The organism is Cupriavidus mimosae (assembly GCF_023952485.1).
In the GTDB taxonomy this organism is placed as follows: Bacteria; Pseudomonadota; Gammaproteobacteria; order Burkholderiales; family Burkholderiaceae; genus Cupriavidus; species Cupriavidus taiwanensis_C.
The window spans coordinates 169,052-226,722 of sequence record NZ_JALHRY010000009.1; the positions used below are offsets into that span (position 1 = coordinate 169,052).

52 protein-coding genes and 1 pseudogene (2 of these 53 running past the window's edge) are annotated in these 57,671 nt (G+C 65.9%); 13 read left to right on the plus strand and 40 right to left on the minus strand.

Features of this window, described 5'->3' with window-relative positions; genetic code table 11:
- On the minus strand, positions 1-685 hold the 5' portion of the coding sequence (locus MKD50_RS18160; protein ID WP_252668069.1) for a universal stress protein. 176 nt of this gene lie to the left of the window's left edge; only the first 685 of its 861 coding nucleotides appear in the window; it begins with the start codon at positions 683-685; its stop codon lies beyond the left edge, outside the window.
- A gap of 64 nt (positions 686-749) precedes the next feature.
- Positions 750-1,580, minus strand: a complete 831-nt coding sequence (locus MKD50_RS18165) for a universal stress protein (RefSeq protein WP_252668070.1) — start codon at positions 1,578-1,580, stop codon at positions 750-752.
- Positions 1,581-1,873: 293 nt separating this feature from the next.
- Here MKD50_RS18165 and MKD50_RS18170 point away from each other — a divergent pair.
- Positions 1,874-2,885: pseudogene (locus tag MKD50_RS18170) on the plus strand (zinc-dependent alcohol dehydrogenase family protein).
- A 63-nt stretch (positions 2,886-2,948) separates the two neighbouring features.
- Positions 2,949-4,259, plus strand: a complete 1,311-nt coding sequence (locus MKD50_RS18175) for a phosphoribosyltransferase (RefSeq protein ID WP_252668162.1) — start codon at positions 2,949-2,951, stop codon at positions 4,257-4,259.
- 179 nt (positions 4,260-4,438) lie between these two features.
- Here MKD50_RS18175 and flgL read toward each other — a convergent pair whose 3' ends face one another.
- The 11 genes from flgL to flgB form a co-directional block, all read right to left on the minus strand.
- A complete protein-coding gene (flgL, locus tag MKD50_RS18180; protein WP_252668071.1) occupies positions 4,439-5,668 on the minus strand; it encodes a flagellar hook-associated protein FlgL in 1,230 nt (409 codons plus the stop codon).
- A gap of 37 nt (positions 5,669-5,705) precedes the next feature.
- Positions 5,706-7,625: a flagellar hook-associated protein FlgK gene (gene flgK / locus MKD50_RS18185; RefSeq protein ID WP_252668073.1), complete on the minus strand. Its 1,920-nt coding sequence runs from the start codon at positions 7,623-7,625 to the stop codon at positions 5,706-5,708.
- A gap of 329 nt (positions 7,626-7,954) precedes the next feature.
- The gene (gene flgJ, locus MKD50_RS18190; RefSeq protein WP_252668074.1) at positions 7,955-9,010 is read right to left on the minus strand and encodes a flagellar assembly peptidoglycan hydrolase FlgJ; all 1,056 of its coding nucleotides are present in this window, start codon (positions 9,008-9,010) and stop codon (positions 7,955-7,957) included.
- 2 nt (positions 9,011-9,012) lie between these two features.
- Complete coding sequence (locus MKD50_RS18195; protein WP_305882075.1) at positions 9,013-10,158, minus strand: flagellar basal body P-ring protein FlgI; 1,146 nt, start codon at positions 10,156-10,158, stop codon at positions 9,013-9,015.
- Between the two features lie 7 nt (positions 10,159-10,165).
- Complete coding sequence (gene flgH / locus MKD50_RS18200) at positions 10,166-10,864, minus strand: flagellar basal body L-ring protein FlgH (protein ID WP_115699521.1); 699 nt, start codon at positions 10,862-10,864, stop codon at positions 10,166-10,168.
- An 11-nt stretch (positions 10,865-10,875) separates the two neighbouring features.
- The gene (flgG, locus tag MKD50_RS18205; RefSeq protein ID WP_012355134.1) at positions 10,876-11,661 is read right to left on the minus strand and encodes a flagellar basal-body rod protein FlgG; all 786 of its coding nucleotides are present in this window, start codon (positions 11,659-11,661) and stop codon (positions 10,876-10,878) included.
- A gap of 61 nt (positions 11,662-11,722) precedes the next feature.
- On the minus strand, positions 11,723-12,466 hold the full coding sequence (flgF, locus tag MKD50_RS18210) for a flagellar basal-body rod protein FlgF (RefSeq protein WP_115682272.1): 744 nt from the start codon (positions 12,464-12,466) through the stop codon (positions 11,723-11,725).
- A gap of 26 nt (positions 12,467-12,492) precedes the next feature.
- Entirely contained in the window at positions 12,493-13,719 is a 1,227-nt protein-coding gene (gene flgE / locus MKD50_RS18215) for a flagellar hook protein FlgE (protein WP_252668075.1), read from the minus strand.
- Between the two features lie 69 nt (positions 13,720-13,788).
- Positions 13,789-14,454, minus strand: a complete 666-nt coding sequence (gene flgD / locus MKD50_RS18220; RefSeq protein WP_240071493.1) for a flagellar hook assembly protein FlgD — start codon at positions 14,452-14,454, stop codon at positions 13,789-13,791.
- Between the two features lie 58 nt (positions 14,455-14,512).
- Entirely contained in the window at positions 14,513-14,920 is a 408-nt protein-coding gene (flgC, locus tag MKD50_RS18225) for a flagellar basal body rod protein FlgC (RefSeq protein WP_115699518.1), read from the minus strand.
- A 15-nt stretch (positions 14,921-14,935) separates the two neighbouring features.
- A complete protein-coding gene (gene flgB / locus MKD50_RS18230) occupies positions 14,936-15,343 on the minus strand; it encodes a flagellar basal body rod protein FlgB (protein ID WP_112774630.1) in 408 nt (135 codons plus the stop codon).
- Positions 15,344-15,576: 233 nt separating this feature from the next.
- Here flgB and flgA point away from each other — a divergent pair, with 233 nt between their 5' ends.
- The 4 genes from flgA to MKD50_RS18250 all read left to right on the plus strand — a co-directional run bounded on the left by flgA (position 15,577) and on the right by MKD50_RS18250 (position 17,990).
- The gene (flgA, locus tag MKD50_RS18235; protein ID WP_252668076.1) at positions 15,577-16,347 is read left to right on the plus strand and encodes a flagellar basal body P-ring formation chaperone FlgA; all 771 of its coding nucleotides are present in this window, start codon (positions 15,577-15,579) and stop codon (positions 16,345-16,347) included.
- Between the two features lie 163 nt (positions 16,348-16,510).
- The gene (gene flgM, locus MKD50_RS18240; protein WP_252668077.1) at positions 16,511-16,822 is read left to right on the plus strand and encodes a flagellar biosynthesis anti-sigma factor FlgM; all 312 of its coding nucleotides are present in this window, start codon (positions 16,511-16,513) and stop codon (positions 16,820-16,822) included.
- Between the two features lie 5 nt (positions 16,823-16,827).
- The gene (locus MKD50_RS18245) at positions 16,828-17,289 is read left to right on the plus strand and encodes a flagellar protein FlgN (protein ID WP_252668078.1); all 462 of its coding nucleotides are present in this window, start codon (positions 16,828-16,830) and stop codon (positions 17,287-17,289) included.
- Between the two features lie 95 nt (positions 17,290-17,384).
- Complete coding sequence (locus MKD50_RS18250; RefSeq protein WP_256503768.1) at positions 17,385-17,990, plus strand: type IV toxin-antitoxin system AbiEi family antitoxin domain-containing protein; 606 nt, start codon at positions 17,385-17,387, stop codon at positions 17,988-17,990.
- 127 nt (positions 17,991-18,117) lie between these two features.
- Here MKD50_RS18250 and MKD50_RS18255 read toward each other — a convergent pair whose 3' ends face one another.
- From MKD50_RS18255 to flhB, 6 genes are all read right to left on the minus strand, one after another.
- Positions 18,118-18,555 (minus strand): flagellar protein FlhE, encoded by a 438-nt coding sequence (locus MKD50_RS18255; protein WP_252668080.1) that lies wholly within the window; start codon positions 18,553-18,555, stop codon positions 18,118-18,120.
- Positions 18,555-19,271 carry an RNA polymerase sigma factor FliA gene (locus tag MKD50_RS18260; RefSeq protein WP_115699513.1) on the minus strand — a complete coding sequence of 239 codons (717 nt, stop codon included), beginning with the start codon at positions 19,269-19,271 and terminating at the stop codon, positions 18,555-18,557. The genes MKD50_RS18255 and MKD50_RS18260 overlap by 1 nt, the downstream gene beginning before the upstream one ends.
- A 97-nt stretch (positions 19,272-19,368) precedes the next feature.
- Positions 19,369-20,160 (minus strand): MinD/ParA family ATP-binding protein, encoded by a 792-nt coding sequence (locus tag MKD50_RS18265; RefSeq protein WP_252668166.1) that lies wholly within the window; start codon positions 20,158-20,160, stop codon positions 19,369-19,371.
- 11 nt (positions 20,161-20,171) lie between these two features.
- Complete coding sequence (gene flhF / locus MKD50_RS18270) at positions 20,172-22,511, minus strand: flagellar biosynthesis GTPase FlhF (protein WP_252668082.1); 2,340 nt, start codon at positions 22,509-22,511, stop codon at positions 20,172-20,174.
- Between the two features lie 10 nt (positions 22,512-22,521).
- Complete coding sequence (gene flhA / locus MKD50_RS18275) at positions 22,522-24,603, minus strand: flagellar biosynthesis protein FlhA (protein WP_252668084.1); 2,082 nt, start codon at positions 24,601-24,603, stop codon at positions 22,522-22,524.
- A complete protein-coding gene (gene flhB / locus MKD50_RS18280; protein ID WP_252668086.1) occupies positions 24,600-25,742 on the minus strand; it encodes a flagellar biosynthesis protein FlhB in 1,143 nt (380 codons plus the stop codon). Before flhB ends, flhA begins: the two co-directional genes overlap by 4 nt.
- 471 nt (positions 25,743-26,213) lie before the next feature.
- Between flhB and MKD50_RS18285 the strand changes: the two genes are divergently transcribed.
- The 6 genes from MKD50_RS18285 to MKD50_RS18310 all read left to right on the plus strand — a co-directional run bounded on the left by MKD50_RS18285 (position 26,214) and on the right by MKD50_RS18310 (position 34,587).
- A complete protein-coding gene (locus MKD50_RS18285) occupies positions 26,214-27,794 on the plus strand; it encodes an isocitrate lyase (RefSeq protein WP_252668088.1) in 1,581 nt (526 codons plus the stop codon).
- Between the two features lie 358 nt (positions 27,795-28,152).
- Positions 28,153-29,319: a DUF4268 domain-containing protein gene (locus MKD50_RS18290; RefSeq protein ID WP_252668090.1), complete on the plus strand. Its 1,167-nt coding sequence runs from the start codon at positions 28,153-28,155 to the stop codon at positions 29,317-29,319.
- 591 nt (positions 29,320-29,910) lie between these two features.
- Entirely contained in the window at positions 29,911-31,122 is a 1,212-nt protein-coding gene (locus MKD50_RS18295) for an ABC-three component system protein (protein ID WP_252668091.1), read from the plus strand.
- Complete coding sequence (locus MKD50_RS18300) at positions 31,115-31,561, plus strand: three component ABC system middle component (RefSeq protein WP_252668092.1); 447 nt, start codon at positions 31,115-31,117, stop codon at positions 31,559-31,561. Before MKD50_RS18295 ends, MKD50_RS18300 begins: the two co-directional genes overlap by 8 nt.
- Entirely contained in the window at positions 31,558-33,411 is a 1,854-nt protein-coding gene (locus MKD50_RS18305; RefSeq protein ID WP_252668093.1) for a DUF3732 domain-containing protein, read from the plus strand. Before MKD50_RS18300 ends, MKD50_RS18305 begins: the two co-directional genes overlap by 4 nt.
- 237 nt (positions 33,412-33,648) lie before the next feature.
- On the plus strand, positions 33,649-34,587 hold the full coding sequence (locus tag MKD50_RS18310) for a GSU2403 family nucleotidyltransferase fold protein (RefSeq protein ID WP_252668094.1): 939 nt from the start codon (positions 33,649-33,651) through the stop codon (positions 34,585-34,587).
- 113 nt (positions 34,588-34,700) lie between these two features.
- On the opposite strand, the gene MKD50_RS18315 is transcribed toward MKD50_RS18310, so the two are convergent.
- The 19 genes from MKD50_RS18315 to MKD50_RS18405 form a co-directional block, all read right to left on the minus strand.
- Positions 34,701-34,991, minus strand: a complete 291-nt coding sequence (locus MKD50_RS18315) for a hypothetical protein (protein ID WP_252668095.1) — start codon at positions 34,989-34,991, stop codon at positions 34,701-34,703.
- A 554-nt stretch (positions 34,992-35,545) separates the two neighbouring features.
- Entirely contained in the window at positions 35,546-36,181 is a 636-nt protein-coding gene (cheZ, locus tag MKD50_RS18320) for a protein phosphatase CheZ (protein ID WP_062802335.1), read from the minus strand.
- An 18-nt stretch (positions 36,182-36,199) separates the two neighbouring features.
- Positions 36,200-36,586 carry a chemotaxis response regulator CheY gene (gene cheY / locus MKD50_RS18325; protein WP_018004712.1) on the minus strand — a complete coding sequence of 129 codons (387 nt, stop codon included), beginning with the start codon at positions 36,584-36,586 and terminating at the stop codon, positions 36,200-36,202.
- A gap of 70 nt (positions 36,587-36,656) precedes the next feature.
- Complete coding sequence (locus MKD50_RS18330; RefSeq protein WP_252668096.1) at positions 36,657-37,739, minus strand: protein-glutamate methylesterase/protein-glutamine glutaminase; 1,083 nt, start codon at positions 37,737-37,739, stop codon at positions 36,657-36,659.
- A 22-nt stretch (positions 37,740-37,761) separates the two neighbouring features.
- Entirely contained in the window at positions 37,762-38,412 is a 651-nt protein-coding gene (gene cheD / locus MKD50_RS18335) for a chemoreceptor glutamine deamidase CheD (protein WP_252668098.1), read from the minus strand.
- Entirely contained in the window at positions 38,412-39,326 is a 915-nt protein-coding gene (locus MKD50_RS18340; RefSeq protein ID WP_172581806.1) for a CheR family methyltransferase, read from the minus strand. Before MKD50_RS18340 ends, cheD begins: the two co-directional genes overlap by 1 nt.
- A gap of 26 nt (positions 39,327-39,352) precedes the next feature.
- Positions 39,353-39,847 carry a chemotaxis protein CheW gene (locus tag MKD50_RS18345; RefSeq protein WP_115682254.1) on the minus strand — a complete coding sequence of 165 codons (495 nt, stop codon included), beginning with the start codon at positions 39,845-39,847 and terminating at the stop codon, positions 39,353-39,355.
- Positions 39,848-39,871: 24 nt separating this feature from the next.
- Positions 39,872-41,878, minus strand: coding sequence for a chemotaxis protein CheA (gene cheA, locus MKD50_RS18350; RefSeq protein ID WP_252668100.1), 2,007 nt, complete (start codon positions 41,876-41,878; stop codon positions 39,872-39,874).
- 55 nt (positions 41,879-41,933) lie between these two features.
- Positions 41,934-42,917, minus strand: a complete 984-nt coding sequence (motB, locus tag MKD50_RS18355; RefSeq protein ID WP_252668102.1) for a flagellar motor protein MotB — start codon at positions 42,915-42,917, stop codon at positions 41,934-41,936.
- Positions 42,918-42,950: 33 nt separating this feature from the next.
- The gene (gene motA, locus MKD50_RS18360; protein ID WP_012355101.1) at positions 42,951-43,814 is read right to left on the minus strand and encodes a flagellar motor stator protein MotA; all 864 of its coding nucleotides are present in this window, start codon (positions 43,812-43,814) and stop codon (positions 42,951-42,953) included.
- 119 nt (positions 43,815-43,933) lie between these two features.
- Complete coding sequence (gene flhC, locus MKD50_RS18365) at positions 43,934-44,539, minus strand: flagellar transcriptional regulator FlhC (protein WP_018004719.1); 606 nt, start codon at positions 44,537-44,539, stop codon at positions 43,934-43,936.
- Positions 44,536-44,853, minus strand: a complete 318-nt coding sequence (gene flhD / locus MKD50_RS18370) for a flagellar transcriptional regulator FlhD (protein ID WP_010812713.1) — start codon at positions 44,851-44,853, stop codon at positions 44,536-44,538. Before flhD ends, flhC begins: the two co-directional genes overlap by 4 nt.
- Positions 44,854-45,335: 482 nt before the next feature.
- On the minus strand, positions 45,336-46,070 hold the full coding sequence (locus MKD50_RS18375) for a DUF4088 family protein (RefSeq protein ID WP_115682251.1): 735 nt from the start codon (positions 46,068-46,070) through the stop codon (positions 45,336-45,338).
- Between the two features lie 8 nt (positions 46,071-46,078).
- Complete coding sequence (locus tag MKD50_RS18380) at positions 46,079-47,914, minus strand: methyl-accepting chemotaxis protein (protein ID WP_252668104.1); 1,836 nt, start codon at positions 47,912-47,914, stop codon at positions 46,079-46,081.
- 121 nt (positions 47,915-48,035) lie between these two features.
- Positions 48,036-49,679: a methyl-accepting chemotaxis protein gene (locus MKD50_RS18385; protein WP_252668106.1), complete on the minus strand. Its 1,644-nt coding sequence runs from the start codon at positions 49,677-49,679 to the stop codon at positions 48,036-48,038.
- 119 nt (positions 49,680-49,798) lie between these two features.
- On the minus strand, positions 49,799-50,275 hold the full coding sequence (locus MKD50_RS18390) for a chemotaxis protein CheW (protein ID WP_115712022.1): 477 nt from the start codon (positions 50,273-50,275) through the stop codon (positions 49,799-49,801).
- Between the two features lie 142 nt (positions 50,276-50,417).
- Entirely contained in the window at positions 50,418-50,810 is a 393-nt protein-coding gene (locus MKD50_RS18395; protein WP_115682248.1) for a response regulator, read from the minus strand.
- Positions 50,811-50,966: 156 nt separating this feature from the next.
- Positions 50,967-52,940: a putative bifunctional diguanylate cyclase/phosphodiesterase gene (locus MKD50_RS18400; RefSeq protein WP_252668108.1), complete on the minus strand. Its 1,974-nt coding sequence runs from the start codon at positions 52,938-52,940 to the stop codon at positions 50,967-50,969.
- A 114-nt stretch (positions 52,941-53,054) separates the two neighbouring features.
- Entirely contained in the window at positions 53,055-54,875 is a 1,821-nt protein-coding gene (locus tag MKD50_RS18405) for a methyl-accepting chemotaxis protein (RefSeq protein ID WP_252668109.1), read from the minus strand.
- A 544-nt stretch (positions 54,876-55,419) separates the two neighbouring features.
- Here MKD50_RS18405 and MKD50_RS18410 point away from each other — a divergent pair.
- Positions 55,420-55,728: an H-NS histone family protein gene (locus MKD50_RS18410; RefSeq protein ID WP_115699493.1), complete on the plus strand. Its 309-nt coding sequence runs from the start codon at positions 55,420-55,422 to the stop codon at positions 55,726-55,728.
- An 83-nt stretch (positions 55,729-55,811) separates the two neighbouring features.
- Here the strand turns inward: MKD50_RS18410 and galE are convergent, their stop codons facing one another.
- On the minus strand, positions 55,812-56,831 hold the full coding sequence (gene galE, locus MKD50_RS18415) for a UDP-glucose 4-epimerase GalE (RefSeq protein WP_252668110.1): 1,020 nt from the start codon (positions 56,829-56,831) through the stop codon (positions 55,812-55,814).
- Between the two features lie 156 nt (positions 56,832-56,987).
- Positions 56,988-57,671, minus strand: the 3' portion of a protein-coding gene (locus MKD50_RS18420; protein WP_252668111.1) for a tyrosine-type recombinase/integrase. Its footprint extends 351 nt past the window's final position; the window shows 684 of its 1,035 coding nt (coding positions 352-1,035); its start codon lies off the right edge, out of view; the stop codon is at positions 56,988-56,990.

The window sequence follows — 57,671 nt, forward strand, 5'->3', positions numbered from 1 at the left end:
AATCGGCGTCGACGCCATGGCTGGCCAGCCACGCCGCCAGGCGCTTGCCGCTTGCGCGGCTAGTGTCGCTTTCATGGCTGTCGCCGCCCCGCGCCGCGCGGCTTACGCCCGCGGACGCGACCACCAGCACCGACACCACGGCGGCACGCGCGAGCCAGGGCATGGCATCGGCTACCGCTCTTGCCGCGGCCCGCGAGCCGTTCCACGCGATCGCGACGCGGCCTTCCAGTGGTGGGGTGGCAAGACCGGGAAGCAGCAAGATGGGCCGTCCGGCTTGCAGCATCACATACTCGGCGACGCCTGGAAGCCCGACGGGAACGTCGGTATGCACCGAAGGCGGCCCGGGCAGGATCAGATCGGCGCAGCGACCATGTGTTGCCAGCGCCCAACCCGCCTCGGCCGCAACCACGACATGCCGGGTCGGCATGCCCGGCGCGACCCGCCCGACCCACTCGCGCAGCGCCTCATGATGCCTGGCGGCCAGGCGCTGGACATGGTCCCGGGCGAGAACGGCATATCGTCCGGCGTCTTCCCCTGCACCGCGAAACGGCTCCAGCTGCGTGCCGGTTGCGGTGAGTCCCACCACGGTGCCAGAGAATGACGCAGCCAGCTGCGCCGCGCATTCCACGCGCGCCTTGCACGTCGGCCCATCGCTCAGGTCGACCAGAATCGTCTTGAAGTTCATAGTGCAGCTTGTCGGTTGGTAGCAGGCAAGGCTGTCGCCCGAGCACAGACAGCCCTACGCCCGCTCAGTGCGAGAACATGACCGGCACTGTCATGGATTCGAGCAGAGTCCGGGTGACGCCGCCCAGGACCCGTTCCCGCATCCGGCCATGTCTATAGGCGCCCATCACAATCAGATCTGCACCAAAGTCGGAAGCACGCGTCAGGATCAACTCGCCGACCGTCGTGTCGGCGCCGCCCGGCCCATGCTGGATATCGACCGCCACACCATGGCGCTCCAGCACGCGCGCGGCATGGGCGGCCGGCGTTGCCTCCGGCCTGGCATCCGCCGCCGTATGGGCGCACAGGACGCACGCCGTCGCGCCCGCGATGAAAGGCAGCACATCGTGCAGCGCGCGGGTCGCTTCCCGGCTGCCGTTCCAGGCCACCAGCACGCGCGTGCCGAGGGTCTCGAATGTGCCGGAACACGGCACCACCAAGACGGGGCGGCCACTCTCCAGCAGCAGCGCTTCGAGCAACTGCCTCGCGTCGGCGTCAGCACTGTCACGGTCATATTGCCCCGCTACGAGCAGCCCCGCCTCGCGCGCCTGGCGTAACGCGCAAGCCACGGAATCACGCTCCGGCACACGCCATTCCGCCGACACAGGCAGGCCGTCCGTCCTGGCGAGAAAATGTCCCCGGACCACCTCCCTCAGTGCAGCGCGCCGGGCCATATCCTCATCGAAATAGCGCTGCGCGTTCTCCATCCGGTAACACCACGCCGGCTCGGGAACAAGGCCCGCGTAAAGTCCGATCAACGGACAGCTATGGGTCACGGCAAGCCGCCCGGCGAGCACCAGCCGCTGTGTCGTTTGCCGGTCACTGCCCAGCTGTACCAGGATGCTGTCGCAGGCCATGGTCGGAGTCCCGTGAAGACGATTCAAGGGCAGTCTAGGTAGACACGCGGGCCTAGACTTGATGCAAATCAATGACGCCCAAAGCGCTTTGGCGACTTCAGTTAGGAGACGAACCGCTGATTCTTGTTGCCTCGTTCGCTGCTCTTGCCATTGATCCTGCGCTTACACACCAGTTGCCTCTCGCATTGCCTTGATGTAGCGCAATCCAACGCGACTACCTGCATCTACGATGGGACAAGGCCTGCGAATCCGCAGGCTGACCGGGGGGATTAGCAAAGATGGTGAGGACGACCATGCCTGGCACTATGAAGGCCATGCTGTTCGACGGCGTGGGACGGCCATTACGTCTGGCGGACGTGCCGGTCCCAGAACCCGGCCACGGTGAGGTGCGCATCGCCGTCTCCACTTGTGGCGTATGTCGCACCGATCTGCACATTGTCGAAGGTGATCTGCGCCATCCCAAACCGGCGCTCATACCGGGGCACGAGATTGTCGGGCGGGTGGATGCTTGCGGCGAAGGCGTCACCGCCTTCCGTCCCGGTGAACGCGTGGGTGTGCCATGGCTGGGACACGCATGCGGCGCTTGCCGCTACTGCCTGCGTCATCGCGAGAATCTGTGCTGCGCGCCGCTGTTCACCGGCTATACTCGCGACGGTGGCTATGCCGAGTACGCGGTTGCCGACAGCGCCTTTTGCTTCCGGATCCCGCCCGCCTACGACGACGAACACGCCGCGCCACTGCTCTGCGCCGGCCTGATTGGCTATCGCGCCTTGCGCATGGCAGGCGCTGCCAGCCAAGTACGCCGCATTGGCATCTACGGCTTCGGCGCCGCGGCACATCTCGTGACGCAGATCGCGGCGGCGCAAGGCCGCGAAGTCTACGCCTTTACCCGCATGGGTGATACAGCCGCTCAGCAGCTCGCCTATCAGACGGGTGCCTGCTGGGCCGGTTCAAGCGACCTGGAGTCGCCCGTGCCGCTCGATGCGGCGCTGATCTTTGCTCCGGTTGGCGCGCTGATTCCCAAAGCGCTGCGCGCGGTGGACAAGGGTGGCGTGGTTGTCTGCGGCGGGATTCACATGAGCGATATCCCAGCCATGCCCTACGAACTGCTCTGGGAAGAAAGACGTCTCTATTCCGTTGCCAACCTTACGCGCGCCGATGGTCTTGCGTTAATGGATATTGCCGCCCGGACTGCGCTGCATACGCAAACCACCGCCTATCCCCTGGAGCAGGCCAACGAGGCGCTGGCCGATCTGCGCGACGGCCACGTTTGCCGGCGTCGCCATCCTGAATATCCGTCAATAAATCACTGGCTGCCGATCGATGAGCCGATATCAGACTCGTTTCCTGTCCCGCGAACATGCCGGCGTGGAACTGGCCTCGGCGTTGCGCCCCTATCGCGAAACCGGCGCGCTGGTGCTGGCGATTCCACGCGGCGGCGTGCCGGTCGGGCGCGTCGTGGCCGACGCCCTGGGCGCTGACTTCGACCTGGTGATGGCGCGCCGGATCGATGCGGGCGTGGCGCTGGACGGCACTGGCAAGACCTGGCATACGAACGACGCGCACGCGGACAGCAACACCGGCAGCCTGCGCGGCGCCCACTTCGACCAGTTGTGCCGGCAGCGCGCGGTCTATACGCCGGTTCGCAAGCCGGCGGAGCCGGGCGGCCGCGTGGTGATCGTCGTCGACGACGGCCTGGTGAGCGGCGCAACCATGCATGCCGCGCTCGCCAGCCTGCGCAAGCGCCACCCCGCGCGGCTGATATGTGCCCTGCCGATCGCCACCAGGGCCGGGCTGGACCAGGTGCGGGCGTTGGCCGATGAACTCGTCTGCCTGGATACGCCAGACCGCATCGAAAGCCTGGCTCACTTCTATCGCGAGTTCCGGTTGGTCAGTGATGACCAGGTCCGGCAGTTGACAGGCATGGCATCAGCGCAGTCCCCGCGCCGCGCCGGGCCGGGTGCGGTGCCAAGCGTCCCCGCGCTGAGCAAGGTAATGCTGATTCCCTATGGGACAACGCCTCTGCGGGCCATACTCGAATCCGCTCCCAATCCCGTCGGCGTCGCGGTGATGGTGCATGCCGGCGACGCCCAACGGCGCGCCGCCCGTAGCCAATACCTGGCACGCAAGCTACGCGCAAAAGGACTCGCCACGATGCTGGTAGACCTGCAGCCTGACGGCCGCGTCGACAATGCCCAGGTTTCGGCCCTCGATGACCTGGCGGCGAGATTGGACCAGACCCTGAGCTTCCTGCGTGCCAGCACGCCCTTTGCGGGCTTGCCCGCTGGGCTGCTCTGTGCCGGCACCGCCGCCGCGCCGGCCTTGCGCTCGGCCGCGGACCACCCTTCACAACTCGGCGCCCTCGCCTGCGTTGCAGGGCGAATCGATCTGGCCGGCAGCGCCGCATTGCAGCGGCTAGAGACGCCTACCTTGCTGATGTGCGCAAGCGGCACTGCGGAGAGCATTCGCATCCATCAGCGTGCCTTCGAACAGATGCATTGTCCTCGACAACTGAACCTGGTTCCGGCCAGCGGCTGCGGATTTGATGACCGAAAAGCATTGGCGGAAATTGCGACGTTGACGGGCGACTGGTTCGAGCGGCACCTTGCAAATCAGACGCGCCCTTGTCTAGGTTACAGGGGTGAGGAGGTCTCGTCCATCTCTCCGGGACAATCCTGACCACCACCGCTCGAGTCGTTCCTCCCGGGCAGGCGAGCCTCTATCGTCTTTGGCGGGCTCCGGGTTAAGCGCGGTTTTCGGCCCATCAATCGGTATCTGACAAATACTCGATTGGCAGTTTTCCAAACGCTGTTCCCGGGGACACGCAAGCACGCGTGCCTGCTGGCCCCCTTCACGATTTACAAATACTTGAACAGATTCATCCCCTGGATCTGCATGAACGACTGCTGCGCGCCCTGCAGCGCCACCTGCCGCTGGTAATACTCGGTAATCGCCTTGGCGTAGTCCAGGTCCTGCAGCCCCGACAACGTCTGCGAATACGTCAGGTCGCGGTTGGCGCCCACGTCGTCCAGCGCATCCAGCTCGTTCATGCGCGAGCCCACCGACGCGCGCACGGTCAGCACGTTGTCGAGCGAGTTGGAGAACTGGCGCACGGCGGTCGACAGCACGTTGCCAAGGTGGGCGCGGTCGTTTTCGGAGGCGGCGGGCTGGCGCAGCGTGTCGATCACGGTCTGCAAGTTGGCGAACATGTCGGTGCCGGCCTCGCTGGCGGGCTGCATGGTCAGGGTGTCGCCGGCCTTGGGGGTGCCAGTGACGTTGAAGCTGAAGCCCGCGACTTCGATCTGCGCCGGCGAGGTGTAGGGCACCGGGCCGGTCACCACCGGTGCGGGGGTGGTGCCGGTCGAGGTGTCGGTAATGGTGTATTCGATCTGGCCGGTGGCGTTGGCCGTGAACGACATCTGCAGCGCATGGCCGAACAGCGGGTGGCTCGGATCGGTGGTGGACACCGTGCCAAAGGTGGCGGTGCCGGTGTTGGCGGGGTCGCCCTTGACCACATAGCCGGCGCCGCCGGTCACGCTCATGAAGACTTCCCGGCCGGTGTTGCCGGCGGGCATCTGGCGCGCCACGTCGACCTGCAGCAGTTGCTGGCCGTTGTCGCCGATGTAGGTGCTGGCCCCCGCGCTCTGCGTGAACGGCGCGCTGCCCGAGCGGGTGCCGCCGAACAGGAACTGGCCGTTGCCGTCGTCGGAGTTGGCCAGGCTCAGCAGCTGGTTGTACAGGCCTTCCAGCGCGGTCGCGAGCGAGCCGCGGTCGGCATCGCTCATGGTGCCGTTGCCGGCCTGCACCAGCAGGGTCTGGATGTTCTGCGTGATGGTGGTGACGGACTGCAGCGCGTTCTCTTCCGCGGCCAGCGCGACATTGGCCTGGTTGCGGGAGGTGGCGTACTGGCCGTTGACGGCCTGCGCCTGGCTGACGCCCAGCGCGCGCGTGGCGCCGACAGGATCGTCCGACGGAGTCAGGATGGAGCGGCCGGTGCCGAGCTGCTGCTGGATATGCATCAGCGCGCCCTGCTGGTAGTTCATCGAAGCCAGGCCTTGCTGGTACAGAGTGGAGCTTGCAACGCGCATATTGGGTTACCTCTTCTGACGCGGGGTGGCGCGGCGCTTAGCGGCCGATGCCGATGATGGTGTCGAACAGCGTGCCGGCGGTCTGGATCACGCGCGCGTTGGCCTGGTACAGCTGCTGGAAGCGCAGCATCGACACGGTTTCCTCGTCCATGTTGACGCCGGACACCGACTGCTGCGCGGTCTTGATCTGGGTGGTGATGCTGTCCTGCGAAGCCGAGGCGATCTTGACCGACTTGGCGCGCGTGCCGACATCGTTGACCAGCTGCGCGTAGGCTTCGCTGAAGCTGGACACGCCGCCGATGGTCTTGGCGTTCTGCAGCTTGGCCAGCACCAGCATGTTGCCGTTGTCCTTCACCGCGCCGGCATTGCTGCCCAGCGTAAAGCTGTCGCCCGCGGCGGGCGTGCCGCCGAAGCTGAAGGTCAGGCCGTTGAGGGTGAAATCGGTATTGCTGCCGTTGGGCACGCCCACCGGCTGCGGCGCCATGGCCACGCCGCCGACCTTGAAGATGTAATTGGTGCCGTCGAACTCGGCGGTGATCTTGCCGGCCGGCGGGGTGAACCCGGGCGCCACCTTGCTCAGCGACGCGGTGGCGTTGCCCTTGTTGCCGGCAGTCGCCTCGATGTAGGCAGGCGATGCCGCCGCGATCTTGGCGGGATCGCTGATCGCCATGTCGAAGCCGGTGGCGGCGTTGCGGGTGGGCTGCACCGTGAACGAATCGTTGGTGCCCATCGCCGCATTGATCTCGACGGTAAAGCCGTCGGCGCTGAATTGCAGCGGGTAGGTGGCGCCGCCGGCGGGCACGGGCGTGACCACCTGCTGGTTGTCGGACAGGCGCGTCAGCGTGTAGTTGGTGCCGTCGAAGTGGAGCTTGTAGTCGCTGGTAGTCAGCGCCGACGCATTGCTGATGGTGGCGGTGGCTACCGTGGTCTTGACGGTGTTGTTGGCGTTGGGGATGGTGGTGGCGCCGCCCAGCTTGAACATGTCGGTGCCGGCGGCGCCGTTCAGGTCGATGCCGAGCTGGTGCTGCGCATTGAAGCTCGCGCCGATCGCCAGCGACAGTCGGCCGATCGCGCTTTGCGCCGGGTCCAGGGTTTCGGTACGGAACTGCAGCAGGCCACCCAGCGAGCCGCCGGTAAGCGCGCCCGGCTCGCTCTCGATCACGGCGCCGGAGGGCAGCGTGTAGGCCACCACGGTGCGGTTGGGGTCGGCCGCCGAGGCCACGGCCTTCAGTTCATAGGCGTCATTGCCCATCACCAGCGGCTGGCCGTTACCGACGAAGACGTTGTAGGTGCCGCTGTCCTGCACCACCACCTTGGCGCCGACCAGCTTGGTCAGCTCGGCCACGGCCTGGTCGCGCTGGTCGAGCAGGTCGTTGGGCGGCTGGCCGCCCGAGGCCGCTTTCAGGCGCGTGATTTCCTGGTTCAGGTTGGCAATCTGCTTGGTGTACGCGTTGACCTGCGTGACCGCGGTGCCGACCTGTTCGTTGACGCCGGCCTGCAGCTGCTTGAAGTAGTTGCTGGCCGAGCGCACCTGTCCCACCAGCGCCTGGCCCGCCGACAGCATGCCCTGGCGCGCGGCCGGATCGGCCGGGGTGTCGGCCACGGCCTGCACCGCGGCAAAGAACTTCTGCATCAGCGGCGCCAGGCCGCCCTTCTGGTCGGCGAGCAGGTTGTCGATCTGGCTGATCTGGTCCGAGTACATCGCCAGCGACGCGCTGGCCGAGGTGGCGCCGCGCAGCTGGCCGGTCAGGAACTCGTCATAGACGCGGATCACCGTGGTGGTGTTCGAGCCGAAGCCGTAGAAGCCCTGGCTGGTGTACTGGCCGCCGGCGGACGCGACGATGGTGTTCTGGCGCGAGTAGCCTTCGGTTGCCGAGTTGGCAAAGTTGTGGCCCGTCGTCGTCAGCGCGTTCTGCGCGGTGTTCAGGCCGGAGAGGCCAATACTGAAGAGAGACATGGTGCTCTGGTCCGGGATTGGTGGGACTGCCGCGGTGAGGGGCGGCGGGGTGGTATTGGGAAGTTATCGGCTAGCGGGGGGTGGGACTTTAGGCTGGGAATGAAACGGAACGCACTGCCGCTTGCGGTGCGGCGGTTTGCTCCCCTCTCCCGCTTGCGGGAGAGGGGCGGGGGTGAGGGCCGGCGGCGGCAATAGCGACGGCCTGCACTTCGTAGATGCTCCCGCCCTCACCCCAACCCTCTCCCGCAAGCGGGAGAGGGAGTACACAAGCGGGAATTTGAAACGCCGAGGCAAGGATGCGGCCGGCGGCTTCAAGCAAAGCTTTGACCCTAAGCCGCCACCTTCTTCATGATCTTCACCAGCTTGTGCCCGTACGCCGGATCCGTGGCATATCCCGCCCGCTGCAAACCATGCGCCGCGTCCTCGGCGCTGGCCGCGCTGACCACGCCCGCGTAGCGCGGGTTGCTGGTCAGCAGGCGCGCATAGTCGGCGCAAGCCTCGTCGTACGACCCATAGGCGCGGAACTTGGCGCGCACCTTCTGCGGCTGGCCGTCGATGTACTCGGTGGTGGTGATTTCCGCGACGCGGCCCTTCCAGCTGGGGCCGGCCTTGATGCCGAACACGTTGAACGTGGTCGACCCATCGGCGTGCGCAATTTCGCGCTGGCCCCAGCCGGATTCCAGCGCGGCCTGGCCGACGATCAGCCGTGCCGGCACGCCGCTGGCGCGGGCAGCGGCTTCGGCCGGGCCGGCCATGCGGGCGACGAAGGCGCTGACGTGCGCGGGCGCATCGTCGGGCAGCCGGCCGAGCCGGTCTTCGCCCTGGCCGTGGTCCGCGTAGGACTGCGGCTGGTACTGGCGCAGGCCCGCGGTGGGATTCCATTGCTGGCCCGCGACGATGGTGCCGATGGCGGGCAGGTCGGCCTGTTCGCCGGCGTCGGCGGGCATGGCGCCGGCGCCGCGGCTGTCGAGCAGCCTGGCCAGCTCGGCATCGGCGGCCTTGCCGGCCTCGGCCGGCGTCAGCGCGTTCATGCCGGCGGGCATCGCGGTGCCGGTGGCGCGCGCCAGCTGGCGCACCATCACGTCGGCCAGGCCGATGCCGCGCGACGACATCTGCTGCGCCAGCTGCTGGTCCATCATCGACAGGTAGAGCTTGCTCTGCTCGTTGTCGAACAGGCCGTCCTGCGGCGTGGCGTCGCGCATGCTCTTGAGCACCATCTGCGTGAACACCGCCTCGAACTGTTTGGCGACGGCGTGCAGCGTATTGGCGTCGGCGCCGCCGCGCGCGCTGTGCTTGAGCGCCTCGAAGCCCTGCGTGTCCAGCGCGAAGCGCTGGGTCAGGTCGGCGCCGGTCGCAGGCATCGCGCCACCGTTGATGCCGCTCATGGTCAGATCACTTCCAGTTCGGCGCGCAGCGCACCCGCCGCGCGCATCGCTTCCAGGATGGTCTGCAGGTCGGCCGGGGTCGCGCCCAGCGCGTTCAGCCCCTTGACCACGGCGGCCAGCGAAGCGCCCGCCTTGACGATCTGCAGCGAGCCGCCCTGCTGCCTCATGTCGATCTGCGACACTGGCGCCACCACGGTCTGCCCCTCGCTGAACGGCGCGGGCTGGCTGATCACCGGCTGCGTGTTGATGACCACCGACAGGTTGCCGTGCGCCACCGCGCAGTCTTCCACCGTCACCGCCTGGTTCATTACGATGGAGCCGGTGCGGGCGTTCAGGATTACCTTGGCCGCGGCCTTCGCCGGCGTCACGTCGATATTTTCGATGCGGGCCAGGAAACTCACGCGCGCCGCCGGCGACGCCGGCGCACGCACCTGCACCACGCGCCCGTCCAGCGCCGCGGCCACGCCACCGCCCATGTTGCGGTTGATGGCTTCGACCACGCGCTCGGCGGTGCTGAAATCCGTGTCCTTCAGTTCCAGGTTGAGCACGCCGCCATCGGGCTGGAACGGCGCGACCGCGCGTTCGACGATGGCGCCGTTGGCGATGCGGCCCACCGCCAGCTGGTTGATCTGCACCTTGCTGCCGTTGGCCGACGCGCCCGCGCCGCCCACCAGCATATTGCCCTGCGCGATCGCGTAGACCTGGCCGTCGGCCCCCTTGAGCGGCGTCATCAGCAGCGTGCCGCCACGCAGGCTCTTGGCATTGCCCATCGACGACACCACCACGTCGAGCTGGCTGCCGGGCTGCGCGAAGGCCGGCAGGGATGCGGTCACCATCACCGCCGCGACGTTCTTGAGCTGCATGTTCTTGCCGGCCGGCAGCGTGATCCCCAACTGCGAGAGCATGTTGGTCAGGCTCTGCGTGGTGAACGGCGTCTGCATGGTCTGGTCGCCGGTGTTGTCCAGCCCCACCACCAGGCCGTAACCGACCAGCGGGTTGTCGCGCACGCCCTGGAAGGTGGCCAGGTTCTTCAGGCGCTCGGCCTTGGCACCGGTGGCAAAGGCGCCGAAGGCCACGCCCAGCGCCAGGCTGACCATGGTCAGCCGCAGCAGGCGGGACAGGAAACGAGCGAGCATCTGGGCAGACATGGCGCGGTCAGAACGGAGAAACATTGAGGAAGAAGCGCTGCAGCCAGCCCATGTTCTGCGCTTCGTCGATCACGCCCTTGGCGGTGTATTCGATGCGCGCATCGGCGACCTGCGTCGACAGCACGGCGTTGTCGCCGGTGATGGTGCGGGGATTGACCACACCCGAGAAGCGGATGAACTCGGCGCCCTGGTTGATGGCCATCTGCTTTTCGCCGGAGACCACCAGGTTGCCGTTGGCCAGCACTTCCAGCACGGTCACGGTGATGGTGCCGTTAAAGGTGTTGGCCGCGCTGGCGCCGCCGCTGGCCTTCATGGTGTTGGCGCCGTTGATGTTGGCGTTCTGGCTGGTGCCGAACAGGCCGCCCAGCGCGCGCGGCACCGAGTCGAACGCCAGCGCGGCGTTGCCGCTGCGGCTGGTGTTGGTGCCGGAGTTCTTGCTGGCGTTGACGTTCTCGGTGATCAGGATGGTCAGGATGTCGCCCACGTTGCGCGGGCGGCGGTCCTCGAACAGCGGATTGCCGGCGTACGACGACTGATAGATCGAGCCGGATGCCGGGCCGATCGGGCGCGGCTCGGCGCGCGCCGTGGTCGGCATCTGCACCAGCGGCTCGCGCGGCATCAGCGCGCAACCGCTGGCGGCCAGCATTGCCACGCCGGCCAGGCAAACCAGCGCACGCGCGCCCAGGCGGGAAAGCAAGGTGGCCATGTTCACACCAGTCAACCCAGTTGCGCCAGGCGCTGCAGCATCTGGTCGGAGGCCTGCACCGCCTTGCTGTTGATCTCGTACGCGCGCTGGGTCTGGATCATGCTGACCAGTTCCTCGACCACGTTGACGTTGGACGCCTCGACATAGTTCTGCTGCACCACGCCCGCGCCGTTCAGGCCCGGCACGGTGGTGTTGGGCGCGCCCGAGGCATCGGTCTGCACGTACAGGTTCTCGCCCATGCTTTCCAGGCCGGCCGGGTTCATGAAAGTGGCCAGCTGCAGCTGGCCGACCTGCACGTTGGCGCTGGAGCCCGGCTGGGTCACCGACACCGTGCCGTCGCGGCCGATGGTCATCGACAGCGTGTTAGCCGGGATGGTGATGGCGGGCTGGATCACGAAGCCGCTGGACGTGACCAGCTGGCCGTTCTGGTCCACCTGGAACGAGCCGTCGCGGGTATAGGCGGTGGTGCCGTCGGGCAGCGCCACCTGGAAGAAGCCCTGGCCCAGGATCGCCACGTCCTTGGCATTGCCGGTCTGCTGCGGATTGCCCTGGGTGTGGATGCGCTCGGTCGCCACCGGGCGCACGCCGGTGCCCAGCTGCATGCCCGAGGGCAGCGTGGTCTGGTCCGACGACAGCGCACCGGGCTGGCGGATGGTCTGGTACATCAGTTCCTCGAACACCGCGCGGCCGCGCTTGAAGCCGTTGGTCGACACGTTGGCCAGGTTGTTCGAGATCACGTCCATCTGCGTCTGCTGCGCATCGAGGCCGGTCTTGGCAATCCAGAGAGAGCGGATCATGTGGGTCCTTGGTGGGTGCTGTGGGCCGGCACGACAACGCCGTGCCGGCCGGTCATTCGGTTCAGTTGGTCGAGAGCAGCTGGTTGGCGCGCTGCTCGTTGCCGTCGGCGCCCTGGATCATCTTCATCTGCATCTCGAAGCGGCGCGCATTGGCAATCATCTCGACCATGGCTTCGGTCGGGTTGACGTTGCTGCCTTCGAGCGCGCCCGAGATCACCCGCACGGTGGGGTCGGCCTCGAGCGGCTGCGCGCCGGGGCGCAGGCGGAACAGGCCGTCATCGCCGCGGGCGATGGCGTCGTTGGGCGGGTTGACCACGCGCAGCCGGCCCACCTGCGCCAGCCCGGCCGAGGCTTCGCCCGGGCCGCGCGCGGTGATGGTGCCGTCGGTGCCGATCGTCACCTGCGAGCCCGGCGGCACCGCCAGCGGACCGCCGTCGCCCATCACCGGCAGGCCGGAGAGGGTCTGCACCTGGCCGTCCTGCGCCACCTGCAGCGCGCCGGCGCGGGTATAGGCCTCGCTGCCGTCCGGCGCCTGCACCACCAGCCAGCCGTTGCCCTGCAGCGCCACGTCGAGCGCGCGGCCGGTGTAGGTCAGCGGCCCGGCGCGCATGTCGGCACCCGGCGTGGACGCCAGCGTAAAGGCGCGCGTGCCGGCCTCCGCCCCCACTACCGGCACCGCGCGGTACAGGTTGACCTGGGCGCGGAACGCCGGCGTCGAGACGTTGGCAAGGTTGTTCGATACCGCGGCTTGCTGGTCGAGTATCTGCTTGGCGCCCGACAGGGCGGTGTAGATCATGCGGTCCATGGCGGCGGCTCAGCTCAGCGTGGCGGTCACAGGTTGACCAGGGTCTGCATGACCGTGTCCTGCGCCTTGATGGTCTGCGCGTTGGCCTGGTAGTTGCGCTGGGCCACGATCAGGTTGACCAGCTGGCCGGACAGGTCCACGTTGGAGGCTTCCACCGCGTTCGAGCGCAGCGTGCCCAGGCTGCCGCCGGCCACGCCGAGCAGCGGCTGGCCGGACGCGCCGGTGGCGGACCACACGTTGTCGCCCTCGGGCTTCAGGCCTTCGACGTTGCCGAACGCGGCCATCACGATCTGGCCCAGCGGCTTGGTCTGCTCGTTGGAATAGTTGCCGGTGATGGTGCCGTCGCCGTTGACCGAGAAGCCCAGCAGGCTGCCCGAGGTATAGCCGTTCTGGCTCAGCTGCTTGACGTCGTTGTCGGCGCCGAACTGGGTGGTGCCGGTCAGGTCCAGGCGCATGGCCATGGCCTGGGCACCGTTGGCCGCCGGCTGGGTCAGCGTGACCGCGCCCGCGCCCGGCGCCTGCAGCGCGCCGGCGTTGTCGAACGACAGCGTGACCGGCGCGCCGCCCACGGTGTTGCCGTTGACGTCGGTGATGTACATCTGCCAGTCGGTGCCGCCCGGCACGGTGGGCGCAGCGCCCGACTTGGCGAAGTACGCCATCAGCTGCTGCTTGTTGCCCAGCGAGTCATAGACGTTGATCGCCGTGCTGTAGTTGAACATGTTGCTGGTCGGGGGCACGCCGGGCGCGCTGGCAAACGCCTGCGTCGGCACGGTGGCGCGCGAATCGAGCTGGAACTTGGCGGTGATGCTGCTGGTGGCGCGCGGCTCCATCTGCGCGTTGCTGATCACCAGCGGCTGCGGCTGCACGCCCGCGCCGCCGGCCACGCCGGCCGGATAGCCCGTCACCTGCAAGCCCTGCATATTGGTGATGCGGCCGTCTTCCTGGCGCTGGAACTGGCCGTTGCGCGAGTAGTAGACCGCGCCTTCCGGGCTGGTCATGCGGAAGAAGCCGTTGCCGTTGGTGATGGCCACGTCCAGGGACCGGCCCGAGGCCTCGATATTGCCCTGGTTGAACGACTGCACCACCGAGTTCACGCGCACGCCCAGGCCGATCTTGGTGCCCGCGTAGACGTCGGCGAACTGCGCGGCCGATTGCTTGTAGCCAACCGTGTTGGCGTTGGCGATGTTGTTGCCGATCACGTCCAGGTTGGACGCGGCGGCGTTCAGGCCGCTTACCCCTTGACCGAAACCCATGATTGCTTCCTTTTTATCTAGGCTATGGTTGAAGCCGGTTGGCGCCCCCGCGCTGCCGGCACCTGCGTATTAAAGAATGCGGCGCACGTCGTCGACGTTGGCGGTCTGGCCGTCGCCCAGGTCCACCAGCACGCCACTGGCATCGCCGCTGATGCTCTCGACCTTGCCGTACACCAGCGCCACCGGCTGCACCGAGGTGCCGTTGGCGGTGGCGCTCACCTTGAAGGTGTAGTCGCCGTCGGCCACCGCCACGCCGGCGTTGTTCTTGCCGTCCCACGCGATGTTGTGCACGCCCGCGGTCTGGCCCTTCATGTCGATGGTGCGCACCACGTTGCCGTCCTTGTCGAGCACGTCGACGGTGACCGCATCCGCGGTAGACGGCAGGTCCATGCCGATCTTGCCCGGCACGCCGCCTTCCACCGAGACCTGCTTGCCCGGCACCATCACGGTACGGCCGATCAGCGCCGCCGAATCCATCGCACGGCTGGCGCTGACCTGCCCCAGCAGCTGCGACAGCGTCGCGTTCATGGTCTGCATGCCGCTGACCGTGCTGATCTGCGCCAGCTGCGAGGTCAGCTGCGCGTTGTCCATCGGGTTGAGCGGATCCTGGTTGTTCATCTGCGTGACAAGCATGGTCAGGAAGTTGTTCTGCAGCTCGGACGCGCTGGCGCTGCCGCTCTTCAGCGCGTCGTTGATGCCTTGCGTGTTGCTGCCTACCGGCGGGGTGGTGGTCATGTCAGTTGCTTGTGTGCGAGGTGCGGATGGAGCCGTTGCCGTGATGGGCCGGCGCGTGTCACTGGCCGATCGTCAGCGTCTTGAGCATCATGTTCTTGGCGGTGTTGAGCACCTCCACGTTGGCCTGATAGGAGCGCGAGGCCGAGATCATGTTGACCATCTCCTCCACCGGGTTGACGTTGGGCATCACCACATAGCCCTGCGCATTGGCCATCGGATGCGTGGGGTTGTGCACCATGCGCGGGGGCGACGGATCCTCGCTCACGCCCTGTACCTGCACGCCGCCGATATCGGTCTGTCCCGGCGTGGGCGCCATGCCGAACACCACCTGCTTGGCGCGGTAGGCCTGGCCGTTCGGGCTGACCACGCTGTCGGCGTTGGCCAGGTTGGACGCGGTCACGTTCATGCGCTGCGACTGCGCGGCCATGGCCGAGCCCGCGACGTCGAAGATGTTCATTGCCGGCATGGGTTCGCTCCTGCGTTACTGCTGGATTGCCGCCAGCATGGTCTTGATCCTGGAATTCATCACCGTCAGGCCGGACTCGAAGTGCACGGCGTTGTCGGCAAAGGCCACGCGTTCGGTATCCATTTCCACGGTGTTGCCGTCCACGCTGGACTGCAGCGGGATGCGGTAGGCCAGGTCGAATTCCTCGCGCCCGGGCGCCTGCGCGGGCAGGTGGCGCACCGACGTGGTCGACAGCGACATGCCCTCGTTGCGGTGGCCGCGCTCCACGGTCTGCGCCAGCGTGCTGGAGAAATCAAAGTCGCGCGCCTTGTAGCCGGGCGTGTCCGCGTGCGCGATGTTCGAGGCAATCACCGACTGCCGCTGGTTGCGCAGGCTCAGCGCTTCCTGCTGGAAACGTAGCGCCGCATCAAGTCTGTCAATCATCTGGCAATCTCCCTGCTGACAAGACGCCCCATTAGCGGGGCGAACCGGGGTTCTTCAGGGTTGGCATCTTAGGCGGGGACCTGTCACGCCAATCGGATGAATAAGGACGGGAAATCCGCGCATTTCGGCCCGCCCGCGCGCGAAGCGCTGCCTACAATGGGCCCCGATGACAGATGTATACGGCGCGCGCAGCCAGTCACGGGGCCGTGCGCCGTCCTTGCCGGGAAGTCCAGATGAAACAGCATTGCCGCAACGCGCGCCGCCTGGCGCAAGCCGCTCTTGGCGCTTGCCTGCTGGGCGCTTGCCTGCCTGGCGCCATCGGCGCCGCGCCGGCGCAAGTAACGCCAGTGGCCATGCAGGCGCCGGCCGCGCACGGTGCAGCCAGCCCCTTCACCGAAGACCCCGCGCGGGTCGCCGTCGAACGCTTCCTGCAGCAGCAGACCGCCGGCCTGCCGGGCAAGGTCAGCGTGCAGGTGGCACCGCCGTCAGGCGGGCGCGCGCCCGAATGCATCGCGCCCGATCCGTTCCTGCCCGCCGGCGCTTCGCCGTGGGGACGCGTCTCGGTAGGCGTGCGCTGCGGCGGCGAGCGGCCCTGGGTGCGCTACATGCAGGCGCGCGTCTCGGTGCTGACCGACTATTACGTGGCCGCGCGCGCGCTGGGCCCGGGCGAGCCGGTTGGCCAGGCCGATGTCGAAATCCGCCAGGGTGACCTCGGCGCGCTGCCGCGCGCGGTGATCACCGATCCGGCGCAGCTTGCCGGGGCCGTCACCGCCAACCGCATCGCCGCCGGCTCGCCGCTGCGCACCGACCTGCTGCGCAAGGCCATCGCCGTGCGCCAAGGCCAGACCGTCACCGTGGCGGTCGAGGGCGAGGCCTTCCAGATCACCAGCGAAGGCAAGGTGCTGGCCGACGCCGCCACCGGCAATACCGTGCAAGTACGGCTGCGCAACGGCCAGGTGGTCAATGGCCTGGTGCGCAGCGGCGACACCGTGGTGCTGCAATGAGCGTGCGCCAGGTGCTGTAATCGTGGCTGAATTGACTGGAATCCCGGGGCAGGCGGCGTGCGAAAATGCCGCCGCAGCCGCCGTGCAGCGAATCCGGGCCAGGCGCCCTAAAGAATTCGCCGGCGCGTCCGTAATGCCATAGGAAACCAGCAAGGATCGCCCCGTGAAGATCAACCACTCCACCTCGTCCCGGCCCGCCGACGCCGCCGCTGGCGACGCCGCCCGGCCCCATGCCGCCCCGGCCGCCGCCGCAGCGGCCACGCCGTCGGCCGGCCTGAGCGTCAGCCCGCTGGCCGCCCAGGTGCGCGACATCAGCACCCGCCTGGCCCAGCCGGCTGACGACGATATCGATACCGCCAAGGTCGAAGAGATCCGCCAGGCCATTGCCGAAGGCCGGATCCGCATCGACCCGGGCAAGATTGCCGATGGCCTGCTCGCCACCCTGCGCGAGCTCGGCCAGGCCGACCCCAGATAGCCATCATGAGCCAGAGCCTGATCCAGTCCCTGCAGCGCGAAACCGAAGGCATCCAGGCCTTCGGCCAACTCCTCGCCGAAGAGCGCGACGCCCTCAAGCGGGGCAACTTCCAGTCCCTCAGCGGGCTGCTGACGCGCAAGGTCGAACTGGGCCAGGCTTTGTCCCGCCAGCTCAAGGCCCGCGAAGCCCAGATGGGCGCGCTGGGCCTGCGCGCGGGCCCAGAAGGCCAGTTGCTCGGCCGCCAGGTCGAACCGGCCGTGGCCGATGCCTGGCGCGGGCTGATCTTTGCGGCCCGCACCGCGCGTGACGCCAATGCGCTCAACGGGGCGGTGGTGGACGCCCATCTCGACTTCACCCGTGAAGCCATCCAGGCGCTGCGCCAGCATAGTGGCGGGGATGCGGGGTTGTATGGGAAGGATGGGAAGGCGGCGGCGGGCGTGGGTGGGGTTAGTCTGGCGGCGGGGTAAGCACGTCTCACACCGCAGGCCTGCGGTCACAAAAATGTTCCATTTTTTCGTCACTTGTTTGAAACCAACGAAAAAACGGAACATACTGTGCCGTCATGCCGCACAACCGCCAAACTCAACGCGTCCTTGACCTGGCCTCCAGGAAAGGCATGCTGCGTCCCGCCGATCTCGACAACATCGAAGTCCCGCGGGTCATCCTGAGCCGCATGGTCGGCGCCGGGCTGCTCGAAAGAATCGATCGGGGCATCTACCGGCTGTCGAATGATCCACGCTCGGAGCACGAGGGCCTTGCCGCCATTGCCACCCGGGTGCCGCAAGCTGTCTTCTGCCTGCTGACAGCGCTCCAGTTCCATGGCCTGACCACGCAACTTCCGGGCGAAGTCTGGATTGCGATGCCGCGAGGCAGCCATGCGCCAAGAATCGATTTCCCACCGATCAAGATGATCCAGGTTGCCGACGACATCTTCTCGGCAGGCATTGACGTGGTCGAGCGCGACGGAATTCCGCTGCGGGTCTATAGCGTCGCCCGAACGGTTGCAGATTGCTTCAAGCACCGCAACAAGGTAGGCCTCGACGTGGCACTGGAAGCCCTCAGGGATGCGCGCGCACAGCAGAAGGCATCGGCGGACGACCTCTGGCGCTATGCCAAGCTTTGCCGTGTCGCCAACGTCATGCGTCCGTATCTAGAGGCTGTCGAATGATCAGCGACCTCGCCGAATCGGTGCGCGCGCCCTCACCGCAGCCCTCTTCCGCGAGCGGGAGAGGGAGAACACAAGCGGGAATCGGAATGCTCGATTGAAAATTGCGTGTGCCAGAAGCAGCAAGGTCCTACCGAAACCCCACCACCACCTCATTACTCCGCCCCTGCAACACCGGCACCAGGCTCCCCTGCCCCGGCACCCGGAACGCAAACACGAACCCCTTGGTGGCATCGTCCCCAAAGAACGCATCGGTCTTGCCCTCGGCCTGCGGCAGCAGCACGCAGCGTTGCGCATTGCACAGGTAGGCCTGCAGTTCCGCCGGCGGCGTCTTGGCGAAGCTGTAGCGCCAGCGCACGGAGGTAATGACCCCTTCCGATTGCGGCAATACGCCGGTGGGCAGGATCGGCGGCGATACCGCGCGCTGGCCGCGGCCGTGCAGGGCCGGGCCGTTGACCGAGCCGGTCCAGGCGTGGCGGGTGCCGGCGTCGAACGCGGCCCACGCGCACGCCGATACCGCGGCCAGCAGCCAGCAGGCGCCACGCGCGGCGCGCGCCGTGCCGGGCATCACAGCAGGCCGCGCAACTGGCTGCGCAGCCGGTTGATGGCCTGGCCGCGGATCTGGCATACGCGCGACTCGGTCACCTCGAGCACCGCGCCGATTTCGCGCAGGTTCAGTTCCTGGTCGTAGCACAGCGACAGCACCAGCTTTTCCCGCTCGGGCAGGCGTTCGATGGCGCGGACCAGTGCCTCGCGCATGCCGCTTTCCATCAGCACGGTCAGCGGGTTGCCGTCGTCGCTGCCGCCGAGGTGGCGGTCGAGGAAGTCTTCTTCGCCGGAGCGCTCGAAGTCTTCATAGTGCAGCAGCTGGCAGCCATAGACCTCGTTGAGCAGCAACTGGTATTCGTCCAGCGGCATCTCCATGGCCTCGGCCACTTCGGAGTCGATCGGCGTGCGGCCGAGCTTTTGTTCCAGGTTGCGCTGGGTGCGTTCGATGCGGCGGGTGAACTGCCGCAGGCTGCGCGATTGCCAGTCGTTGGCGCGCACTTCGTCGAGCATGGCGCCGCGGATGCGCTGGCTGGCGTAGGTCTCGAAGCGCGCGCCGTGAGTGTCTTCATAGCGCTTGGCGGCGTCGAGCAGGCCGATCATGCCGGCCTGGATCAGGTCGTCGATCTGCACGCTGGCGGGCAGCCGGGCGGCGAGCTGCAGCGCGATGCGGCGCACCAGCTGGGCGTGCGCCTTGACCACATCGGCCTGTTCGAGCTTTCCCTGGATCGTGTACATGGTGCAATTCTCGTGACTGCTGGATGGCTGGACCGGTACGCCTTGGCGTGCCGGCTGGCTCAGGGTGTGGTGGTTTCGGGTGGCATGGCTGACAGGCTCAGGCCAACGCGTGGGCGGCGGCGGGCATCGCGGCGTCTGTGCGCAGCGGCCAGGCGCCGATACCGCCGGCGCTGCGGCGCAGGGCCGCGGTGGCCGGCGCCGCCGGGAAGGCATCGACCACGCAGCGGCCCAGCTGCGCGGCACGCGCCACCAGCGGGTCCGCCGGCAGCCAGCCCGCGCACAGCACTTCGACGCCAAGGTACTGGCTGGCGGTGCGCGCCAGGTTGCGCAGGATGGCCTGCACCGTGGCTTCGCTGGCCGCCAGGTTGACGATCAGGTGGAACTGGCGCCACGCATACAGGTGGTGCAGCCGCTTGATGCAGGCGTAGGCGGCGGTGATCGACGCCAGCTCCGGGCGCATCACCACCAGCACGTTGTGCGCATCGCCCGCAAGCGGTGACAGCGCGCCGTCGGCATCGAGGCCGGCATCGACCAGCACGCTGCGGAAATCGTTCGTCGCCGCCGGCGGCAAGGCAGCGCCCGGCACCGGCCGGCCCGCCGGCAGTACCGACAGCACGCCTTGCGGGCTCACGCCCGCCGCCGCATCGAGCGACAGCCGGCGCGCGTGGACGTCAGCCAGCGTGCCCGCCGGCCTGGCGCCGGACAAGCGCGTGGCACAAGCATTGGTGTCTTCGTCGACCAGCAGCACGCGCTCGCCCTGCATCGCCAGCGCATGCGACAAACCCAGCGCCACGGTAGTCGCGCCGGCGCCGCGTTCGCTGGCGAGCACGGCGATGCGGCGCGTGGTGCGCGGCGCCAGCATGCGGCGCAGGCTCGCGGCCTGGTCCATGGCGAGGGTGCTCACTGCAGGGCCTCCGCGGCGGCAGCGGGCGCGACGTTGCCGCGGCCCGGATAGTTTTCCAGCACGTCGAGCAGCGCCAGCATGCGGCCCATGCCTTCATTGAGCACGATGCCCGGCACTGGCACGCCCGGGCGCACCGTACGGCCGGCCAGGCGCGCCAGGAACGCGGGCGCGGCCGCGGTGGGAGCGTGTTCCAGGCGCAGCACCGACAAGCCCAGCTGCAGCGCGGCCACGGCGGCGGCATCGTGCGCATCCCCCGCGTCCTGCGCGAAATGATCGATGGCGTGGCGCAGCGTGCGCAGGCCGGCCTCGGCCGCGTCGGTCCACAAGGCCCAGCGGGCCACCTGCGCGGCATCCTGCGCCAGCGCCGGATCGCACAGCAGGTAGCGCGTATCGAGCAGCTCGCCGGTGGCGCGGTCGGCCAGGCGGGCCACCACCAGGCAGGCGTCGATGCCGCCCTCGGGCGTGCCCTTGCCGCGCACCGGGCTGTCCGGCACGCGCACCTCGGCGGTTGCCAGCCAGCGCACGGCATCGCGCTCGCGCACGGTGTCTTCGCCGACGGCATGGAAGGTCAGCGTATCCGCCAGCGCATCCAGCTTCCACGCGGTGCCGGCGCTGACCACGCGCGCGGTCTTGCGCGCGCTGGCCACCCAGCGCTCGCCGGCCAGCTGCCAGCGCGCCAGCGTGGCGGCGGACGGCACTGCCTCGATCAGGTTGACGACCTTGCGCGCGGCGCTCATCGCGGCGCGCAGGTTGGCGGCATCCGATTCGGCTTCACCCAGCGGCTGGCCGGCACGGCCAGTGGGCGTGACGGCGGCGGCCAGCGGCATGCCGTTGCGGTCGGCCAGCCACAGCGTGTGCTGGATCGGCTGGGGCGAGCGGCGCCCGGGCACGGCCACCTGCAGCGTGCCGGCGACGGCCAGCACATACTGGTCGCACTGGCGCGTCACGTCACGGCACACCGCTTCGCGCACCTGCTGCGACATCGCGCGCAGCGCGGGCGCGCCGGCGCCGCGCTGCTGCCACAGCGAGCGGGCCAGGTCGAAGCCCAGGCCCGCGTTATTGAGTTCGGCCACGCACTGGCCGAGCGCATCGGCGCTATCGGTCAGCGAGCGCAGCACATCGGTGGCGCCACCGCGCGCGGTGGTCTCTTCACCCACGCCAGCTGCCGCACGGCGTGCCGCATCGGCATCGGCGAAGACCGAGCCGCGGCGCGGCGTCAGGAAGGCGCGCTCGACCAGCGCGGCGCTGTTGGCCAGCTCCAGATGCTCGGGCACGCGCTGACCGGTGGAGGCATAGAACACCGGCAGCCGGTGGCGGATCACCACGTCCAGCACCGATCCCAGGTGCGTCGCTTCATCCAGCTTGCTGATGATGCAGCCGTCGATGCCGCCGCCATCCGGCGCGGCGTCATGGCGGTAGGCGTGCACCACCTCGTTGAGGGTATCGCCGTGGCTGGCGCCGTTGAGCAGCAGCACACGCTGCACCGGCGCAGGCACGCCGGCCAGCATGGCGATCTGTTCCGACAGGCTGCGGTCGCGCTGGCTCATGCCGACGGTGTCGATGATCACCAGGTGCTTGTCTTTCATCGCCGCCAGCGCGAAGCGCAGGTCGGCGGCGTCTTTTACCGCATGCACCGGCACGCCGAGGATGTCGCCATAGATGCGCAGCTGCTCATGGGCGCCGATGCGGAAGCTGTCGGTGGTCAGCAGCGCCAGCTTGTCGGCGCCGTGGCGCAGCACGTAGCGCGCCGCCAGCTTGGCCGTGGTAGTAGTCTTTCCCACGCCGGTGGGGCCCACCAGCGCCAGCACGCCACCTTGCGCAAACAGGCTGTCCTCGTCCGCCAGCACCGGCAGCTTGCTGGCCAGCTCACTGCGAATCCAGCCCATTGCCGCGGGCCGGTCATAGCCCAGCGGCAGGCGCGCCAGCAGCGTGCGCGCCAGTTGCCCGGAGAAGCCCGCGCCCACCATCCATTCGAACAGCGATTCGCGCAGCGGGTCGCTCGCGGCCACGCCGTGCGCTGCCGCGCTCGGGGCCACGCCCGGCGCGGCGCTGATGCCGGCCAGCTGGCGCTCCAGCATCGCTCGCATCGATTGCAGCTCGCCGCGCAGGTCGCCGATGGCCGCGGGCTCAGGTGCCGGTACCTGCGCCGGTGCCGGCGGCACATACACCTGCGCGCTGGCCGATACGCTGCCCAGATCCGTATCGCGCATGGCGACGATCTCGACGCCGCCCTCGACGGTGCGGTTCGACAGCACCACGGCGTCAGGGCCCATGGCTTCGCGCACCTGGCGCATGGCTTCGCGGCCGTTGGCCGCAACAAACTTGGCTACGCTCATCGTTGACTCCTCACGCGCCGATCATGGCGGTGATGCGGATATTGCGGTTGTCCGGCACCTCGGCGTGCGACAGCACGCGCAGCTGCGGCATGGTCCGGCGCAGGAAGCGCGCCATCAGCGGACGCAGCTGCGACGGCACCAGCAGCACCGGGTCCATGCCCATCTGCTCCTGGCGCGTGACCGCGCCCTGGGTCTGCTGCAGCAGCGCGTCGGCCAGGCCCGGCTCGATACCGCCGCCGTTGGTCAGCGCCTGCGACAGCACGCGCTCCAGGCCGGCGTCGAGGCCGATCACCTGCAGGTCGGCATTGTTCGGGAACAGCTGCTGCGTGATGGCGCGGCCCAGCGCCACGCGGACCATCGCGGTCAGCTCGTTGGGGTCGCTGACCTTGGGCGCGTGCTCGGCCACTACATCCAGGATGGTTCGCATGTCGCGGATCGGCACGCCTTCGTCCAGCAGGTTCTGCAGGATCTTCTGCAGCGCGGTGAGCGAAATCGTCTTCGGCACCAGGTCTTCGGTCAGCTTGGGCGAGTCCTTGGCGATGCGGTCCAGCAGCGCCTGCACTTCCTGGCGGCCCAGCAGCTCGGCCGCGTGCATGTGGATCAGGTGGTTCAGGTGCGTGGCCACCACGGTGCTGGCATCGACCACGGTATAGCCGTACGCCTGCGCCTGTTCCTTGATGCCGGCATCGATCCACACCGCCGGCAGGCCGAAGGCCGGATCGCGCGTGGCCGCGCCGGGCAGCGTGCCGCTGACCTGGCCAGGATTGATCGCCATCCACTGGCCCGGCATCGCTTCGCCGCGGCCGATTTCCACGCCCTTGAGCGTGATGCGGTAGGCGTTGGGCTTCAGTTCCAGGTTGTCGCGGATATGCACCACCGGCACCAGGAAGCCGATCTCCTGCGCCACCTTCTTGCGGATGCTCTTGATGCGGCCCAGCAGCTCGCCATCCTGCGCGCGATCCACCAGCGTGATCAGGCGGTAGCCCACTTCCATGCCGAGCGGGTCCACCAGCGTTACGTCGTCCCAGCTGGCTTCGGTCGATTCCTGCGCCACCGCCGGGGTGCGCTCCTCGCGCTGTTTGGTCTGGGCCTGCGTGGCTGCGCGGCGCGCGACATAGCGGCCCATCCACACCAGCACGCCCGCCAGCAGCAGGAAGGCAAAGTGCGGCATGCCCGGGATGATGCCCATCAGGCCGATGATGCCCGCGGTCAGGTACAGCACGCGCGGATTGGCGAAGAGCTGGCCGGTCAGCTGCTCGCCCACGTCCTGCTCGTTCGACACGCGCGACACGATCACGCCGGCCGCGGTGGAGATCACCAGCGCCGGAATCTGCGCCACCAGGCCATCGCCGATGGTCAGCAGCGTGTAGTTGTGCACCGCGGTGCCGAAGTCCAGGTCGTGCTGGACCATGCCCACCACCATGCCCGCGGCCACGTTGATAAACATGATCAGCAGGCCCGCCACCGCATCGCCGCGCACGAACTTGCTGGCACCGTCCATGGCGCCGTAGAAGTCCGATTCCTGCGCCACTTCCGCACGGCGCTTCTTGGCGGCGGCTTCGTCGATCAGGCCGGCGTTCAGGTCGGCATCGATCGACATCTGCTTGCCCGGCATCGAATCCAGCATGAAGCGCGCGCCGACCTCCGCAATCCGCCCGGCGCCCTTGGTGATCACCATGAAGTTGATCACCACCAGGATGGCGAACACCACGATACCCACGGCAAAGTTGCCGCCCACCAGGAAGTGGCCGAAGGCCTCCACCACCTTGCCGGCCGCGTCCGGGCCGGTATGGCCTTCCAGCAGCACTATGCGCGTGGACGCCACGTTCAGCGACAGCCGCAGCAGCGTGGTGAACAGCAGCACCGCCGGGAACGCGGCAAAGTCCAGCGGCTTCTGCGTATACATGCTGACCAGCAGCACCATGATCGCCAGCGCGATATTGAACGTAAACAGCAGGTCCAGCACAAAAGGCGGCAGCGGCAGGATCATCATCCCCAGGATCATGATGATCAGCAGCGGCCCCGTCATGGCCTTTAGCTGGCCGGCGGAGCGCAAGCCGGGCAGGTTGAAGAGGTTGCTCAGAGCGTTCATTCGCGCATTTCCGGTACGGCGAGTTCATCGGGCACATGCAGGTCCGCCGGCGCCTGCGGCTGCGGGCCCTGCGAGTAGTGCCAGTGCTTCAGTTGATAGACCCAGGCCAGCACTTCGGCCACGGCGGTATAGAGGCCAGCCGGGATTTCCTGGCCCAGCTCGACATGGCGGTGCAGCGCGCGCGCCAGCGGCGGCGCCGACATCAGCGGCACGCGGTGCTCGGCCGCCAGCGCGCGGATGCGCGCGGCAATGTCGCCAGTGCCCTTGGCCACCACGCGCGGCGCGCCCATGCGCCCTTCCTCATAGCGCAGCGCCACCGCAAAGTGGGTGGGGTTGGTCACCACCACATCGGCCTTGGGCACCTCCGTCATCATGCGGCGGCGCGCCATGGCGCGCTGCTGCTGGCGGATGCGGTTCTTGATATGAGGGTCGCCCTCGCTCTCCTTGAATTCCTGCTTGACCTCTTCCTTGGTCATGCGCAGCTTCTTGAAGAACTCCCAGTACTGCCACGGCACGTCGATGGCCGCCACCACCAGCAGCGACAGCGACACCACCAGGCAGCAGAACATCACCAGGTCAACCATGTGCAGCAGCGCCTCCTGCACCGGCGCATTCATCAGCGCGATGGCCTCGGGCAAGCGGCGCCACAGCACCCAGGCGCCGACCGCGCCCACCAGCAGCGACTTGGCCACGGTCTTGAGCAGCTCCACCAAGGAATGCGCCGAGAACATCCGCCCCAGCCCCGCAAGCGGCGACAGCCGCGACAACTGCGGCGCAAACGACTTGGCCGAGAACACCCAGCCGCCCAGCAGCAGCGGCGCGGCCAGCGCGGCCACGCCGAACAGCAGCAGCAACGGCAGGAAGGCCAGCAGGCTGTCGCACACCATCAGCGCAAAGCGCGACAGCATGCGCGACGGATCGAACGCCGTGGCCGGCTCAAAGCGCAACGCCCCCTGCATCACCTGGTTCAGGCTGCGGCCCAGGTGGCCGCCCAGCGTCCACAGGCCGGTCACGCCGGCAATCAGCATCACGAACGTGGCCAGCTCGCGCGAACGCACCACCTGCCCCTCCTCGCGCGCCTTTTCCAGGCGCCGGGGTGAGGCGGGTTCGGTTTTCTCGAGATCGCTTTCTTCGGACATCCACGCTCCGTGCGAAGCGGCAGGCCGCTATTCGTCAGCGGGGATTATCGAAGCGGGGTGGGATTCCCATTCGCGCGAAAAGGCGGGGGAATTGGGTGCTGTTTGGGAAATGAGGGACTGTTGGGGTTAACGGCGCAGCGGTCAGGAGTCTTTAGCGGGAAAGTGACGAAACCGCCGAACCGCGGTGCGCTGAAGCGGCCTTTGCCCGCTCACTGAAAGCGCGTTTCACATCGTGGGATCTTGCCGTTGCGCAGCGCCGCATCTGCTTTCGTTCTGCGAAAAAACGTTCCGTATCGTGAAAATTAACGCCTATCCCATTGAAAAATAAGGAAAAACAAAGTCTTATGTCTTATATAAGACATGGCCGCAACGAACCCGGATCCCCCTACAATGAGGTCACGCTGTTTGCTTCGACCACGGTCGGCACGCCAAACGATTTTTCTCAAACGCGCCTTATCTTAGGAAACTGACATGGCCCAGTATCAAGACGACATCAAGGCAGTGGCTGCTTTGAAGGAAACCCAGGGCAGCGCCTGGAATGCCATCAACCCCGAGTACGCTGCCCGCATGCGCGCGCAGAACAAGTTCAAGACGGGCCTGGACATCGCCAAGTACACCGCCAAGATCATGCGCGCCGACATGGCCGCCTACGATGCGGACTCGTCCAAGTACACCCAGTCGCTGGGCTGCTGGCACGGCTTTATCGGCCAGCAGAAGATGATTTCCATCAAGAAGCACTTCAACAGCACCGAGCGCCGCTACCTGTACCTGTCCGGCTGGATGGTCGCCGCGCTGCGCTCCGAGTTCGGCCCGCTGCCGGACCAGTCGATGCACGAAAAGACCTCGGTCAGCGCGCTGATCCGCGAGCTGTACACCTTCCTGCGCCAGGCCGACGCCCGTGAACTGGGCGGCCTGTTCCGCCAGCTCGACGCCGCCACCGGCGCCGAAAAGGCCGCGATCCAGCAGAAGATCGACAACCACGTCACCCACGTGGTGCCCATCATCGCCGACATCGACGCCGGTTTCGGCAATGCCGAAGCGACCTACCTGCTGGCCAAGCAATTCATCGAAGCCGGCGCCTGCTGCATCCAGATCGAAAACCAGGTCTCCGACGAGAAGCAATGCGGCCACCAGGACGGCAAGGTCACCGTGCCGCACGAAGACTTCCTGGCCAAGATCCGCGCCATCCGCTACGCCTTCCTGGAACTGGGCGTGGACGACGGCATCATCGTGGCCCGCACCGACTCGCTGGGCGCCGGCCTGACCAAGCAGATCGCCGTGACCGCCAAGCCGGGCGACCTCGGCGACCAGTACAACTCGTTCCTGGATTGCGAAGAACTGTCGGCCGACCAGCTGGGCAATGGCGACGTCATCATCAAGCGCGACGGCAAGCTGCTGCGCCCGAAGCGCCTGCCCAGCAACCTGTTCCAGTTCCGCGCCGGCACGGGCGAAGCACGCTGCGTGCTGGACTGCGTGACCGCGCTGCAGAACGGCGCCGACCTGCTGTGGATCGAAACCGAAAAGCCGCACATCGCCCAGATCGCCGGCATGGTCAACGAAATCCGCAAGGTCATCCCGAACGCCAAGCTGGTGTACAACAACAGCCCGTCGTTCAACTGGACGCTGAATTTCCGCCAGCAGGCGTATGACGCGATGAAGGCCGAGGGCAAGGACGTTTCCGCCTACGACCGCGCCCAGCTGATGAGCGTGGAATACGACGATAGCGAACTGGCCAAGCTGGCCGACGAGAAGATTCGTACGTTCCAGGCTGATGCTTCGCGTGAAGCTGGGATCTTCCATCACCTGATTACCCTGCCGACGTACCACACTGCTGCGCTGTCGACGGACAACCTGGCTAAGGAATACTTTGGTGACCAGGGGATGCTGGGTTATGTGGCTGGGGTGCAGCGGAAGGAAATTCGTCAGGGCATCGCCTGTGTGAAGCACCAGAATATGTCGGGCTCGGATATCGGCGACGACCACAAGGAGTATTTCAGCGGCGAAGCGGCGCTGAAGGCGGCGGGGAAGGACAACACTATGAATCAGTTTTGATTCTGTAGGCTCTCAAGCAGAACGCCAACCCGTAGGGTTGGCGTTTTTTTTTAGCGCGATTGCTCACGGAGCGCTTCTTCTGAAGATCACTATCAACAGCGCCTGCTGCAGGCGCCTGGCACCGAATCCAAGACTTCTCAGATTCCGTGAGATGTTGTGATACAAGTCGCTCAGCGGCGCCTAAAGCGGGGCCCAGCGGGGCCTCGCCTCGGCTGCACGGCTTCCTAATGAGCGCCCGGCGCGGGTTTCTCCCACACAAAGATTGGGTATGTATCTCAAAGTTGTTTGACGCGGATGCTATGCAGTCGGAATTCGTCGGTGTAAATTTCCTCCGCGACCTACTTCCGCCAGAATAAAAATGTTCAAGATTGATAGCGCTTCAAACCGGATCGTCAAGCTCAAGGAAGTCAGCTTCTCCGAGCTAGGATTCACCGAGCGGCATCATCTTCAGGAATGGGTGGCCAACCAACCCGACGCACTCGGCGAAGAACTCCTTATCATCCAGAAGGAATTCGACGGATTTGACGACACGCGCGAGAGGCTTGATCTTCTCGCAGTGGACAAGCAGGGCAATCTCGTCATCATCGAGAACAAGCTGGATGACTCGGGCAGGGACGTCGTCTGGCAAGCGCTAAAGTACGCCTCCTACTGCTCCACCCTATCCAAGTCCCAGATCGCCGAGATCTTCCAAAAGTATCTGGACAAGGTCAATCCCGGTCAGGATGCGAAGGCCCTCATCTGCGAGTTCCTCGAGCAAGAAGACTTTGCCGAAGTTGTACTGAATCCAGGCAATGACCAACGTCTTATTCTGGTGGCCGCCCACTTCCGCAAGGAGGTAACTTCCACCGTGCTTTGGCTTCTGAAGCATCGCGTATTTGTTAAGTGCTTTCGGGCCACCCCATTTATCGATGAAGGTCAGCGTTTCCTGACGGTCGAGCAGGTCATCCCATTGCCTGAGGCCGAAGAACTCATGATCGGTATCTCGGAGAAGGAAGTCGAGGAGCAATCCACGGAACGCGGGCAGGCCACCCGACATCTGCTGCGCAACGAATTCTGGCACAAGGCACTCGACGCCCTGCAGGCGGCGAACGTACAGTTATACACCAACGTCAGCCCGAGCCAGGACCACTGGGTCAGTGCAGGTTCAGGTATGAGCGGTGTTCACTACAACATGATCTTCAACCGCGACGAGGCGCGCGTGGAGTTTGTGCTAAGCACCCGTTCAAAGGATGTCAACAAGGCTCTCTTCGATTTTCTGTTGGGGCGACAGCAACAACTTCAGTCCGACTTTGGCGCCCCACTTTCCTGGCGCCGGATGGACGACAGAAAGGTTTCGATCATTGAGTACGGTGCGCCCTTCGACGGGCATAATCGGGAATGCTGGCCAGAAATGATTCAATGGCTTGTTGAACATGTGAAGAGGATGGAGAAGACCTTCCAGAAAGAAGTCCCCGCGCTTCGCGGCCTAGTACAGACACTGAAGGACACGGCAGCTGATGGCGTAGCAACCCCAGTGGAGGCGTGAAACACATTATCCAAGTCGCCCAAAGAACTTTTGTCGTGGGCGACGTGGAAGACGTGGGAGGGCTACGGCGGACGGCGGACTGTACGTTTACCGGAGGGGCCGTCGGCAAAACTGGGGCAGTCGTCGGCACCGACAAATGGGCGCTCAGACATCAGCTCCAGCCCCAGGGTCGGCCTTTCCATTCGCAACGTATAGCCTCAATTGTTCGGCCGTCGCCGTCCTCTAACAGCCGTTCACCACGTGCCTGGGTGACTTTGCCCGCCTTACCAGGTACGAATTCCGGCTTGAAAAACCAATGCTCTCCTCGCCGCCCGAACCGACTAAGCCGTAGAACTCCGTCGGTGTGCCGACAGCAGGAGGCGGAAGCTCTCGCCTTTCGACGGTAGAGCCAATTTGATGCGCGATATTGGAGATCAAGGATAATTCTGATGACGGCGGACATTAAGTCCGAGGAACGCAGTATCATCGAGCAACTAACGGCTACGCGTACGGGGCGGGGCCGGCCTTCGAGAACGCCGCGACAATTCTGGTTCCGGGTGGGTTCAGGGCGGTGGCGTCGTGCATAGTCAGGAAAAGAACTGAGCGTCGGACATGGCCGAAGAAAAATCATTTACCGAGAAGACCAGCGCCGGGGACACAAGTATTGGTTTTGACTACCAACACTACTATTTCCTCTATCGCATTCTGAATCTGGGAACAGGGCAGTCCGTTGGCCTTGAAATCAAGGACGACGTCCACACCGAACTGAACGCCGATTTCAACATCTTGTATCAGTTGAAGCACACCGTCCAGACAAACGCCGCCGGCGCACCGGTCGCACTGGCTGAACTGGATACCGACCTATGGAAGACCCTCTATAACTGGTCGCAAGTAATTACCGATAAGGTTGACGGTCGTGGGGAGGTTGCTACCCAGCGAGCATTTGTGGCAAAGACTGAGTTTCATCTCGTCTCTAACAAGTCGCTGAGCAAAACAAATACATTTCTGAAGCTACTGATCGAGTTTCAGGAAACCGGCAAATTTGAAACGCTTAGTTCGCATATCAAGTCTTTATCTGAAAAAAGTCAGGATGTGGGCATCAGGAAGTACATCCTGTCGGTCAATGGCCTTGAGGAAAGCGTTCGAAAGGATTTCCTTGACCATGTGCGACTTGAGCTTGAGGTCGATGACATCATTGGCAGAGTCAAGAAATCAATCCGCGAGAAAATCATCGATCCGGACAAAATAGACGCTGTGTTTGAAAGGCTCGATTCCCGCATAAGCAGCGAGAATTTCCTCGCAGTGAAAAGCGGAGAGGCGCTGCACATCAGTTTCGAGGAATTCGCCACGCGATATGGAAAAATCTTCGAGGACGCAAGAAACAAGAAGCTCGTCCCCTATCGCTTCCAGCCAGTGCTGCCTGATGATATATTTGCACAAAAATTTATCAAACGATTAATTGAGATTGGTGCCCTCTCTGCCGCGGATGGCGAGCGAGCCGTGGACTACACGCGGCAGAAGATCCGATTGTCGACAAATCTGGAAAGGTGGGTTCAGGAGGGAAATATCGTCGGCGACGAGGTGGACGACTTCCATGATGAGGTTTTCAGTCGCTGGGACAACGAGTTTTACGGCTTGTTCGATAAATGCTCGAGCATGGATGAAGTCATTGATTCCGCGTTTGAGCTGCTTAGGATGCTTAGGCGAGAGCGCTTCAGATTGAGCGGTACCGAGCTTGATACCCAATTGAGCAATGGGGAACTCTACTATCTCTCAGACATCGGCCGTATCGGCTGGCATAGGGATTGGGCTGACAATGACTAGGCGCTGGTCGGGCTACAACAATGCAGGCATTTGTGCGACGGCCATGTTGGCGGTGCTTGCGCATGCGGAGCGAATGGCCGTCTCAAAAGCGCTGCTAGTCATGCCGCTTGTAATGCACGACGCGACCGTTCGCTATCTGGGGAGCGGGAGCGTTTCCTTCAGAGAGGTAGCAAGTTTGGTCGCACACAGACCTGACCTGTTTGCGAATTTCAACTCGCGTTTCGAGGAGAGCGTTGCCGTATCGGTGAATGCAATCCAGTGGATCGTCGCAGCGGGCTATGCAAGCTTTGATGGGACGCTGGTTCTGCGGCGGCCACCGAAAATCGATGCAAGTTTCGGAAAACGGGTACAGCGAATCGCGAAAGCGTCCGGACATATTGCAGCCATCCTGGCTGCTCCGGTTGAAGAACTTTATTTGAACTTCAGGGTGCAGCTTTGAATTTTGGGTTCGACTCCATCACGCTGTGGTCCAAGCGCGGCGAACGCCGCAGTCTCACTTTCGCTCGAAATAGGGTGAATGTGCTTTCAGGTGAGAGCCACACTGGCAAGAGCGCTCTCCTGGACGTTATCGACTACTGTTTCCTGGCAAGTTCACACAAGCTCCCAGATAGCGTCATCAATGAGAACGTGGAGTGGTACGGGCTGAAGTTTTATGTGAACGACAAGACTTATGCGCTCGCTCGCAAAAGCCCGCGTGGAAACAACGTGTCAGATGAGTATTATTTTTCGTCGCTTGGTAGTATGCCGGATGCGCCAGTTGTCAACGCGCGTGAAGACGATATCAGGGAGATACTCGAAGCCGAGTTCAAAATCGACGAGAAGGTGATCATTCCCTATGGCGGGAGCGCACTAAGAGCTAACTCGAAGGTGTCGTTCAGATATTTCTTCCTCTTCAACACGATCTCAGAAGACATAATAACCAACAGCAAGGTGTTTTTCGACAAGCAGTCCGAGGACCGCTACCGCGAAGCATTGCCGCGAATCTTCGACATGGCACTGGGGATTGACGACCTTGCGAACATGGCCGCACGCGAACGCAAGGAAGCACTGGAAAAGGAGCTCGCGCGAGCCGAACGGAAGAACTCTCAGCTTCGCTCGGGACGCGACGATTTCGACAGTGAGGTTCGTGAGATTGCAGCCAAGGCGGCGGCGTACGGAATCTTCGACGGCAATTCTAAAGCAATCTCGCGCGAAGTAGTCAGGCGCGCTATTGACGATGCAGCTTCCGCCGAAACGGGGCGAGCCTTGGACCGCCACGCTGTGGTGAGCGCCGAGCTATTTTCCCTTGAACGCCGGCTCAGGAAGCTCAAGCAGTTCACATCGGAGTATCGCGCGTACAAGGACACCCTGAAAACAGCCGAAGATAGCCTACTTCCAATCGAGCAACTCATCAAACAGGCGCCGACGCTGGTGAAATCAGAAATATTCGACGACCTCATAAGCAGCCTGAAGGCGGACCTGTTGGCGATCAAGAAGTCCACTGCGACAAAGCAGCCGGTTGACGGTCAGATCGGCACGATGGTGCGTGCTCTCGAACTCCAGCGGTCCGCGCTTGAGCGGGAACTTACTGGTCTGCCGCGGGAACCGCTGTCGTTTGCTACGGAGCGGGAAAAGTGGTTGTTCGTCGGGGAGGCGAAGGGTCGCTTCAGCGCATATGAAGCGGCAGCTCCATCGGCCGTTTCAAAGGAATCCCAGATTCCGACCGATGGGCTGCAACAGCAGATAGATGCTATTCATGTGCGCGACGTCGACGAGACTCGCTCGGCTGTCATTGCGATGATTAACGAAATTGCGCAGGGTTACCTGACCGACACCCGCAACGCGCTTGCGAACTATTCGGCCTATCAGACGGATTTTGCATACGGGGAAAAGCGTCTCAGGCTTCGCAAGCCCCGCTCAAGCCTCATCGAGAACGTTGGAAGTAGTTCGAATCACATGTTCCTGCACTTGCTGCAGTTTCTCGCACTTCACGAGGTGGCAATCAGTCACAAATCGCCCTTTGTGCCCAGCTTCCTCATCATCGACCAGCCAAGTCGCCCTTACTACCCTGATGAAAAGCCGAAAGACGACGTTGTTCTGAGCAATAGCGACAGTGAGAAGGTATCCATAGCGTTCCGGCTTCTCAACGACTTCGTAGCGCACATGAATAACGAATATCAAGCTGAATTTCAGATGATCGTGTTCGAGCATGTGCCTAGGACGACTTTCGCGGGAATGGACTATGTGCATTTGCTACCAGAGTTTCGCAATGGCGAAGCATTGATCCCTCAATCCTGGCAAGCGGGTTAATTGCCCTGTCACGAGGTTGTACGGTTCGGTGGACGCGCGGGGGTTCAGCAGCAAATCAAAGTAGCAAAGCCGCCGGAGGCATGCGAACGACAGCGACACATCAAGGGAGTACGGCAGTAGTCCTAACAATTAACATGCACCATACATCACCTCATCAAACCTTGGCATGAACGGTGTGCTGGGCACGTTAGAGTTTCAGTATAAAATAGCGATATCCCAGTTTTATACTGAAACATCATGGATCCCTGGATCGAGCTGGATGAGGATGCACTGCGGCAGTACATCGACGCGAAAGCCGTGTTCGAAGCTTGGGAATCAGCCCGAGCCAAGGCCGCAGAAGTCCGCGGCGGCATGCTATGGCGAACCACGAAAGGCCGCGAATACCTCATTAGAACTGGCGTCGACAACAGGCAGAAGAGCCTGGGCGTGCGTTCCGAGAAGACCGAGGAGATGTATTCCCGCTTCGTCACGCGCAAGGAAGCTGCCGAAACCAGGTTGAAGACTCTCACCGACGAGCTTGACAGGCATCGTCGCCTGAACCGCGCGGTCCGCGTCGGACGCGCGCCCGACATCCTCGTAGCCATCTTGCAGGTAATGGCTCGGCTCAATATCGCCGAGCATTTCATCGTCATCGGGACACACGCCCTATACGCATATGAAGCTGCGGCCGGGGTTCGCTTGCAAGAACGCGCGCTCGCAACGCGCGATGTCGACCTCCTTTGGGATACGCGCAAGCGCCTGCAGTTTGCTTCCCGAATGAAGAACCTGGAGCTGTCGATGCTGGACGTGCTACGAAAGGTAGATAGCACGTTTGAAATTCGGGATGATCAACTCTTTACGGCAGTAAACGCAAAAGGGTTCGAGGTGGACATCCTGCGTCGTGAGGCCGCAGACCTTGATCCCCACCCGCTTCAACTCACCGACGATGAAGACGACCTCTGGGCTGTCCAGGCGCGGCGCGCCAATGTCTTGCTGGGAGCCGCACCTTTTTCGACACCAATCGTTTCCGTGACCGGACGAATGGCTCGCATGACAACAATCAGTCCAACGGCGTTTGTCGAGTTCAAGCGTTGGATGGCATCGTCCGCGGATCGTGATCCACTCAAGGTTTCCCGCGACAAGCTACAGGCGTCAATCGTTGAAGAACTCGCCAATCGCTTCCAGCTAGGAGGTTAGAAATCTGGCCTAGATTTCTTGATCGACCGAATTGGGTCGTTCTGCGCCCCTCAGAACCGGTGCTTTCAAGACGAGGCGGCAGCCAACTTCACGACTGCGCGCCTCGCGTAGCGTCAGGCAACCTCCAACCCCTGCCCCTCCACCACAGCCAACTCACTCAACACCTGCGTCTCATGCGCCAGCGTGGCGGCTAGGGAAAGCAAGCTCTCCCAGACCCCTTGTTCCAAATCCGCCGCCTCCAAACTAACAGCCCCATGCTCACTAGCCATAAGCAATAGCCCATGAAGCTGCGCCGCCCGCTGCACCGCAAGACTCAACGGATTCTCGCCAGGGATGTGGGCGGTGACGAGGATGTCGACACCATTGTGTTCCGCCGTAATACCGTGATGAGTATGGCTATACATGATGCACCTCCACATACGCGGTCCGCGCGCACTGCTGCATTGTGAAGGTATTGGAGATAGCCAATCACCCAGAATGGGTAAGTAAGAAGTGAAGCGTGGGAATGCCCAACACCCGGTGAGCGGGACTGAACCTTTATGGTTAGGGATGATAGGGGTGGGCGGGCCCAAGGCAGGGTTAGCAGACCGGGAAAGAGCCGAAAGCCGGCGAGCCCGAAGGCTCCCCTGCCAGGGCCCGCCCAAAGAAGGGGCGTGCGCAGGCACAGCGGACGTAAGGATACCGCCAGAAGGCAAACGTTCGGCTCTCTCTTTTCGGGCTGCTAAACCCGGTCGCCACGACGCAGCGACGAGCCCAGTATGAAGAGGCGCAGCAAGCGCGAGTATGGGCAAACTCTTAAAAAGCGTTCGTCGCCGGATTGCCGTGATGAAGTGGGGTGCGCAGGTGTGGATGCGGTTGACTTCGTGGATGCTCCTGCCCTCTCCCCCCGCCCCTCTCCCGCAAGCGGGAGAGGGGAGAAAACACGCGGCACCGCGAAATGCCGCAGGCTATTCAAGCCTTAGAACCCCAAACTAGCCAACAAATCATCCACCTGCGCCTGGTCCGACACCACATCCGGCTTCCCTTCCGGATTCACCTGCGGACCATTCATCAGCGTCGACGGCTGCTGCACTTCCACGCGCCGCTCTGACGGCACGTTGTCGATCAACACCTGCAGCAGTTCCTGCTCCAGCGCGCGGATCATGTCCATCATCTTCTTGATGACCTGGCCGGTCAGGTCCTGGAAGTCCTGCGCCATCATGATGTCGAGCAGGTGGCTGTTGGTGGCGCGGGCCTGGCCGGGCACCTCGGACAGGAAGGCGCGGGTGTCCAGTACCAGCGAGCGGGCGTCGGCCAGTTCCACCGGCTTTTCAAACCAGGCGGCCCAGCGCTTATCCAGCGTTTCGGCCTGCTGTTCGATGTCGGACTGGATCGGCTGCGCCAGTTCGACCGCGTTGAGCGTGCGTTCGGCGGCCTGCTCGGTCATCGCGGCGATGTAGTTCAGGCGGTCGCGCGCGTCGGGGATGGCTTGCGCGGCGCGCTCGATTTCCTTGTCCAGGCCGAGCTCGCGCATGTTGTCGCGCAGCATGCGCGTCAGGTTGCCGATGCGCAGGATCAGTTGTTCGGCGGAATCGTTGCTCAGGGTGGGGGTCATGACAAACGCGCCTCCGCCTCAGCCGCCGAGTTTCTCGAAGATCTTGGTGATCTTCTCGTCCAGCGTGGCGGCCGTGAACGGCTTGACCACGTAGCCGTTGGCGCCGGCCTGGGCCGCGGCGATGATGTTTTCCTTCTTGGCCTCGGCGGTGACCATCAGCACCGGGATCTTGCCGATGTTGGCGTCGGCGCGGATGGCCTGCAGCATCGACAGGCCGTCCATGTTGGGCATGTTCCAGTCCGAGATCACGAACTGGAAGCTGCCGTCCTTGGCCTTTTCCAGGCCGGCGGCGCCGTCCTCGGCTTCTTCGACGTTGACGAAACCCAGCTCCTTGAGCAGGTTGCGGATGATCCGGCGCATGGTCGGGAAATCGTCCACGACCAGGATCTTGATGTTCTTGTCCACTTTAAGGGCTCCAGGTAAATGCAGTGATGACTTGTTGGTCCGGCTTTGTTGTTTGGGCTTGCCGGCTCGACTAGACGCGTTGCGCGCGCGTGCCGTACGTGGCCAGGCGCGCCATCACGCGCTGGGTCATCGCCGGCAAGGGCACGACTTCATGCACGCCGCCGGCGGCGATCGCCTCCTTCGGCATGCCAAACACGATGCAGGTTTGCTCGTCCTGCGCCAGGTTGTAGGCGCCGGCGTCGCGCATGCGCAGCATGCCGCGCGCGCCGTCGCGGCCCATGCCGGTCAGGATTACGCCGATCACGTTCTTGCCGCCGTGCTGCGCGGCCGAATCGAACAGCACGTCCACCGACGGGCGATGGCGGTTGACCGGCGCCTCCTGCGACAGGTGCGCGACGTAGTTGGCGCCGCTGCGCGCCAGCAGCAGGTGCGAGTCGCCCGGCGCGATATACGCATGGCCCGGCAGCACGCGCTCGCCGTGCTCGGCTTCCTTCACGGTGATGCGGCACAGGCCGTCCAGCCGCTGCGCGAATGATCGCGTGAAGCCGGCCGGCATATGCTGGACGATCATCACCGCGGGGCTGTCGGGCGGCAGCGGCATCAGGAATTCCTTGATCGCCTCGGTGCCGCCGGTGGAGGCGCCCAGAATGATCAGCTTCTCGGTCGACAGCAGCGGGCTGCGCAGCATCGGCACGGGCGCGGTGCCGGTGGCTGGGGGCGCGGCCGTTGGCGTGGCCGCGCGCACGCGGGCGCGCGATGCGGCGCGCAGCTTGTCGGCAATGGTGTCGGTGTATTCGAGCAGCCCGTCGCGGATGCCCAGCTTGGGCTTGGTGACGAAGTCCACCGCGCCCAGCTCCAGCGCGCGCATGGTGATTTCGGAGCCGCGCTCGGTCAGCGACGACACCATCAGCACCGGCATCGGCCGCAGCCGCATCAGGCGCTCCAAAAAGTCGAGGCCGTCCATGCGCGGCATTTCGACATCAAGCGTCAGCACGTCGGGGTTCAGGCGCTTGATCAGGTCGCGCGCGACCAGCGGGTCGGGCGCGGTGCCGACCACTTCCATGTCGGGCTGGCTGTTGATGATCTCCGTCATCAGGCTGCGGATCAGCGCGGAGTCGTCCACGCAGAGCACCTTGATCTTGGCGGCAGTCATGATTGGTCGTGCTTGTAGGGTTTCAGGGAAGCTGGCGCGAGTACGTCTGCCGCGCAAACAGTTCCGGCGAGCGCGACGGTTCGCGCGCCGAGGTGGCAATGGCCCGCGCCAGCGCGCGTTCGTCGCGCGCCACCGAAACCTGGTCGTCCTGCCGCGTCAGGCGGCGCACCAGCGCCAGCCCGCCGATCGGGAAATAGCTGACGCGGCGCGCATGCGGGCCGCGCAGGTCCTGCGCCGCCACGCGCACCTCTTCGGCCTTCAGGTAGCGCAGCACGAAGTCCGCGTTGCGGTCGCCGATGTTCAGCGTGGTCATGTTGGCCAGCACCGCGCCGCCGCCGAAGACCTTGGCCTCGAGCCGCTCGCGGCGCGCGCCCATCTTGAGCAGTTCGTTGATCAGCACTTCCAGCGCATAGCTGCCATAGCGCATCGATGCCGACAGCATGCGGTCGGCGCTGCCGTCGTCGTCCGGCAGCATGAAGTGGTTCATGCCGCCGACGCCGGCCACCTCGTCGCGGATGCAGGCGGCCACGCAAGAGCCCAGCACGGTGGTCAGCACCACGTCCTCGCGCGTCACGTAGTACTCGTTGGGCAGCAGCTTGATGGCCTGCTTGCCGAACTCGCGGTCGAAGTAGGTGCGCGTGGCCAGCGCTTCAGGCAGGTGGGGCGTGCGCATCAGGGCCTGCCCCGGCCGGCCGCGGACAGCGCGCCCGGTGCCAGTTCATAGACGGTCTGCCCGCGCAGCTGGAACGCGCGCGTGACGTAGGAGAAGTTCTCCGAATGGCCGGCGAACAGCAGCCCGTGCGGCTTGAGCAGCGGCACGAAGCGCTCCAGGATGCGGCCCTGGGTCGGCTTGTCGAAGTAGATCATCACGTTGCGGCAGAAGATGGCGTCGAACTGCTCGCGGATGCCCCAGTCGGGCGCGAGCAGGTTCAGCGGCTCGAACGCGATGGTGGCGGCCAGTTCCGGCTTGACCTTGACCGAGCCGGTGCGCGGGCCGGTGCCTTTGAGGAAGAAGCGCTTGAGCCGTTCCGGCGACAGCCGCGCCACCTGCTCGGCCGAATAGACGCCGCTGCGGGCCTTGGCCAGTACCTGGGTGTCGATATCGGTGGCCAGCACGGTGCCGGCGCGGTCGCCCAGCGCCTCGGCCAGGGTGATGGCGATCGAGTACGGCTCTTCACCGGTGGACGCGGCCGAGCACCAGACGCTGTAGGGCCGCCCAACCTGCTTGGCATGCTCCGCCAGCAGCGGGAAGTGGTGCGCCTCGCGGAAGAACGAGGTCAGGTTGGTGGTCAGCGCGTTGGTGAAGAACTCCCACTCCGGCGAGCGGTCATCCGCTTCCAGCAGCGCCAGGTACGAGGCAAAGTCGGTCAGCTGCAGCGTGCGCAGCCGGCGCGCGAGCCGGCTGTAGACCATCTCGCGCTTGTGGCTGCCCAGCGAGATGCCGGCGCGCCGGTGGATCAGCGTGCGGATCTGCTCGAAGTCTCGCTCGGTCAGCAAAAAGTCGCGCGCGTCGTCGCGCCGCAGCAGGGCGGCCGGCGCGGCGACCAGGCCGGTGTGCGCGGGGGCGGCGTTGCGGAACGGCGTCATGGGCTGTTGCTTCGGCAGTGCGGAAATCAGGCGAACTCGGCTTCGACCAGTGCCATCTCGGGGCTGGTCATCAGCTTCTCGATGTCGATCAGCACCAGCATGCGGCCGTCGATGGTGCCCAGCCCGGTCAGGTGCTCGGTCGAGATCGACACGCCGAACTCCGGCGCGGGCTTGATCGCGTCGCCGGTCAGCGTAAGCACGTCCGACACGCCATCGACCACGATGCCGACCACGCGGCCGGCCACGTTGAGGATGATCACCACGGTCTGGTGGTCGTAGCGCACGTTGCCCAGGCGGAACTTCAGGCGCAGGTCGACGATGGGCACGATCACGCCGCGCAGGTTGGTCACGCCCTTGATGAAATCGGGCGCGCTGGAGATGCGCGTGACGGTCTCGTAGCTGCGGATCTCCTGCACCTTGAGGATGTCGATGCCGTATTCCTCCGACCCCAGCGTGAAGACCAGGAACTCCTGTCCCGAAGCGTCGCTTCCGGGGGTATCGATGTGTCCGATGCCGGCCATGATGTCTTGTTCTCCTGTCGATGATTACTGCGCCAGCGCCGGTTCCTGCCGGCGCACGCCGGTGCGCTGCAGCGCGCCGACATCGACGATCAGCGCCACGCTGCCGTCGCCAAGGATGGTTGCCGCCGAAATGCACGGCACCTTGCGGTAGTTGGTTTCCAGGTTCTTCAGCACCACCTGGTGCTGGCCGATCAGCTGGTCCACCAGCAGCGCGAAGCGCTTGCCTTCGGCCTGCAGGATCACGGCGATGCCCTGCGTCGGTTCCTGCAGCGCGTTGGCGACGTTGAACACGCGGTGCATCTCCAGCAGGGGCAGGTACTCGCCGCGCACGTGCATGACGCGGTCGGAGTTGGCGGCGGTGTGCACGTCCTCGGCCTTGGGCTGCAGCGACTCCATCACGCAGTTCAGCGGCAGGATGAAGGTCTCTTCGCCCACCTTGACCGACATGCCGTCCAGGATCGCCAGCGTCAGCGGCAGCACGATGCGGATGGTGGTGCCCAGGCCCGGGCGCGAGCTGATCTGCACGTGCCCGCCCATCTCCTGGATGTTGCGCTTGACCACGTCCATGCCGACGCCGCGGCCGGAGACGTCGGTGACGACCTCGGCAGTGGAGAAGCCCGGCGCGAAGATCAGCTGCCAGACTTCCTCGTCGGTGATGGTCTCGGACACCGGCAGGCCGTTCTGGATGGCCTTGGCCAGGATGCGCTCGCGGTTCAGGCCGCCGCCATCGTCGCTGACTTCGATGACGATATTGCCGCCATGGTGCTGCGCGGACAGGATCAGCTGGCCGGTCGCGTCCTTGCCGGCGGCGACGCGCTTGTCAGGGGTTTCGATGCCGTGGTCCAGGCTGTTGCGCACCAGGTGCGTCAGCGGATCGATGATGCGTTCGATCAGGCTCTTGTCGAGCTCGGTGGCCTTGCCGAACGTGACCAGGTCGATCTGCTTGCCGAGCTTGCTGGCCAGGTCGCGCACCAGCCGCGGGAAGCGCGAGAACACATAGTCCATCGGCATCATGCGGATCGACATCACCGCTTCCTGCAGGTCGCGCGCATTGCGCTCGAGCTGGCCCATGCCCGAGAACAACCGGTCGAACAGCACCGGGTCCAGCGACGACGCGGTCTGCGCCAGCATCGACTGCGTGATCACCAGCTCGCCCACCAGGTTGATGATCTGGTCGACCTTCTCGGTGGGCACGCGGATCGAGCCTTCGCCGTGCGCGGGCGCGGGGGCCGGGGCGGCCTTGGCCTTCTCGCGGGCGGCGGGAGCCGGCGCGGGCGCGGCAACCACTGGCGCGGGCGCGGGCGCGGCAACCTCTGCCGGGGCCGGCGCCGCCGCCGGCGCATCGGCCGCGGCTTCGATCACGATCTGGTCGCCATCGATCACGAAGCAGCACACCGCGATGATGTCGTCGGCGCTGCATTGGGTGTTGAGCCATACCACCAGTTCGCCATTGGTTTCCTGCTGGCCGGTGATCTCGCCCAGGTTGGCCAGTTCTTCGCGCAGCAGCGCCTGGTCGGACGCCGAGACCTTGATCAGGCGGATCTTCAGGCCACCGCCGGCGGGCGCGGCCGCGGCGGCCGCGACAGGCGCGGGCGCCAGCGCCGCAACGGGTGCCGGGGCCGCGTCATGGCCTGCGGCTTCCTGCGCCAGCTGCTGCAGCACGGCGCAGATGCGCGCCAGCGTTTCCGGATCGGGTTCGGTGCCGTTGCGGTAGGCGTTGAGCTGGTCTTGCAACACGTCCTTGGTTTCCAGAAAGGTGTCGATGATGGTCCTGGTCAACGCCAGTTCCTGCCGGCGCGTGCGGTCCAGCAGGTTCTCGAAGATGTGGGTGGTCTCGGTCAGCGCGGCGAAGCCGAAGGTGGCGGCGCCGCCCTTGATCGAATGCGCGGCACGGAAGATGGCGTTCAGGTGCTCGGCATCGGGCGCCTCGATGTCCAGGCCGAGCAGCAGCTGCTCCATTTCAACGAGCAGCTCTTCCGCTTCCTCGAAGAAGGTCTGGTAAAACTGAGTGATATCGATATCGACAGACATGGCGTCCTGAGTCACTTGGTTACGGCGCGGGGCACGCTGCGGCAGCGGTCCTGCGTCATGGTTTGCTGCCCGATGCCGGCGCTGCCGGTGCAGGTGCCGCTGCGGGTGCGGAGGCCGCTGACAGCCCTGCCTGCATCTCCTGCGCGGCCTTGCCGGCCTGCGCCGCCACCGTGACCTCGGCGGCGCTGGCGTTCTCGGCCTCGAAGCGCGCCTGCGCCTTCTGGTTCAGCACCACGATGCTGATGCGGCGGTTGACCGGCGCGAGCAGGTCGCTCTTGTCCAGCGGCATGGTCGCGGCCAGGCCCAGCACGCGCAGCACCTTGCCCTCCTGCATGCCGCCCGCGATCAGCTCGCGGCGCGAGGCGTTGGCGCGGTCGCCGGACAGCTCCCAGTTGCTGTAGGTGCGCTCGCCGTTGGAATAGTTGGCTGCGTCGGTATGGCCGGACAGGCTGACCTTGTTGGGAAGCTCGTTCAGCACCGGGCCGATCTCGCGCAGGATGGTGCGCATATAGCTTTCGACGATGGCACTGCCGGTGCGGAACATGGGCCGGTTCTGCGTATCCAGGATCTGGATGCGCAGGCCTTCGCTGGTGATGTCCAGCAGCAGTTGCGGGCGGAACTGGCGCAGCACCGGGTTGTTCTCGATGATCTGTTCCAGGCGCTGCTTGAGCGCGCGCAGCCGCTGCGCTTCCTGCTGCTCGTTGCGGCGCTGTTCGTCGCTGGGGTCGTTGTCGTGCGCGCGCATGATCTCGCCGTCCTTGCGCATCACGTCCATGCCGCCGCCGGGAATCACGCTGGGCGACTGGCTGCTCTTCTCGCCGCCGACGATGGCGACCTTGAGCGGCATGCGGAAGTACTCGGCAATGCCTTCCAGCGTCTTCTTGTTGGCGCTGGACAGCAGCCACAGCACCAGGAACAGCGCCATCATCGCCGTCATGAAGTCGGCGTAGGCAATCTTCCAGCTGTGGTTGCCGTGCGGCCTGGCGTGCGACTTCGCCCGGCGGACGATGATCGGACGCATATCGTGTGCGCTGCTCATGTGGTGCCCCTTGCTGCGTGCGTTGCCGGCTGCTTAGTTCAGGCTCTTCACTTCACGCACGTGGTCGTCGAGCTCGAGGAACGACGGTCGCACCGTGGAGTACAGCACCTTGCGGCCGAACTCGACCGCCACCAGCGGCGCGTAGCCGTTCAGGGAGGCCAGCAGCACCACCTTGATGCACTCGTAGACCTTGACGTTCTCGGACACCTGCAGCTCGATGCGCGCGGCCAGCGGCGAGATAAAGCCGTAGGCCAGCAGGATGCCGAGGAAGGTGCCGACCATGGCGTGCGCGATCAGTGCGCCCAGCTCCGCCGGCGGCAGGTCGGCCGAACCCAGCGCGTGCACCACGCCCATCACCGCGGCGACGATGCCGAACGCGGGCAGGCCATCGCCGACGCGCGACAGCGCATGGGCGGGGATCTCGGCTTCATGGCGGAAGGTCTCGATCTCGTGGTCCATCAGGGCCTCGATCTCGAACGCATTCATGTTGCCGTTGACCATCATGCGCAGGTAGTCGGTGAGGAATTCCATCACCACCGGATCCGACAGGATGCGCGGGTACTGGCTGAACACGCTGCTGGCGGCGGGGTCGGCGATTTCCTTTTCCAGGAACAGGATGCCCTCGCGCCGTGCCTTGGACAGCAGCACGTACAGCAGCGACATGACGTCCAGGTACAGCTCTTTCTTGTACTTGGAACTCTTGAACAGGCCCGGCAGCGCGCGCGCGGTGGCCTTGATGGCCTTGCCGGTATTGGTGGCGATAAAGGCGCCGATGGCGGCGCCCGCGATGATCACCACTTCAGCAGGTTGATATAGCGCGCCCATGTGGCCGCCGGTCATGGCGTAACCGCCAAGCACCGCCGCTACCACGACGACATAGCCAAGAACTACTAGCACGATCGGATCCCCGTCTAAAAACGCGCGTCAGCCACGCTCATTGGCCCGCGGCACGGGCGTACGGAGGGAATCCGTCCGCCAGCGCAGCAAGCTTGCCAGCCGGCGGACCTTGACCAGGATCAGGCGTTGGTCTGCACGGCGGCGGCGTCTTTCGAGAGCTTCTTCACTTTCCCTGCGCGCGACGGCGGACGGCACAGGCTGCACACGAAGTTCGCGTGCGGCTCATACGCGTGCGTGACAAACTGTCCGCCGCAACACGTGCACCGGGACAGCTGCAGCATGTTGCTCTCGAAGAACCGTACTAACGTCCAGGCCCGCGTGAAACTTAAGACAATTTCACCGCCGAGCAGCGAAACATGCTCGAGGTACAGGCGGTAGGCGGCCACCACCGCGCGGATGCCCACGGTCTCGCCTTCCTGCACCATGAACTGGTAGGCAGAGAAGAACAGCGACGAGTGGATATTCGGCAGCCAGGTGGTGAACCAGTCGGTCGAGAACGGCAGCATGCCCTTGGGGGGCGAGACGCCGCGCAGCTCCTTGTACAGGCGGATCAGCCGGTCACGCGACAGCGTGGTCTCGGCTTCAAGCACCTGCAGGCGCGCGCCCAGGCCGATCAGCTCGATCGCGAGCTGGGTCTGGTTGGCGTCCTGGAGCACGCTCTTGCGGCTGGGAACGGAGGTGGCCGTGTAGCTCCGGTTTGGCTCGGCCTGCAGGAGCGCGGTCAATTGAGCGACTCCACAGGCTGACGTGCGAGCAGGATCGCGGCGTGGATCTGCTGCATGTCATGGCTCTTGGCCGTGTGGGTGAGAGTAGACAGAAGTGCATGGTCGTCGAAGCGGAACCTGCACAGCACCATGTTGGATGCCGCGAGCTTGACGAGTTGCGCCGAGGTCAGCTTGGCAAGGATATCCGCGATTTCCTTGCTGACCCCGAGCCTGAACATGGCTTCGACCTGGTTTTCGCGCACAAGGCGTTGCGCGAGCAGCAGATAGGCGAGGTTAACCTCCCTGATCTCCTGGAGAACTTCACTGCTTTCCAATTTATCCCCGCTACCAAAAACCCACCGTGGCCGCTTGTCCGGCGCTTACCGTTGCCCTGGGGGGCCCGGCGACCAGATCGTTTGTTTGCGGCTGGGCGGGTACAACGTACGACTAAGGAACTACGCCCAAGTCCAACTGTAATCAACTCCGTTACAAGTGTTACAGAGTGTAAGCAAGACCGTTACGTTTATATCGGCAATCGCCCCGCAATGCCAATCCCTACTTACGCGGGGGGGAAGCCAATGTCGCATGAAAAAGACATGGGCGACGCAGATTTTGTAACAAGTCACGCGTTTGACTTTTGCTTTGGCTCAAGACGTCACGAGCAAAAGACCTCTGCATCAAACGCGCGGGCACGACATTGGTAGCCTGCTGGATTCCTCTATTGACGCCGGCCGCGGGGAGTGTATCGCCGCGCACGGTGTGCGTAATACTGTCCCAAATATCCGGCGTGAACCGGTGCGAGGCGGCGGTGCCAGCGTCAATGTCCGAACAATCGGCGCAGCCAATTCGCGAGCCGCGCGAACACGTCGTCGGGCGCTTCGCGAAACAATGCGGGGCGCACGCGTTCCACCTGCTCCAGCACGCGCGAGGCCTCTTCCGGCTGCACCGAGCCGTATTCCAGCGCCAGCCCCAGCATGCCGCGCAACTCGCCCACGCGCGCGCGGCCGGCGGCCTCGTTGTCTTCGGTCTGCAGCGCGTACATCAGGTCGTAGGCGCGCTGGCGCAGGCTTTCAGCCAGGCGCCATGCAGGCGTGCGCATGCGCTCTTCCAGCGCGCGCAAATCTTCCGCCGACGCCGCCACCTGGGTGGCCAGGGCCTCGGTATAGGCGCTATCGGCGCCGCACTCGGCCAGCACCTGCGCCGCCCATTCGCGCGCATGCGCCAGGCGCTGTTCGCCACTCCAGCCCGGCTGAACCGCCAGGCCGAAGCCGAAGCGCTGGGCGTCGCGCATCAGCGCCGCGAGCGCATTGGGCAACTGCTTGTCGAACACGCGGCGCGCCCACCCGTACTCACCCCCGGACAGCAGCCGCGAGACCGCGCGCTCGGTCAGCGGGCCGTCATGCTGCAGCAACCGCGCACGCAGGAAGTCATGGAACTCGGGCGGCAGGAACTCGCGGTCCAGCCCGGTCGAGACCCCGATGAACTGGTCGAATTCCTTGCGCAGCCTGGCCGCTTCCTCTTGCGGCAAGGCCAGGGTGATATCGGTCGTCATGGCAACACTCAGAACGCGCTCCAGTCGCCGTTATCGGCCGCGGCAAGCGCGGGGCGCGGCGTCATGGCCGCGGCGCGCGCCGCCGGCTTTGCTGGCGCCGGCTCGGCCGCGTCGTGCGGGGCTTCATCGGCGCTGGCGGCTTCGGTCTTGGCCATGGGCAGCTTGGCCGCGCGCTTGCTTGCGGCGATGGCACGCACCGCGCCCGCACGTTGAGTCTTGGCGGGCACCGCGGCGGCCGGCATTACCTCGAAGCGCTCCGCGCGCTCGTCCTCTGCGGCCAGGCGGAAAGTCGACACCGCGGATTGCAGGTGGCCGGCCTGCTCTTCGAGCGCACCGGCGGCGGCAGCGGCTTCCTCGACCAGCGCCGCATTCTGCTGCGTCACCTCGTCCATCTGTGCCACCGCCTGGTTCACCTGCTCGATGCCAGAGCTCTGCTCGGCCGATGCCGCGCTGATCTCGCCCATGATGTCGGTCACGCGCTTGACCGCCTGCACGATCTCGTCCATGGTCTTGCCGGCCTGGCCGACCAGCGCCGAGCCGTTGTCCACGCGGGCCACCGTGTCGCCGATCAGGCCCTTGATCTCCTTGGCCGCGTTGGCGCTGCGCTGCGCCAGGCTGCGCACCTCGCCCGCCACCACCGCGAAGCCGCGGCCCTGCTCGCCGGCGCGCGCCGCTTCCACCGCCGCGTTCAGCGCCAGGATGTTGGTCTGGAACGCGATGCCTTCGATCACGCCGATGATGTCGACGATCTTCTTCGACGCATCGTTGATCTCGTCCATGGTCTGCACCACCCGGCCCACCACTTCGCCGCCGCGCAAGGCAGTATCCGAAGCATTGGCCGCCAGCCCGCTGGCCTGGCGCGCGTTGTCCGCGTTCTGCCGCACCGTGCTCGTCAGCTCTTCCATGCTCGATGCGGTCTGCTCCAGCGATGCCGCCTGCTGCTCGGTGCGCTGCGACAGATCGTTGTTGCCCGCGGCAATCTCGCGCGACGCGCTGCCGATCGATTCGGCCGAGGCCTTGAAATCCCGCACCATGCGCGACAGCTGCTGCTGCATCTGCTGCATCGCAAAGACCAGGCTGCCCTTGTCGCCGGCACGCGTGGCCACCGGCTGCGAGAAATCGCCCTCGGCAATGCGCGCGGCGATGGCCGCGGCATACGCCGGCTCGCCGCCCAGCTGGCGCGACAGCGCGCGCGCCAGCACCACCCCCAGCAGCACCGACAGCGCCAGGCCGCCCAGCACCAGGCCCAGCATCCACAGGCGCGTTTCGTCGTAGACGCTGCGCGCCTCTTCCATATTGTTGCGGGCACGGTCGTCGCGGCGCTTGACCATCTGCAGCATCACCGCTTCCAGCGCGTGGCTGTCCTTGAGCAGGTCAGCGCTTTCGGAGAACACCTGGCTCTCGAACTGCGAGGTATCGAGCGGCTGCTTGCTGACCAGCTCGACATACTTTTCCATGCGCGCGCGGAACGCCGGCGACAGGTCCTGGTACTGCTTGACCAGCGCCTTGCCCTCCGGCTTCTCGAAGGCGCCGGTCACCTGGCGGATGCGCTCATCCATCGCGGCCAGCGACTTGGCGATCAGCTCCTTCTCGACCGTGCGCTCGCCCATGGTCGACGCCGACAGCAGCGCGATCTGCGAGCGGCTGGCGTAGACCAGGTTGATGTTGGCGTCCTGCACCGCCTTGAGCGCGCGCAGGTCGTCGTTGTAGATCTTGCCGGTCCAGTCGGCCATGCGGCCCATGTTGACGACGCCCAGCAGCCCCATCACGGCGCCGATCACGGCAACGACCAGGAATCCGGCAACCAGCCTGGTCGTGACGCGCAATTGATTGAACCAATGCATAGCAACTCCCCCTTGTAACTGAAGCCTCGGGCACGGCCTGCCGCACCCTGTGTACGCTGGCGGCGCGGCGTGCCGCGCCCGCCTTCATTTCGATCCCAACCGTGCGGTGCCGCCCCCGGGCCTAGGCCCGTGCCGGCACCACATCGCCGCGCGCCTGCGCAGGCTTGCGCTGCGGCCGCACCTCCGCCTGCATGCTGACGCGGAAGGTCGATACGGCATCGCGCAGCCGCAGCGCCTGCTCTTCGAGCGCGCCGGCCGCCGCGGCCGCTTCTTCCACCAGAGCCGCGTTCTGCTGCGTGCCCTCGTCCATCTGCGCCACCGCCTGGTTCACCTGCTCGATGCCCGAACTCTGCTCGGCCGACGCCGCGCTGATCTCGGCCATGATGTCGGTGACGGACTTGACCGCCTGCACGATCTCATCCATGGTCTGGCCGGCCTGGCCCACCAGCGCCGAGCCGTTGTCGACGCGCGCCACGGTATCGCCGATCAGGCCCTTGATTTCCTTGGCCGCGTTGGCGCTGCGTTGGGCCAGGCTGCGCACCTCGCCCGCCACCACCGCGAAGCCGCGGCCCTGCTCGCCGGCGCGCGCCGCTTCCACCGCCGCGTTCAGCGCCAGGATGTTGGTCTGGAACGCAATGCCTTCGATCACGCCGATGATGTCGACGATCTTCTTCGACGCATCGTTGATCTCGTCCATGGTCTGCACCACCCGTCCCACCACTTCGCCACCGCGCAGCGCCGTGTCCGAAGCGTTCGCCGCCAGCCCGCTGGCCTGGCGCGCGTTGTCCGCGTTCTGCCGCACCGTGCTGGTCAGCTCTTCCATGCTCGACGCGGTCTGCTCCAACGACGCCGCCTGCTGCTCGGTGCGCTGCGACAGGTCGTTGTTGCCCGCGGCCACCTGGCGCGTGGCCGTCGAGATGCTGGCCATGCCTTCCTGGATCTCGTGCACCACCGACAGCAGGCTGCGCTGCATGGTCTGCATGGCCTGCGCCAGCGCGCCGATCTCGTCGGCGCTGCGGTGCTCGAAGCGCGTGGTCAGGTCGCCCGCGCCCATGCGCAGCGCGAAGTCCAGCATGTCGCGCACCGGCCGGTTCACGCGCGCCAGCAGCATGGTGCCGGCGGCAAAGGACGACGCCAGCGCCAGCGCAAAGCCGCCCCACAGCCACGGGCGCAAGGTTGCGGCAGCCGTGCCGCCCAGCGCCTCCACCGCGACCAGCGCGGCCAGGAACCACGCCAGGCCGCCGGCCTGCGCCCACAGGATGCGGCGCTTCAGGTTCAGCCGCAGCAGTCCCTGCACCAGGCCGCGCAGGCCGGTGCGCACCGCCGCGCCGTGGCGGATCGCCAGCCCGTCGGCACGTCCGGCGCGAAAGCGCGCATAGGCGGCGCCGGCGGCCTGCACCTGCTCGCGCGTGGCCATCGAGCGCACCGAGGTGTAGCCCACCACGCGGCCGTCGACGCGCGTCGGCGTCACGGTCGCATTGACCCAGTAGAAGTCGCCGTTCTTGCGGCGGTTCTTGACCACGCCCATCCACGTGCGTCCGGCCTGCAGGTCTTGCCACAAGTCCGCGAACGCCTCGGGCGGCATGTCGGGGTGGCGCACCAGGTTATGCGGCGCGCCCAGCAATTCCTCCGCCGCAAAGCCGCTGGCCTCGATAAAGGTGCGGTTGGCAAAGGTGATACGGCCCTTGAGGTCGGTGCGCGAGATCAGGTAGTCGGAAGGAGACAGCGGGTACTCGCGCTGCGTGACGGGTTGGTTGTTTCGCATCTAAGTCTGCACTGCTTGCCTGTGGCGCGCCGCATGGGTCCATGCGGTGCGCACCGCGGGCGGGTTCGGTCCGGCGCGCGCGTTGCGCGTGCCGGACGGCGGGGGGCGCTACTGCAGGATCAGGACACCGCTTCCAGCGCGGCCAGTTCTTCGGTATTGAGCAGCTTCTCGATGTCGACCAGGATCAGCATGCGCTGCTCGACCGAGCCCAGGCCGCGGATGTAGTCGGTCGCCAGTTCGCCGGAGAAGTGCGGCGTGGGCTTGATCTGCGCGGCGCTCAGCGTCAGCACGTCGGAAACGCCGTCCACCACGATGCCGGTGGTGCGGTCGTTGAGGTCGACGATGATCACGACCGTGTACTGGTCGTAGCTGACATTGGGCTGGCGGAACTTGATGCGCAGGTCGATGATCGGCACGATGATGCCGCGCAGGTTGACCACGCCCTTGATGTAGTCGGGCGCGTTCGCGATCTGGGTGACCGACTCGTAGCCGCGGATCTCCTGCACCTTCAGGATATCGACGCCGTATTCCTCGCGGCCCAGGGTAAAGGCTAGGAACTCCTCGCCCGCGCCGTCTGCCTTGTCGATGTGCTGCATCGTCTAGCCCCCCAAATTTGGCTCATGCTGGTTTCTCTGGCGCCGCAGCGGCCGGGCCGCTGGCTGCGCCGGGGCATGACATCGCCCACCAGTGTTTACGGCAGCATCCGGGGGTGACTGAAGGGCGACGCCGGGTCTTTCCTTACCCTTCCGACGTAGGGGGTGCCGCGTCCAGCAGCGCGGCCACGGCCTGCATCAGCCCGTCCGGGTCGAACGGCTTGGGCAGGAAGCCCGACGCGCCGGCGGCGCGGGCCTGTTCGCGGATGCTGCCGTCCTGCTCGGTGGTCAGCATCAGGATGGGCATGCGCGCGTAGCGCGGCGTGGCGCGCAGGCTGCGGATCAGCGTCAGGCCGTCCATGCCGGGCATGACCTGGTCGGTGACCAGCATGCCGAAGCTGCCGGCGACGGCCAGCGCATGCGCCTGGTCGCCGTCCGCGGCCTCGGTCACGTCGAAGCCGCCGGCGCGCAGGCAGGCGCCGATCATGCGGCGTAGCGAGGGCGAATCGTCGACGACGAGGATGCTGGGCAATGACATGGGCGCCTCCGGAGGTGCGGGAACGGGTTGGGTCCGCCAGGAACATCGATGGCATCGGCCACGCGGCCGGCGACGGACGGGCCGGCACAGGGCCGGGCCCACGCGGGCCAGCCTGCCAGACCGGTTATCGGCGGCGCGGCGGCCGGGCTTTAGGCGTCAGGCGGCGGACTGCGCGCGCAGGGTCTCGCCGAAGCCGGCGGCGTCCAGCGGCAGCGACAGCAGGTAGCCCTGCACTTCGTCGCAACCCATCTGGTTGAGGATGTCCAGCTGCGAGGCCGACTCCACCCCTTCAGCCACCACCTTCATGCGCAGCTCGTGCGCCAGCGCCACCATCGAGCCGACGATGGCGCGGCCCTGCGCATCGGTATCGAGCCCGCCGATCAGCGTGCGGTCGATCTTGAGCGTGCCCACGCGCAGCCGCTTGAGATAGCCCAGGCTGGAATAGCCGCTGCCAAAGTCGTCCAGCGCCACCTGGATCCCGAGCGACTGCAGCTCGGCCAGCGTTTCCAGCGACTTGCCGATGTCCTTCATCGCCGCGGTCTCGGTGATCTCCAGCGTGATCGCCGACGGCGGGATGTCGTGCTGGTGGATCTGCTCGAGCAGGTATTGCGGGAAGTTGCGGCTGGCAAAGCGCAGCCCCGAGACATTGATCGCCACCGGCACGGTCGGCACGCCGGCGTCGCGCCACTGGCGCACCTGGCGGCACACGCTGGTCAGGACCCAGTCGTCGAGCTTGTCGATCTGCCCGGACTGTTCGGCCACGGCGATGAACTCGGCCGGGCTGACCTGGCCCAGCGCGGGATGGCGCCAACGGCACAACGCCTCGGCGCCGACCACGGTGCGGCGGCGCGCGTCGTACTTGGGCTGGAACTGCAGCGACAGCGTATCGTCCTGGATCGCCACCCACAGGTCGCGCCGGATCACGCGGGTGCGGCGCGCGCGTTCGCCGGCGGCGCTGTTGAACAGGCGCACCTGGTTCGAGCCGCTCTGGCGGGCTTCGGCCAGGCTGACGCGGGCTGCCTGCATCAACGCTTCCGAAGTCTGCGCATCGCGCGGATAAATGGCGATGCCGATGTTCACGCCGATCTGCATCTGCAGCCCGCGCGCTGCAATGAACTCCGCCAGCGAGCCCAGCATGCGCGAGCCCAGTTCCTGCGCGCGCCCGTGGTGGACCAGTTCGGGCACGCCCACCGCGAACTCGTCGCGCGCCAGCCGCGCCAGGAAGTCGTGCGGCTCCAGCACGGCCTGCGCCAGCGCGCCGGCGTCCTGGGCCAGGATATCGTCGGCGCGCACTTCGAACACTTCGTCGACTTCGCGGTAATCGGCGATATGGATCAGCAGCACGGCGCAGCCTGTCTCGGCCAGCCGGGCCTGGCCGATGGCCTGGTCCAGCCAGCGGCCAAAGGCCACGCGGTCCGGCATCACCGTGGCCACGCTGTACTCGCCCACCGTGTCCTGGCCGCGCGCGGCGGCACGCACGGTCAGCCGGCCCGGGCGCCCGGGGATGCGCGCGCCGCGCCGCGCCAGCCGCGGCTCGGCGCCGCGGTGCAGCACCGGCAGGTCATCGGCAGGTTCGTCGGCCAGCGTGGCGTCGGCGCGCACCGGCGCCGGCAGCCAGCCGCGCGATTGGGCCCGATGCACGGCGAACAGCAGCGCGCACAACGCGGTCAGGCCGCCCGCCAGCCAGGCCGGGTGCGGCAGGCCGGCGGCATCGATGCACTCGCGCGCGGTCACGGTGCCGGCGCCGCACGAGCGGCCCAGGTGCGTGCCGGCGGCCGCGACCAGGCCGGCCCCGCCCACCACCGCCATCAGCGCCGCGCCGCGCCACAGGCGCGCGCCCTGGCGCAGCCACTGCACCAGCAGCTTGACCGCGGTGGTGGCCGCCGCCGCGGCGGCAAAGCTGGCCGCCAGCTGCGCGGTGTCGTTGACGGCCGGCACGCTGCCCGACAGGCCCACCACCAGCACTGGCATGCCGATGCTCAATTGCGACAGCAGCGCCGCCGACCACGTCAGCACGCGCAGCGACCGGCTGCCGGCCGGCTGGTCCGCACGCCCGGCGCGAATGCCGAGGGCGGCGGCTACACCCAGCAGGGCAGCCAGCAGCAACAGGACGGAACTCAGGGCAATCATTGGGCTGCGCGATGATGATGAAGATGCGCGAAGACGGTCAGGACCCGGGGCAAACCCCGCATCATGTCATCTTGCAGTCGCCGTGTGAACAAGGCAATGACTCCAACGCAGGGGTCAGAACGCGCTCCAGTCATCGTCACCGCCGGCCGCGGCGACGGCCGGGCGCGCTGCGGGCCGGCTTGCCGCGCTGATTGCGGCGCTGTTTGCCGGCTTGCCTGCGGGCACACCGGCAGGCCGGACCGGCGCCGTGCCCGGCAGGCTACGCGCCGCCCTGGCGCGCGTGCCACGGCTCGCGCCGACGCCGGCGGGCGTAGCAGGCGCCGGCGATGCCGGCGATTTTGCCGCGGCCTTTGCCCCGGCATTGGCCGCCGCCGGTGCCGCTGTGGCGCCGACCGTGAACACCGAGACCACGTTCTTCAGCTTCTGCGCCTGCTCTTCCAGCGCACCCGCCGCCGCAGCGGCCTCTTCGACCAGCGCGGCGTTCTGCTGCGTGACCTGGTCCATCTGGGTCACGGCCTGGCTGACCTGATCGATGCCGCTGGTCTGCTCCTGCGACGCCGCGCCGATCTCGTTCATGATGTCCGTGACCCGCCGCACCGCCTGCACGATCTCGCCCATGGTCTGGCCGGCTTCGGCCACCAGCCGGGTGCCGCTCTCCACGCGCTGGCCCGACTCGCTGATCAGCGCCTCGATCTCCTTGGCGGCCGAGGCCGAGCGCTGCGCCAGGCTGCGCACCTCGCCCGCCACCACGGCAAAGCCGCGCCCCTGCTCGCCGGCGCGGGCGGCTTCGACCGCGGCATTGAGCGCCAGGATATTGGTCTGGAAGGCAATGCCTTCGATCACGCTGATGATTTCCACCACCTTGCGCGAGGCGCCGTTGATCTCGTTCATGGTGTCGACCACGCGGCCCACCACTTCGCCGCCCTTGAGCGCGATCTGCGAGGCCTCGCCCGCCAGCACGCCGGCTTGGCGCGCATTGTCGGCGTTCTGGCGCACCACCGTGGTCAGCTCTTCCATGCTCGCGGCGGTCTCCTCCAGCGACGAGGCCTGTTCCTCGGTGCGCTGCGACAGGTCCAGGTTTCCGGTGGAAATCTGCTGCGTGGCCGACGCCATCGAATCCGCGCCGCTACGCACTTCCGCAACGATGCCCGACAGGCTCGACTGCATTGCGGCCAGGGCCTGCATCATGCGCCCGATCTCGTTCTTCGAGATGCTGGTGATGCGCGCGGTCAGGTCGCCGCGGGCGATGCGCTCGAACACCGCCAGCGCCTCTTGCACCGGCGCGACGATGGCGCGGTTCAACGTCACCGTGCACAGCGCGGCAAGCGCCAGGCCCAGCACGATCATCACGATCGACAGCATGCGGATGCGGGCAAAACTTGCCTGTGCCGTGCCGAAATTGGCCTCGCCCGCCGCCATCTGGAACTTCTGCAGCTTCTCGTGCGCGCTCGACATGCTGCGCTGCAGGTCGGGCAGCACCTTCTTCGCCAGCCGCACCGCCTCTTCCTGGTTGCCCGCCAGCGACGCCGCCTGCAGCGGCAGCACGCCCTGCTCCATGAAGGCCTGGCGCTGTTTGCCCAGTTCCGCCGCCAGGGCCTGTTCCTCGGCATTCTGCGGCAGGCTCATATAACGCTTCCAGGCCGCGTCCGACGCCTCCACGAACACCCGCGAGCGATCCACGTTGACCTTGGGATCGTCCTGCTCGCCCTGCATCACGTTGCGGTCCAGCGCCAGGCGCATGCGCGTGGTGGCCAGCATCGCGTCGCTGAGCGCGACGGTCGAGCCAAGCTGGTTGGCATAAGTATCCTTGAGCGCGCCGTTGCTCTGCGAGATGCCGTACAGGCCGGAGCCGCCGACCAGCAACAGCAGCAGCGACAGGATTCCCATGGCGCCCCGTAGCAGGGTCTTGATCTGAATATTGTTGTGGAAGGACATGATGAATTAAGACACTGGCAATCCGCGGGACACACCCCTTGCCCCGGTCCGGCAGGATCGTTGCCGCATTGATCCGCCCTGCCCGGATAACGGCGCGCCCCCTTCATCCTTGAGTCGCCGTCCGGCGCGCACGGTTATGGTGAATCGGCGATAAACGCCATGTCGGATATCAGCCACGTAAGGGGTTGGCTGGCGGGTATGGCCTGAAACGGGGTTGCGCCCTGTCCGTAAATGCCGGCGCGATTAATGTCATGGCCGGTATCCGCACACAACGACGACAGACCGGTCCGGCCGGGAATACCGCCGGGATTTCGGCACTGCCGCCCTCCATCGCAATACCGCTGGGACGCGGAAAAATCCGCGGCGACTCGCCCTGACACTGAAAGTTCACACAATTATCAGCAGCAAGAATTTTCGCAAAAACCGTCCGGGATTACGCCACCAGGATTTGCAGCCGGCAGCCGGCCCGTTATAATTGTTTTCAGCATTTTCCCCGCCCACCAGCGCACCCAGCGCAATTCAATCACCGGAAACCGAGGACGCAATGGCGACGTATCAGGAAATCGTTCAGAAAATCAGCGAACTGCAGAAGCAAGCCGAGGAAATCAAGGCGCGCGAACAATCCACGGTGATCGCGGATATTCGCGAGAAAATCGAGCAATATGGCCTGACCGCGGAAGACCTGGGTTTTGGCGCGAAGGCCCCGGCCGGCAAGAAGGCGGCCAACCGCAAGGTGCCGGTGCGTTATCGCGACAGCGCCGGCAATACCTGGACCGGCCGCGGCAAGCGTCCGGGCTGGCTGACCCAGGCCCTGGCCCAGGGCAAATCGGTCGAGGACTTCCTGATCCGCTGAAGCGCCCGATCCGGCAGACGGCAAAACGCCACGGAAACTTCCGTGGCGTTTTTGTTTGGCGTGGCCGAAAACCTGGCCGGAGGTCAGGCGTCGAAGCCGTGCGGGTTCATCGACTGCCAGCGCCACGAGTCCTGGCACATGCGGTCCAGGTCATGCTGCGCGCGCCAGCCCAGCAGTTCACGGGCCAGCGCCGGGTCGGCGTAGCAGGCCGCAATATCGCCGGGACGCCGGTCCACGATCTGATACGGCACCGGCTTGCCGCTGGCGCGCTGGTAGGCCTGCACCACCTCCAGCACGCTGTAGCCGCGTCCGGTGCCCAGGTTCACGGTCATGCCGCGGCCCTGCCGTCCCAGATAATTGAGCGCCGCCAAATGGCCGTCGGCGAGGTCGCAGACATGGATATAGTCGCGCACGCCGGTCCCGTCCACGGTCGGGTAATCGCCGCCGAATACCATCAGCTGCTCACGGCGCCCGCCCGCCACCTGCGCCACATAAGGCATCAGGTTGTTGGGAATGCCGCGCGGATCTTCGCCGATCAGGCCGCTTTCATGCGCGCCGACCGGATTGAAATAGCGCAGGTAGGCAATGCGCCAGGCCGGATCGGATTTTTCCAGGTCGCGCAGGATTTGCTCGCCCATCAGCTTGGTCTGGCCATAGGGGTTGGTTGCCGACAGCGGGAAATCTTCCAGGATCGGCACGGTGTGCGGATTGCCATAAACCGTGGCCGAGGAACTGAACACCAGCTGTTTCACCCCGGCCGCGCCCATGGCGGCACATACCGTCAGCAGGCCATCGAGGTTGTTGCTGTAATAGGCCAGCGGCTGGCTGACCGATTCGCCCACCGCCTTGAGCGCGGCAAAATGAATCACGGCACTGATGCGGTGCTCGGCAAAGAGCCGGTCCAGCAGCGCGCGGTCGCGCACGTCGCCCTGCACGAAATGCGGGGCCTGGCCGGTAATGGTGGCGAGCCGGTCGATCACGGCCGGGCTGCTGTTGCACAGATTATCCAGACCGATCACGTGGTAGCCGGCATTGAGCAGCGCCACCCACGTATGCGAGGCGATATAGCCGGTGGCACCGGTCAGCAGCAAGGTTTCAGGCATGGGTATTGGCGTCGATCGATTCGGTTCAGCGTTGTGCGGAGGGCAGCCGGCGCGCCGTGTGCGCGATAAATAACTTGACTGCCATGCCCGGCACGGGAAGGTAGCTATTATCCACGATGCACCATGGCACCCTGACAGCCGCCCCAGTCACGGCTTTCAGTCAGAAGCCGCGGAAGCCGGCGCGACCAGCCCTGTCCGCGCCTGCCAGGCCTCGTACGCCGCCCGCAGCCGCCAGCCCGATTCCAGGTCGCGCATGCCAAGGCACTGCGCCACCTCGGCGGGCGCCGTGCCGGCCTCGAAATGCATGGCCGCGCAGGTATTGCGCAAAGTCTGCGGCGAGGCGCGCTCGCTGCGCCCGGCCAGCACGCCGGCTTCGTCCAGCAGGATTTCCACGCGCCGGTAGACCGACGCCGCATGCATCGGCCGCCCTGTCGGCATGGCTGGAAACACCAGGCTGCCGAGCGTGCCGGAGGCCTCGCGCAGCGCCAGCCAGGCGCGCAACGGCGCATGCGCCAGCGGGAACAGCGGCACGGTGTAGGCGCGGCCGTTATCCGGACGCACCATGCGCAGCGCCATCCGCCCGGGCCTGCTGTCGGCGAACACGTCGGCGATCACGTCGGTGCGCAGCGCGCGCGCCTCCGCCACCTTCAGGCCGCCGCCGAGCAGCACGGCCAGCAGCGCCGCGTCGCGGGCGCGCTTCCATTGCGTGGGCGACGCCGCGGCGCCGGTGTCGCCGGCGGGCGCGCCGGCCGGGCCCAGGATGCGGGCCACCAGCAGGTCGCGTTCGCCCGGCAGCAGGAAGGCGGTGGGGTCGTTCTCGCCCTCGGCCAGATGGGCGCG

Coding starts and splice junctions, on each gene's coding strand:
- MKD50_RS18165 (WP_252668070.1), bottom strand. CDS start 1,580: ATGGCCTGCGACAGCATCCTGGTACAGCTGGGCAGTGACCGGCAAACG.
- flgL (WP_252668071.1), bottom strand. CDS start 5,668: ATGCGCGTTGCAAGCTCCACTCTGTACCAGCAAGGCCTGGCTTCGATG.
- flgK (WP_252668073.1), bottom strand. CDS start 7,625: ATGTCTCTCTTCAGTATTGGCCTCTCCGGCCTGAACACCGCGCAGAAC.
- flgJ (WP_252668074.1), bottom strand. CDS start 9,010: ATGAGCGGCATCAACGGTGGCGCGATGCCTGCGACCGGCGCCGACCTG.
- MKD50_RS18195 (WP_305882075.1), bottom strand. CDS start 10,158: ATGTCTGCCCAGATGCTCGCTCGTTTCCTGTCCCGCCTGCTGCGGCTG.
- flgH (WP_115699521.1), bottom strand. CDS start 10,864: ATGGCCACCTTGCTTTCCCGCCTGGGCGCGCGTGCGCTGGTTTGCCTG.
- flgG (WP_012355134.1), bottom strand. CDS start 11,661: ATGATCCGCTCTCTCTGGATTGCCAAGACCGGCCTCGATGCGCAGCAG.
- flgF (WP_115682272.1), bottom strand. CDS start 12,466: ATGGACCGCATGATCTACACCGCCCTGTCGGGCGCCAAGCAGATACTC.
- flgE (WP_252668075.1), bottom strand. CDS start 13,719: ATGGGTTTCGGTCAAGGGGTAAGCGGCCTGAACGCCGCCGCGTCCAAC.
- flgD (WP_240071493.1), bottom strand. CDS start 14,454: ATGACCACCACCCCGCCGGTAGGCAGCAACACGCAAGGCATCAACGAC.
- flgC (WP_115699518.1), bottom strand. CDS start 14,920: ATGCCGGCAATGAACATCTTCGACGTCGCGGGCTCGGCCATGGCCGCG.
- flgB (WP_112774630.1), bottom strand. CDS start 15,343: ATGATTGACAGACTTGATGCGGCGCTACGTTTCCAGCAGGAAGCGCTG.
- flgA (WP_252668076.1), top strand. CDS start 15,577: ATGAAACAGCATTGCCGCAACGCGCGCCGCCTGGCGCAAGCCGCTCTT.
- MKD50_RS18245 (WP_252668078.1), top strand. CDS start 16,828: ATGAGCCAGAGCCTGATCCAGTCCCTGCAGCGCGAAACCGAAGGCATC.
- MKD50_RS18250 (WP_256503768.1), top strand. CDS start 17,385: ATGCCGCACAACCGCCAAACTCAACGCGTCCTTGACCTGGCCTCCAGG.
- MKD50_RS18255 (WP_252668080.1), bottom strand. CDS start 18,555: ATGCCCGGCACGGCGCGCGCCGCGCGTGGCGCCTGCTGGCTGCTGGCC.
- MKD50_RS18260 (WP_115699513.1), bottom strand. CDS start 19,271: ATGTACACGATCCAGGGAAAGCTCGAACAGGCCGATGTGGTCAAGGCG.
- MKD50_RS18265 (WP_252668166.1), bottom strand. CDS start 20,160: ATGGACCAGGCCGCGAGCCTGCGCCGCATGCTGGCGCCGCGCACCACG.
- flhF (WP_252668082.1), bottom strand. CDS start 22,511: ATGAGCGTAGCCAAGTTTGTTGCGGCCAACGGCCGCGAAGCCATGCGC.
- flhA (WP_252668084.1), bottom strand. CDS start 24,603: ATGAACGCTCTGAGCAACCTCTTCAACCTGCCCGGCTTGCGCTCCGCC.
- flhB (WP_252668086.1), bottom strand. CDS start 25,742: ATGTCCGAAGAAAGCGATCTCGAGAAAACCGAACCCGCCTCACCCCGG.
- MKD50_RS18285 (WP_252668088.1), top strand. CDS start 26,214: ATGGCCCAGTATCAAGACGACATCAAGGCAGTGGCTGCTTTGAAGGAA.
- MKD50_RS18290 (WP_252668090.1), top strand. CDS start 28,153: ATGTTCAAGATTGATAGCGCTTCAAACCGGATCGTCAAGCTCAAGGAA.
- MKD50_RS18295 (WP_252668091.1), top strand. CDS start 29,911: ATGGCCGAAGAAAAATCATTTACCGAGAAGACCAGCGCCGGGGACACA.
- MKD50_RS18300 (WP_252668092.1), top strand. CDS start 31,115: ATGACTAGGCGCTGGTCGGGCTACAACAATGCAGGCATTTGTGCGACG.
- MKD50_RS18310 (WP_252668094.1), top strand. CDS start 33,649: ATGGATCCCTGGATCGAGCTGGATGAGGATGCACTGCGGCAGTACATC.
- MKD50_RS18315 (WP_252668095.1), bottom strand. CDS start 34,991: ATGTATAGCCATACTCATCACGGTATTACGGCGGAACACAATGGTGTC.
- cheZ (WP_062802335.1), bottom strand. CDS start 36,181: ATGACCCCCACCCTGAGCAACGATTCCGCCGAACAACTGATCCTGCGC.
- MKD50_RS18330 (WP_252668096.1), bottom strand. CDS start 37,739: ATGACTGCCGCCAAGATCAAGGTGCTCTGCGTGGACGACTCCGCGCTG.
- cheD (WP_252668098.1), bottom strand. CDS start 38,412: ATGCGCACGCCCCACCTGCCTGAAGCGCTGGCCACGCGCACCTACTTC.
- MKD50_RS18340 (WP_172581806.1), bottom strand. CDS start 39,326: ATGACGCCGTTCCGCAACGCCGCCCCCGCGCACACCGGCCTGGTCGCC.
- MKD50_RS18345 (WP_115682254.1), bottom strand. CDS start 39,847: ATGGCCGGCATCGGACACATCGATACCCCCGGAAGCGACGCTTCGGGA.
- cheA (WP_252668100.1), bottom strand. CDS start 41,878: ATGTCTGTCGATATCGATATCACTCAGTTTTACCAGACCTTCTTCGAG.
- motB (WP_252668102.1), bottom strand. CDS start 42,917: ATGAGCAGCGCACACGATATGCGTCCGATCATCGTCCGCCGGGCGAAG.
- MKD50_RS18375 (WP_115682251.1), bottom strand. CDS start 46,070: ATGACGACCGATATCACCCTGGCCTTGCCGCAAGAGGAAGCGGCCAGG.
- MKD50_RS18380 (WP_252668104.1), bottom strand. CDS start 47,914: ATGCATTGGTTCAATCAATTGCGCGTCACGACCAGGCTGGTTGCCGGA.
- MKD50_RS18385 (WP_252668106.1), bottom strand. CDS start 49,679: ATGCGAAACAACCAACCCGTCACGCAGCGCGAGTACCCGCTGTCTCCT.
- MKD50_RS18390 (WP_115712022.1), bottom strand. CDS start 50,275: ATGCAGCACATCGACAAGGCAGACGGCGCGGGCGAGGAGTTCCTAGCC.
- MKD50_RS18395 (WP_115682248.1), bottom strand. CDS start 50,810: ATGTCATTGCCCAGCATCCTCGTCGTCGACGATTCGCCCTCGCTACGC.
- MKD50_RS18400 (WP_252668108.1), bottom strand. CDS start 52,940: ATGATTGCCCTGAGTTCCGTCCTGTTGCTGCTGGCTGCCCTGCTGGGT.
- MKD50_RS18405 (WP_252668109.1), bottom strand. CDS start 54,875: ATGTCCTTCCACAACAATATTCAGATCAAGACCCTGCTACGGGGCGCC.
- MKD50_RS18410 (WP_115699493.1), top strand. CDS start 55,420: ATGGCGACGTATCAGGAAATCGTTCAGAAAATCAGCGAACTGCAGAAG.
- galE (WP_252668110.1), bottom strand. CDS start 56,831: ATGCCTGAAACCTTGCTGCTGACCGGTGCCACCGGCTATATCGCCTCG.